This window comes from Pseudoalteromonas fuliginea, assembly GCF_000690055.1.
Lineage (GTDB): Bacteria > Pseudomonadota > Gammaproteobacteria > Enterobacterales > Alteromonadaceae > Pseudoalteromonas > Pseudoalteromonas fuliginea.
Genome location: NZ_JJNZ01000018.1, coordinates 1 through 46,978, shown reverse-complemented (window position 1 = coordinate 46,978; position 46,978 = coordinate 1). Strand labels below are relative to the sequence as shown.

Below are 46,978 nucleotides of genomic sequence, written 5' to 3'. Positions count from 1 at the left end.
GTTAGTCGGCACCATTTATTTAGGTAACTTAAAGCAACTGACTTGTAATCAGTAGTCTGTATAAGTTACCCGCTCGACTTTGTTAGTCGGCACCATTTATTTAGGTAACTTAAAGCAACTGACTTGTAATCAGTAGTCTGTATAAGTTACCCGCTCGACTTTGTTAGTCGGCACATTTACTTAAAGCCTCGCTTATAGCGGGGCTTTTTTGTTTTTGTATATTTAATCTCTTAGACACATTACAAAAAATTAATTTTTTATTGTTAAAAATTGCTGATCATTTGCTCATTTTTACCGTATAACTGGCTATTATGTTAGTTCATCGCTAGCTATGTAATGTTATGTAAAGTAGGTTGAGCAAAATTTGCCAAAGTGCTTGAATTAACCTCATAAATAGCAGTAATTTAGGTTTAATTATGATTTGGCAATGCAAGCCAACCCTATTGGCAATTAGTGTGATGCTGCTTAGCGGCTGTGCGAGTGATTTGAACTCGTCGCAGCGCATGCAAGCGCCTAATAATATGCCTCAGCAATGGCAGCAAGAAGCATCAAGCTCAGCATTAAAAGTACAAGAGCAATGGCTTACACAATTACAAAATCCTACGCTTAACAAATTTGTACAACAAGCACTTAAAAATAACCAACAGCTTTTGCAAACGAGTTATGATGTTGAAATTCAAAAGCAGCAACTTATAGTCTCGGGCGCTGCACTTTGGCCAAGCCTCGATTTATCAACACGTACAAGCCGTAGTAAAGACAACCGCCCTGTAAGTTACGACAACGCAAGCTCCGTAAGTTTAAATTTAACTTACGAGGTTGATTTATGGGGTAAGCTTTCTGACGCTAAGCGCGAAGCTAATCTTAACTATTTAGCGCAACAGGCACGATTTGAGCAAGCTAAACAGCAACTCGTTGCTGATGTAGTAACAGGCTGGTTCGATGTTGTTACGGCGCAGCAATTACTGGATTTATTTAAGCGTCGTGAAGCCAATGCACAACAAAATCTAGATATTATTGAGTCTGGCTATCGCCAAGGTATAAACGAAGCGCTCGATGTGTATTTAGCGCGTAATGAGCTTAATAATGAACGCTCTCGCATTGCCACTCAAACAGCGAGTTTATCGGCATCAGCACGTGTACTTGAGCGTTTACTTGGTGAATACCCAAAAGGCGCTATTACTGCTAGTAGTGACTTACCTGTTATTAATACCGATATTCCTCTAGGATTACCTTCTGAGCTTATAACGCGAAAACCTACTCTACGTGCAAGTTGGTATGAGCTTTTAGCAGCCGATGCATCATTGGCATATGCGCATAAACAACGCTTTCCAAGTTTAGATTTAACAGCTTCATTAAGTGATAGTACAGACCGAGTAAGCGACTTGTTTTCTCCATCAAGCCTTGCATGGTCTTTATTAGGTAGTATTTCAGCGCCACTTTTTGAAGGAGGGCGCTTAAAAGCCAACGAAGAAATAGCGCGTCTTAATACTCAAAAGCAAGAGCAGCTTTATTTACAAACGCTTTATGACGCGTTTGGCGATGTTGAAAATGCAATTTCGCAGCAGCAGTCCCTCAAAGCTCAATATACAAGCACATTAGAGGCACAAGAAAACGCACTTGCTGCAGAGCAATTGTCGTTTGAGCAGTATCAAAGTGGCTTGGTAACTTACACGACTGTGCTTGATGCCCAAGACCGTTCTTTTGACGCGCAAAGCTCCTTAATCGATATTAAAAACCAATTAATAGCCAATAGAATTAACTTATACATTGCCCTTGGTGGTGATTTTGCAAAGCCCTCAAGTGAACTAAAGAGCAATAACGATGAAAACTAAAACAGCAAAAATTATTATTCCAGCGGTGGTTATAGTTGCCACTATTTTAATTGTTATGTTTATTAAAAATAACACGCCTGAGGCTAAACGCTTTGGGACACCTCCTAAGGCATCAATAAGTGTGGCTGCGCTTGAGCTAAAACCACAAAATTATCAAGTGATGATAGACAGCTACGGTACTGTAAAACCACGTACACAAAGCTTGTTAGTGGCTCAGGCATCTGGGCAAATAATTGAAGTAAGTGATGACTTTAGAGAAGGCGGTTTTTTTGAAAAAGGCGATGTACTTTTAAAACTAGACGACAGAGATCATCAGGCTGAAGTTAAATCTGCTCAAGCCAATTTATTAACCGCAGAGCAAGGTTTGCTAGAAGAGAAGGCGCGTGGGCAACAAGCTATTACCGATTGGAAGCGCCTTGGCGGCTCAAATCAGGCAAGCAGCTTAGTACTACGTGAGCCACAACTAGCAGCCGCTGAAGCTGAGGTTTTGTCGGCGCAAGCAACGCTTGAAAAAGCGATGCTTGATTTAGAGCGCACTAAAGTAACGGCGCCATATGCGGGGCGTATACTTAGCCGCAGTGTTGATTTAGGGCAAGTTGTTACTAACAACACACAGCTAGCCACCATTTACGCAATCGATAGCGTTGAGATTCGCCTACCAATTAAAAATAAAGATCTCCCATTTGTAAATTTACCAGAGCAGTATCGCGATGGTGCTAAAAACCAAGCGGGTTCAATTGTTAAATTTACTTCTGACTTAGTAGGTGAGCAAACGTGGCAAGGGCAATTAGCACGCACAGAAGGTGCTATAGATGAAGGTGCACAGCAGCTTTATGTCGTTGCTAAAATTAATGACCCGTATAAAGCAACAGCAAATAACCAGTACCCAATAAAAATTGGGCAGTATATAAAAGCGCAAATTACCGGCAGAACAGTCTCTAACGCACTTATAATCCCTAACAGTACAATTTATCAAGGAACGTACGTTTACATTGTTGAAGGTGGCGTACTTAAGCGCAAAGACATCACACTAGCTTGGCAAAATGCGACTCAGGCGATGATAAAAACCGGTTTAAACGCAAATGATAAGCTTGTTATTACTCCACTTGGTCAAGTAAGTTCAGGAACTCAAGTAAGTATTTTAGGTGAACAAAGTGCAGATCAACCTAAAAGCCGTGGAGCGAATGGGCAAGGTAAAGGAAAGCGCCCTACAGCTGAGCAACTTGAACAAAAAGCAAAAGAGTTTGGTATTAGTGTTGAAGAGTTAAAAAAACGCCGTCCAGCAAAGCAAGGAGATAAGCCATGATAGCTTGGTTTGCCAAAAACCATGTTGCAGCTAACTTATTGCTAGTAACGTTGCTGCTGTCGGGGCTTTTTAGTTTATCGACTAAAATACCGCTTGAAGTATTCCCTTCATTCGAAACCGACATGATAAGCGTGAACGTAAGTTTGCGTGGCTCAACACCAGAGGATGTAGAGCAAGGCGTAACAATTCGTATAGAAGAAGCCGTACAAGATTTAGAAGGTATTAAGCAAATATTTAGCCGCTCTTCTGAAGGTTCTGGCTCTGTAACAATAGAAGTTGAAACGGGCTACGACCCGCGTGAGCTTTTAGCCGATATTAAAAGTCGTGTAGATGCAATTAACACCTTTCCAGCCGATGCTGAAAAGCCAATAGTCGCGCTTGCGGAGCGAATTCGCGAAGTTATCGCGGTTACCGTATCAAGTGATTACGGCGAAAAAGAAACCCGTGAATATGCAGAAACAGTACGCGATCAAATTCTACGCTTACCAAATGTGACGCAGGTAGAGCTAAGTGGTGTTCGTGATTACGAAATTGCCATTGAAGTAAGCCAAGACGTTCTTCGCCAGTACGATTTAAGTTTGGCACAAATATCGAGTGCCATTGCTAATTCAAGCTCTGATATTTCTGCTGGTAACTTAAAAACTGAAGGTGGGGACGTACTTATAAGCTCTAAAGGGCAAGCATATCGTAAAGATGAATTTGCCAATATTGTTGTTAAAAACCAAGCTGACGGCACGATTATTCGTTTAGGCGATATTGCAATAATTAAAGACGATTTTGAAGAAACCCCAGTACGTACTCGCTTTAATGGTAAGCAGGCTGCATTTATCGACGTATATCGAATTGGTCCGCAAAGTGCGATTACTGTTGCTGACGAAGTTAAAAATTACATAAAAGAGCAACAAAGCTCCCTTCCACAAGGATTTGAACTAAGTTACTGGGATGATGATTCGGAGCTGGTTAAAAGTCGAATTGCCACACTAACGACCAATGCCCTACAAGGCGGTATTTTAGTACTGGCTTTACTTACTTTGTTTTTACGCCCTGCAATTGCATTTTGGGTATTTATTGGTATTCCGGTTTCGTTTATGGGCGCGTTTATAGCGATGCCTATTTTTGGCGTAACCCTTAATATTATGAGCTTATTTGGCTTTATATTGGTACTGGGGATTGTTGTTGATGACGCCATAGTTACCGGTGAAAACGTCTACACCCATTTAAAAACAGCTACGTCGGGCGAGCAGGCCGCAATTTTAGGTACTCAAGAAGTAGCAACACCAGTAACATTTGGTGTGTTGACTACCGTCGCTGCCTTTTTACCTTTGGCCTTTATTGAAGGGGCGCGTGGTGCCTTGTTTGCACAAATACCGGTAGTGGTTATTCCGGTATTATTGTTTTCATTGATTGAATCTAAATTTGTACTACCAGCACATTTAAAATATATAAAACTACGCCACGAAAAAGGCGAACCTTCAAAGTTTGATGTTATTCAACAGCGTTTTGCAGATGGATTTGAAAACGCGATTTTAAAATACTATCAACCCACTTTAAATTTAGCACTGCGCCATAAATTGGCTTCGGTAAGCTTGTTTATTGGTGTATTTATAATAATTTTAACCATGATCACTAGCGGTTGGACTAAGTTTGTATTTTTCCCGCGTATACCAAGCGAAACAGTCCGCGTTAACTTAACACTACCAACAGGTACGCCGTTTGAAGTCACTAATAAATACGTAATTGATATGTCGCAAAAGGCGCAGCAATTACAAGAAAAATACCGCGACCCAGATACAGGTGAAAGCGTTATTTTAAATATATTAGCCACAACAGGTGGGCGCGGTGGTGTATCTAATTCAGGTTCTGTACGCTTTGAAATAACACCGGCTGAAAAGCGTGAATCAGAAATAGGATCAAGAGAGCTTGCCAGCGAATGGCGCGATTTAATTGGTGTCATTCCAGGTGCTGAAAGCTTAACATTTAGAGCTGAAATTGGCCGAAGTTCAGACCCCATTGATGTTCAGCTTAGCGGGACTTCGTTGACTATTTTACAAGACGTGGCTGATCACATTAAAACCCGTTTATCGACCTACCCAACGGTGTTTGATATTGCCGATAGCATGTCTGATGGTAAAGAAGAGTTACAAATAGAGCTTACGCAGCAAGGCTTAGCGCTGGGCTTAAATAGAGTCAATGTAGCTGGGCAAGTACGTAACTCGTTTTTTGGCTCGCAAGTACAGCGTATTCAGCGCGGACGTGATGATGTACGTGTAATGGTACGCTTACCTATAGATGAGCGCCGCTCTGTAGCCGATTTACAAAACATACTTATAAATACGCCTGATGGAGGCTCAGTGCCATTGTCGCATGTGGCAACACTTACTGCTGGGCAAAGTCCATCAACTATTAATCGAATAGACCGTTACCGCACATTAAACGTAACAGCCGATATCGAAAAAAATAATACCAACATGACCATACTGCAGGCTGACCTAACGGAGTATTTAGATGGGTTAATGCAGCAATATCCTGGAGTAGATTACAAACTAGAAGGTGAGGCTAAAGAGCAAAGAGAGTCGTTTGGTTCGTTGGCTTGGGCACTTGTGTTTGTATTTTTCATAATCTATGCGCTATTAGCAATACCGCTTAAATCTTACTTACAACCAATCATAGTAATGAGTGTAATCCCATTTGGCATGATAGGTGCTGTAGTAGGGCATTGGATTATGGGAATGGACTTAACTATTATGAGTTTACTCGGTATGCTTGCGCTAACCGGGGTGGTGGTAAATGATTCGCTTGTACTCGTTGATTTTATTAATAAAAAGCGCAGTGAAGGTGGTAAAGTTCTCGATGCTATAAAAATTGCAGGTGCATCGCGTTTTCGCCCTGTAATGTTAACTAGTTTAACGACCTTTATTGGCTTAATGCCATTATTGTTTGAAAAAGCGACTCAAGCACAGTTTTTAATACCAATGGCGGTGAGCTTAGGGTTTGGGATTATTTTTGCAACTTTCATTACTCTATTACTAGTACCAATAAACTACATGCTAATGGAGCGTTTTCAAGGTTGGTTTAAATAACTTCACTCTTAAATACGTGATTATTAAAGTTGTAGGTAAGTAATTACCTACGGCTTTTTTTATAAGCTAAGAGTAATGTTAGACAATTGAAGATAAGTGAATAAAAAATTTAGATAAATATAAGAGTGAACAGGAAGGTTAATTTTTTTTGATAAAGCCTTTTAAAGGCGAGGGTTTGATAAAAAGGTGTTCCCCAAGATACGGTACTCGGTTTCAGTCCTGAAACCAGAAGGTTTCAGGGCGGGAATCTGCGGTTTACCGTAGGCTTCTCGGTACATGCCGAGCTTGCACAATAGTAGACGAACAGAAACCCTGGTATAAAATTTATCGGCTCAGGGACTTAACCAAGCTCCAGTACCCCAGGGAACAATTTAAGTATATAAGACATAATCCAATCCTTAAACCCCAAACGTAAAAAATTAAACCGTTCGCTTAGTTTTCCCGCACCTTTAACTCGCCATTTACTTTATCGCATGGTTTTTGAGCTTGATCATACAATTAATTGGAGTTGCTTTTTATCGAGTGGTAGCATTGCCTTAACTTGCAAAGCGAAGATTCGATTATGAACGATTTACCCGATTACGAAAAAGCTCAACTGCTTTTAGAAAAAAACGAAATATTTGTATCACCTGCTGAAGCGCATGGTGTAATTAGTGGTTTACTTGCGTGTGGTTTAACCATTGACGACAAAGAATACTTAGGCCTTTTAAGCGATGTGTTTAACGATGGTGAATCGTTTAGTAACGATTTAAAGCAGTTTTTTGGCACTATTTATAAGCAAGTAGTTGCGAGCTTTAATGATGATGAATTTCAGTTTGATTTATTTTTACCAAGCGACGACGAAACACTCATCGATCAGGCTAATGGTCTCGTATCATGGGTAGCAGGCTTTATGCTTGGTTTTGGCTTAAAGCAAAAAGATTACGGTAAACTATCGAGCGATGTTAAAGAAGTTATTACTGACTTTAGCGAAATCACTCGCTTAGATACCACCTTTGAAGAAACCGAAGAAGACAGCCAAGCGCTGCACGAAGTGATTGAATATGTGCGCGTATCAGCACTACTTTGTTTTGCAGAGCTTGGTAAAGAGCAAAACACGCAAAGTACTAAAAAAACACTTCATTAGTTTAAAAAGTTAAACAGGTTGGTTAATAATGGTTGAAGTACAAAAGTCAGAATTTAAAGCACGCCGTGAGCGTTTACTTGCGCAAATGGATAAAAATAGCGTTGCTATTATTCCTGCTGCAAGCGAAGTGACGCGTAGCCGCGATACCGAATATGCATTTAGACAAGATAGCGACTTTTTTTACTTAACCGGTTTTAATGAACCCGATGCTGTTTTAGTGCTTAGTAATAACAGCGACATACCTAGTACGCTCTTTTGCCTTGATAAAGATAAATTAGCCGAAATTTGGCATGGTCGTAGAATAGGCTTTGATAAAGCCAAAAGTGACTACTTGTTTGATGAAGCTTACCCACTAAGTGAATTAAACGATAAGCTACTCGATATACTAAATGCAAAAAATGCGATTTATTTTGCACAAGGTGCTTATCCTTCATTTGATACCAAAGTGTTTTCGTTACTAGGTACACTTCGAAGTGGTGCGCGAAAAGGCCTTAAAGCACCGAGTACTTTAAAAGAAATACGCGGCCTTATTCATGAAATGCGTTTGTTTAAATCGCCAAGCGAGATAGATGTTATGCGAGAAGGCTGTGAAATTAGTGCGCGAGGGCACATGCGCGCTATGCGTTTTTCACACCCCGGAGCTACTGAATTTCAGCTAGAGGCAGAGCTGCATCATCATTATGCCATGAATGGTGCGCCGCACCCGGCGTACGGCACAATTGTTGGTAGTGGCGACAACGCCAATATTTTACATTACACGCAAAATAGCGACGTATTAAAAAATGGCGACCTGGTACTTATAGACTCCGGTTGCGAGCTACAAGGTTACGCCGCCGATATTACCCGTACTTTTCCAGTAAATGGACAATTTAGCGAAGAGCAAGCCGCGCTTTATAATATTGTTCTTAAAGCGCAAGAAGTTGCTTTTGATGAAGTAAAACCCGGCGGGTTTATGTCGCATGCTAATAAACGTGCAATGGAAGTAATGACCCAAGGTTTACTTGATTTAGGTATTTTAACCGGCGACTTTGATGAGCTAATGGCAAAAGGGGCATGTAAAGAATATTACATGCACGGGCTTGGGCATTGGCTTGGTTTAGATGTACATGATGTTGGCGATTACAAAGTAAATAACGTTGAGCGTGCATTTGAGCCGGGTATGGTACTCACTATAGAGCCTGGGCTTTATATAAGCGAAGACTCAAGCGCACCGCAAAAATACAAAGGCATTGGTATTCGTATCGAAGATAACTTGCTAGTTACCGAAACCGGCCATGAAAACTTGACCCTAAGCGTACCTAAAAAAATTAGCGATATAGAAGCACTTATGCAAAGTGCTAAAAACGTATAAAGCTCGGAGAGTAAAGTGGCTAAGCAGTTTGATGTAGTTATTATTGGCGGTGGTTTAGCGGGAGCAAGCTGCGCATTAAGTGTGGCTAAAACTAATCCCGCGTTAAATATTGCCGTTGTAGAAGCTAATCAAGTAACCGGCGACTACCACCCAAGCTTTGACGACAGAAGCATTGCACTTGCTCAGCAATCGGTAGAGTATTTACAAAGCCTCAATTTATTTGAGCAAAATGCCCCTTACACCGCAGCAATCAAAAAAGTGAGCGTGTCTGATAGAGGCCACTTTGGCAAAGCGCACATTAATTGCGACGAATTTGCTAAGCCCTCACTTGGTTACGTAGTAGAAGTAAATCCATTTGGCCGAGCGCTTCACCTGCGTTTAACGCAGTCAAATATTACGCTTTTGTGCCCCGATAGCGTAACTGCCATTGAGCAAACTCTGCATAGCAATACACTCACCCTACAAAGCGGCGAGCAATTAAACGCAGCGCTATTGGTTATTGCTGATGGCGCACAATCACCAACACGTAGTTTACTTGGGCTTGGTTTTAATACCCAGCCTTATGAACAAGGCGCTATTATTGCTAATGTAGAAGTGGCTGGTGGGCATAATAATCATGCCTTTGAGCGCTTTACACAAAACGGGCCTATGGCGTTATTACCCATGAGCAATAACCGTTATTCGTTAGTATGGTGTATGCGTCAAGATCAAGTCGAACAGCACATGGCACTTAATGAACAAGACTTTATAAGTGCACTGCAAAGCGCGTTTGGTTATCGCGGTGGGCAATTTACTAAAGTAGGCATGCGCACGAGTTACCCGCTCGTTTACGGGCAAGTTGAGTCTTTAATTGCGCACCGTACAGTGGTTATTGGTAATGCTGCACATGCTATTCATCCTATTGCAGGGCAAGGTTTTAATTTGGGCCTTCGCGACGTGCAAGTACTTAGTAATTTAATAGCAAACAGCCAACACGATTTAGGCAGCTATGCGTTTACACGTGAATATTCAAAAAAGCGCAGTGATGATATAAAAACCGTAATGAGTTTAACCGATGCACTTGTTAGGCTTTTTTCAAACTCATCGCGAGTGCTCGCATTGGGGCGCAGTATTGGGTTGTTTTCGATGGATTTATTTCCCGCATTAAAAGCGCCATTAGCCAAACAGTTAATGGGGCAAGTTAAACAAGGTAGGCGTTTATGAAGCAAGCACAGGTTTGTATTGTAGGTGGTGGCTGCGTAGGGTTGACACTGGCACTTGGATTGGCAAAAGCCGATATAAGCGTCGTTGTACTCGACGGCGCACCAACACAAGCGTTGCCAACTGACGAATATGGTTTGCGCGTAAGTGCGCTAAGCATTGCAAGTCAAACCTTGCTTGAGCAATTAAACGTATGGCCCGAAATTATCGCACAGCGAGCGTGCGCTTATACGCATATGGATGTACGTGATGCCGACAGTTTTGGCAAAATAGCGTTTGATAACGAACAACTTGAGCTTGAGCATTTAGGCCATATTGTTGAAAACGATATTATCCGCTACGCGCTTATAAAAGAGCTAGAGCAACAACCAAGTGCAACACTAATGTTTGATACGCAATATCAGCAAATACATCAAAGCGAATCTGATGTATTTATAACGCTTAAAAGCGGCGAGCCAATTATTGCAAAACTGCTGGTGGCGGCTGATGGTGCAAATTCAGCTATACGTAAACAATTTAATATGGCGCTGAGCTTTAAAGATTACGATCACCATGCGCTAGTTGCGACTGTTAAAACTAAAGAGCCGCACGCAAATACCGCACGCCAAGTGTTTTTACCAACCGGGCCACTGGCATTTTTACCTCTGAGCGATGCAAATACGCATTCAATAGTATGGTCTACAAGCCCAAACCACTGCGATGAGCTGCTTGCAATGGACGATTGTGCCTTTAATAAAGCCGTTATGGCTGCAATAGATGGTCAATGCGGTTTGTGTGAAGTGCAAAGTAAGCGCGCTGCTTTCCCACTTAAAATGCGCTACGCTCAGCAATGGGTTTCAGGCAAAGTGGTACTCATTGGCGATGCTGCACATACAATCCATCCACTTGCAGGGCTTGGTATGAACCTAGGCCTAAAAGATGCGGCTTATTTAATTGAGCTTTTAACAAGTGATAGCAAGGAGTTTGCAAGCACTCGCACACTGCGCGATTACGAGCGCACTCGTAAGCTCGATGCACAAAAACACATAGCCATGATGCAAGGGCTAAAAGAGTTATTTGAAGGGACTAATCCGTTTAAAAAGCTTATTCGCGGAGTAGGGTTGTCGCTAGTTGATAACCTAGGGCCAATAAAACACTTGTTCGCCAAAGAAGCGATAGGAAAGTAAAACATCGACAATAAGTTTTGTAAAGAACGATGCTTAATTTAAGAGCGCCTTTTTTAATGTTTATATTGAGTTAAATTAAGTGCTTCTTATTTTTTGAAATTCATCCAAACTAAACACTTGAATTCAAGACGATTAATTACCAAACCTCGAATTTTATAAGCGCCAAGTTAAACATACCGCTGGAAATTTAACCTCAAAAAATAAACATGCCTTATACCAATCCGCAATAATACTTAATCAATTTGAGGGATTAAATCTGACACTAACTGTGTTAAAATTTTCTGATATAGAACAACTAATTTGCCTTATAATCGACAAGGTTTTCTTGCCCCAAAATAGACCACTTAATTAATCGAGTTGGTATTATTGATAACTATAAAAATAATGAACTGCGCTTAAAGTTAACTTAAAAAGCAAAAAAGAGGATTTAATGGCAAATTTAATAGAACTAACAACTAAAAATAACACCGCTATACTCACCATGAATACCGCTGAAAACCGTCATAATCCAGCGTTTTTGGCTGAGTTTAATTTACACCTAGACCACATTGAAGCAGATCAAAATATTAAGTCAGTTATTTTAACGTCCTCGAGTGATAAAAATTGGTCATTGGGCATCGACCTTCAATGGATGTCCAATCCAAGTATTTTACCTGCAGCTATTTCTGACTTTATGATTCAAATAAGTGACTTGTTTAAGCGCATAGTTACTTTTCCTACGCCTATTATTGCTGCGTTAAACGGGCATACCTATGGCAATGGTTCGGTGCTTGCGTGTGCGTGCGATTTTAGATTTATGAAGTCAGATAAAGGCTTTTTTTGTTTTCCTGAAGTGGATGTTATGGTGCCGTTTGTTCCGTCGATGTTTCCTATAATTAATAAAGCAATTTCGCAAACATTCTTTAATCGTCTAGCTATGTCAGGAGAGCGGGTTGGTGCAGAGCAGCTGCTAGAGAACAAAGTAGTTGAAGCTGTGTTTGCAAATAATGACGAACTACAAGCGGGTGCACTTGAGTTTGCCCAGCAGTTTAATAAAAACCGTTGGATTTACGCTCAAAATAAAACACAAATGAATAAGCAGATTTTACTTACGATGAAAGAAGAAGACCCAAGCTTTATTGATAATATAAGTAAACTGCTGTGGAAAAACCTACAAAAAAAATAGTATAAGTCTTAGTATTGTTACTAGATGACTAAATGCTTTGCAGTTAAGGGATCGTTAAGCTCCATTGCGCTAGATTTTTCAACTATACACCAAGGTAAACAGTAAGGTAAAAGTGCTTTCTTAAAAGTTTAATAGCTTTTACCTGTCTCATTATAACTATATGGGTTAAAATACCTACATAACCAACTAACAAGATAGTGAATGTCAAACCAAGATCCAAATCTCAGTCGAGAACAAGAAAAGTACGAAAACCCAGTCCCTAGTCGTGAGTTTATACTTACTCACCTTCAAGAGCGTTCAAAGCCTGCTAACTACGCGCAATTATGTGAAGAACTAGCAGTAAACGATGACGAACGCCAAATAGCATTTAAACGCCGCCTTCGCGCTATGGAGCGTGACGGACAGCTGTATTTCAATAAATTTAAATGCTACGCCCTAATTGACGAAGCCGGTTTAACCAAAGGCAAAGTAATAGGCCACAGAGACGGTTTCGGCTTTTTAGAAGTTGAAGGCGAGAGTAAAGATTGGTTCATTGCTAAGCACCAAATGAATATGGTGTTACATGGCGACATTGTACTAGCTAAAGGCACTAAACGTGGTTCTGGCTCAAAATGCGATGCACGTATTATAAAAGTGCTTACTAACGAGCGCGCGCCAATTGTTGGCCGTTACTTTGTTGAGCACGGTGTTGCTGTGGTAGTCGCTGAAGACCCGCGCATAACGCAAGATATAATGATTTTACCAGGCAACGAAAACGGTGCCCGCCATAACCAAATGGTGCAGGTTAAAATTACGCAAAATCCAAGCCGTAACATGAACGCGGTAGGTAAAGTTATAGATGTACTTGGTGAGCATTTAGCCCCAGGTATGGAAATTGAAGTTGCACTGCGCAATCACGATATTCCACATGTATGGCCAGAAGAAGTTGAAGCACAAGTTGCTCACCTAGGTGAATTTGTTGAAGAAGCTGACAAACAAGGTCGCGTAGATTTACGTGATTTACCACTTGTAACTATTGATGGCGAAGATGCACGCGACTTTGATGACGCCGTATACTGTGAACCTAAAAAATCAGGTGGCTGGCGCTTATGGGTTGCCATTGCCGATGTATCGCATTACGTAGGAATGAACACGCCGCTTAACAAAGAAGCAATTTTGCGTGGTAACTCAGTGTATTTTCCTGAGCAAGTAATTCCGATGCTACCAAAAGTGCTTTCTAACGGATTATGTTCGCTTAATCCAAAAGTAGATCGCTTATGTATGGTTGCCGAAATGACCGTATCGAGCGCGGGTAAACTTTCGGGTTATAAGTTTTACGAAGCCGTGATGAACTCGCATGCACGTTTAACTTACACCAAAGTAAATGCCATTTTACAAAACGACGAAAAACTACGCGAAGAATACTCAGCCGTTGTGCCACATTTAACTGATTTACAGCAAATGTACATGGCACTTAAAGCAGCACGCCAAGACCGTGGTGCCATTGAGTTTGAAACCCTAGAAACACGTTTTGTATTTAACGCTCAACGTAAAATAGAATCAATAGTGCCTGTTATTCGTAACGACGCGCACAAACTCATTGAAGAATGTATGATTTTAGCCAACGTATCGGCGGCTAAAATTCTTGAAAAGCATGAAGCGAGTGCGCTTTATCGTGTGCATGACGAACCAGACCAAGAAAAACTAGGTAACTTTACTAAGTTTTTAGGCGAGTTAGGTATTGAAAGTACATTAAGCGACGAGCCAACACCAAAAGAAATAACGCAAGTATTAGCGCGACTAGGTGACCGCCCAGAAGCTGAACTTATTCAAACTATGTTACTGCGTTCAATGAAACAAGCTGTATATCAGCCAGATAACATTGGTCACTTTGGTTTAGCGTTATCGGCTTACGCGCATTTTACATCGCCAATACGTCGTTACCCAGATTTAGTCGTGCATCGTGCTATTAAAGCAGTAATAAAAGCACAAGGTCAGCAAACGTCTGGCGAATATGCTTATACAGACGACGAAGTTGATCAACTAGGTGAGCAGTGTTCTACAACAGAGCGCCGCGCCGATGATGCAACTCGCGAAGTAGCCGACTGGCTTAAATGTGAGTTTATGCAAGATCACGTAGGTGACGAGTTTAACGGTGTTATTTCATCGGTCACTAACTTTGGCTTGTTTATTCGTTTAGATGATTTACAAATTGATGGGCTTATTCACGTTACTAATTTAGGCGATGAGTTTTTTGCACATGATGCTGCAAAACACACCCTAATAGGTGAGCACTCGCATACTGTTTATCGCCTTGGCGATAAAGTAACAGTTAAAGTTGCATCGGTTAGTTTAGACGATCGCCGTATAAACTTAACGCTTAAAGGCGATGTTGCACAAGACAGATACTCACGTCGTCGTGCACCTAAAAAAGGCTCAGGCAAATCTGAGCATGCGCCAGCAAGTGTGCGTTCGCAATTAAAAGCAGGCAAAGTACCGGGTAAAAAGTCGCACAGCGATGACAAACCAAAAGGTAAAAAAAAGCCAGCAAATAAAGATAAAGGCAAGCCTGCAAATAAGTCTGCAACAAAACCTGCAGATAAAAAAGCAGCAGACACTGCCGTAAAGAAAAAACCGAAGAAAAAGGCCGTTAAAAAGCCTAAAAGAGCAGGCAAAAATGCCCGTAAACGTACTAGCCCAGGAGCAGACAATACGTGAGTAATGAATTAATTTTTGGCTTTCATTCTGTTGAAGCAATTTTAGAAAGCGAACCAGAGCGCTTTGTAGAAATTTATGCCCTTAAAGGTCGTGACGACAAACGCTCAACTCCGATTATTGATGAAGCACGTAAATTTGGTATTTCAGTACAGTTTATGCAGCGCAAAGCCCTTGATAGCAAATCAAAAGGTGAGCAGCATCAAGGTATTATTGCTAACGTAAAAGCAGCGCCAACGTTTAACGAAAAAGATCTTGATGCGATAATCGCTCGTGAAGACACACCGTTTTTACTGGTGCTTGATGGTATTACCGATCCGCATAACTTAGGCGCATGCCTGCGTAGTGCAGACGCTGCTGGTGTTCACGCTATCATTGTACCTAAAGATCGCTCTGCAAAGCTTAACGGCACAGCGCGTAAAGTAGCTTGTGGCGCAGCCGAAACAGTACCGCTTATTCAAGTGACTAACCTCGCGCGTACGCTTCGCGAAATTAAAGATGCAGGCGTATGGGTTGTAGGCACTGCTGGCGAAACTGATAACCACGTATTTGATGCAAGCTTAACAGGCCCAATGGCTATTGTTATGGGTGCAGAGGGCGAGGGCATGCGACGCTTAACGCGTGAGCATTGCGATATGCTTGTTAAAATTCCAATGGCAGGTACAGTTTCAAGCTTAAACGTATCGGTAGCCACGGGTATTTGTTTGTTTGAAGTTTTACGCCAACGTAACGCAAATAACTAATACCTAATAAATAATACCTAATTAAAATTAAGTATTAAAAAAGCCGAGATTGAAATTCAATCTCGGCTTTTTTGTGTCTGTAATTTACGCTTTAACTTTACACCAATTGATGCTCTATTATAGCGATAGGAAAATAGCTCTATAGTAATACCAAGCTGCATAAATCTTTGATCAATTTAACGAATTAAATTGCACTATAACGTCGTTAAAAATTTTTTATTTAGAACAACTAGATACAAAAATTATTGCCTAGTTCTAGTGTAATTTTCTTAACGTTAAATAGACCTCATATATAAGCAGATTGGTATAAGGCAAAAATAACAAAATATAGTGTTCTTATATGAGTTACTTTTAACGTAGCTAGTGAACTATTTCTCCTATACAAAGCGCAGGTAAACGGTTTAATAACAAGGTAATAGTTTAGATGTGTAGTGCTTTTACATAAAAAATTATTAACGCTGTTAGTGAACCGTTTAACCAGCTTTTAATTTAGAATGAGTAAGTGTAGCCCATCTGTACAGTACGCGGCTTACCTGGCTGAATGCCACCGTTTGAACGGTTAGCAACGTATGTTTTATCAAACAAGTTATCAACGCTTAGGTATACTTTTTGATTTTCATCGATTAAGTATTTAGCGGCTAAATCCCATACTACGCGGCTATCAATTGCGTTTAAGCCCGCCTCAGTTAAGTTAGCATGCGCATCAGATACGTAACGTATTTGGCTGTTAACTACAAACGCAGAAAACTCTGCACCTAACGATAACGCTACTTGGTTTTCTGGTACGTAAGGCATTGCATCGCCTTTTTCTACCGCGCCCCAAATTTCTGAATCAAAATCGTTTTTAAACTCAGAGTCTGTGTAGGTGTATGTTAATTTAACTGGGAACATAGCTGTATCAGTTGCAAACGTACGTGCTGCACTAAATTCAAAGCCTGCTACTTCTACTTCACCGTAGTTGTATTGGTCGCCAATGTTGTCGTCGCTACAACCAACCGCTGCAGTACAGTTACCGTGCATGTTGTCGTAGTCAGAATAAAAGGCAATTATTTCACCACTAAAGCTATCCATGTTGAAGCGAGAGCCAAACTCAATGTTTACGCTTTCTTCTTCTTCTTGGTCTGCATTACCAGGTGCTGCTGGCGCATAACCTTTTTGAATGCCCGCAAGTAGCGTTACGTTTTCGTTAAGCGTGTAAGTAGCACCTAACGACGGAACTAAAATTTCGGTATCGTTCGACACATCTTTAGTTAAACCGTTGCTGCGCGTTGGATCTGATTTAGACCACTCTTCACGCGTAATAGTAATGTCTTCATAACGAAGACCAGCACTTATTACTAATGCATCAATTGTCCACTCGTCTTGAATAAACAAGGTGCTTGCTTCGGCACTATCTACGCGGTTGCTATCAGAGCCCGGAACGCCTTGCTCTGTAAGCGTTAAGCTTAGGTCTTGATTAAGTGTGTATTTGTCTTCCCACTGAAAACGATCCATTTCGTCTTCGTGGTAACGCACACCAACAGTGATGTAATGATCGCCTGCCGGAATATGTAATTCAGACTGAATACCCTTAGCTTGGTAATCGCGATTATTAGCTTTAACAGCAATACCTTCAATGCCTTCGCTTGTCGGGTTTGCTTCAAATTCGCTGTATTGCTCAAGGTAGCTTTCGCTTACTTTGCTGGCTTTGTACCAGTTGCGATGAAAATCGTTTAAGTAAGCGGTTGCTAAAAACTCATAGCCATCACCAAAACGGTACGCGTAGTTAAGTTGATATGCGTTGTGGCGCGTATTCATTTCATCGTTTTGCGATGCAGCATAACGACGGTAAGGACTCTGTTTATAATCTTCGTCAGTTAAGCCCATGTATGTTTCGTCTGATGTTTCGTCAGAGTACTTAATTTTTAGCTCAAGATTATGCGCATCGTTTTGACCAAACGTGTGGCCAAACTTTAATAGTAAATCTGTTTTTTCAAAACCGGTGTTGTCATTACCTACTGGCAGCTCTTTAAAGCCATCTGCGCCGTAAGTAAATACTTCAATTAAACCTGCTGTGTTATTTTTTTCTTTACCAAAGTAAGCGTGGCCTTTGTAGTAACCGTCGCTACCAAGGGCTGCATCTACCATACCTTTTGAGCTATTTGGCTCAGTGGGTAAGCTGCGAGAAAGTAAGTTTAAAACACCACCCGTAGTACGCGGGCCGTACTTAACTGAGGCTGCGCCTTTTAATACTTCAATAGATTCCATACGACCCATAGTAGGGAAGTAGTAAGCAGAAGGTGCCGAATATGGCGCTGGTGCAACTAACACACCGTCTTCCATTACTGATATTTTATCGTTACGGCCAGTACCTGTACCGCGCATACCAATATTAGGACGAAGGCCGTAGCCATCTTCTTCTTGCACGTAAACGCCTGGAACAGATGCTAAAACGCGAGAAATATCGGTAAACTGGAATTTTTGAAGCTCTTCTTCAGAAATAAACGTAGCCGAACCAGGAATATCGTTAATTGCCTGCTGAGAGCCAATAACGGTAATTTGTTCAAAGCGTTGTTCTTTATTGCTGGTGTCTTTTGCTATTGCAGTAGCGCTAAAAGACAAAGCAACCGCAGTTGCTAGGGTAGATACTAAAAATTTAGGGTTCATTGTGTTCCTAATTATGTCAATTATCCAAATTGGCGTAATTGGAACACGTTAACGAATACGAATCAATGTTATTAACTATTTAATGATTCAGTTTTTTAGAACTAAAAACACCTACTTATGCAACTTAGTTAACTAAATTATTTCTTTTGTAGCAGTTTGTAATTACTTAACTAGTTATAAAGTTTGAACTGGGTATATTTACTTTTAAGCGCTTTATATTAACTAGTTTAGATGTGATTATCGTTAATTCATTTTATTTTTCAATTGGTTATGTTTATTGGTGTTAGCCTAAGCGTAGTGCGATAAACTCAGCAAGTTTATCTACTGCATTTTCCGACTCGCCCGAACTTTTAACCAAACTAATACCAATATTACCAAGAGCAGGTAAATGCTTGGTTTGAACTTGATAGTTAAGTTCACTCGGTACTGTGCTTTTAGCAAGTACCGTAATACCTAAGCCTTCTTTTAACGCGGCAATAAGACCGGTTAAATCGGCGTTGCTATAGACAATTCGGTATTTTATACCTGCACTTTTTAATGCATCAGTAGCACGGCGACGATAAATACACCCCTCTGGTGCGGTAACTAGCGTAACCACGTCGTTTTGTGCAAGTGATAAATCGCCTACCCATACGAGTTTGTCTTGCATAAAAATAGGGAATTTTTCAGAGCTGAGACGCTCATTTAGCGCCAGCACTAAATCAAACTGATCTTGCCTTGAGGCCGAAAGCAAATGTTTACTTAAACGCGATTTAACTTCTAACGATACCTCTGGGTAGAGTGCCACAAAGTCGCCAATAATTGAGGGTAAAATACGCGCTGCAAATTCGCTCGGAATACCTAAGCGCACTTTACCTGCAATGTTTTCTGAGGTGAACTGCTGCAAAATAGCATCGTTGTGCTGCATCATCTGCTTTGCCATAGGCAGTAATAGCTCGCCGTACTGGTTTAATACTTGGCGCTGTCCTTGTTTTTTAAATAGTTTATAGCCAAGCACATCTTCTAAACGTTTTATTTGTAGGCTTACCGCAGGTTGCGATAGGCCAAGTAAGTCGCCTGCTTTAGCAAAACCACTCACTTCAACTACCATTACAAAGGTGCGTAAACTGTCGGTTGATATGTTTTTCATATTTATAATTACAATTTATATGGCTATATATATAAGTATTATTTATCAATTGATAAATAATTACAATTTGTTGTTACACACCTCGCGCAATATACTTTTAGCATTGAAAATACACAGGTGTTTGTTATGACTTTTAACCCAATAATGTTTGCCCGCCACAGCAACGCAAGTAGTGCGGTTACTAACGCTTTGCAAGCAAACAGCAGCAATGTTGTAATGGATTTTAGTGGCACCGAAACCAGTGTATTTTTAAGTTCTATTTTAGGCCTTGATTTAACTAAGCTTACCGCCAGCGGTTTAGGCTTAAAAGGCACGCTTGATGGCGACTATAATTCTGACTACAGCTTTGCTGTTTATTACTTTAGTGAAACTGCGTTTAGATTCGTACTGCCACACAGCGCAAGCCTTCAATTACAAGCGCTTATAAATGAGCAACAACTTCGTTTTGATATCGATTATGTAATGCGAACCGACCTAGCTACTTTTACTCTAAGCGGTAGCAATGCATTTGACACCCTAGTAAATGCTTTTAAATTAACACCAGGTTTGCGCCTTTCTGACGCGCAACTTTGTTACGGTGCACAAAGCGGTGATGTATTTATTACCGCCATTGATAATAACGACGAACAACACTTTGTATTAGTCGCTAAACAACAAGAATTACAAAAATGGCAAAGCTACATGCAAGCGCAAGGTTTTGCACTTATGCATAGTGAAGCCGCATAACGAATACAAACAACAGGTAAGCATAACAATGCTTGCCTGTTTTTATATCTATTTAAGCCACGCCCTAAACAGGGTTAATTTAAACGTGAAGGAATGTTATGACTTCTAAAACTGTACTACATGCTAAGCACCTAGAAGCGGGCGCAAAAATGGTTGATTTTCATGGCTGGGAAATGCCAATCAACTACGGCTCACAAATAGAAGAACACAATAGCGTGCGTACCGACGCTGGTATGTTTGACGTATCACATATGACTATTGTTGATATTGAAGGGCCTCAAGCAAAAGCATTTTTACGTAAGCTAGTAGCTAACGACGTTGCAAAATTAACCGTACCAGGTAAAGCGCTTTACACAGGCATGCTTAACGAGCAAGGCGGTGTAATAGACGACTTAATTATTTATTTCTTTAGCGAAACGTTTTACCGCCTAGTTGTTAACTCAGCAACGCGCGAAAAAGACCTAGCGCATTTAGCTAACATATCGAGCGACTTTGACGTCACTGTTACAGAGCGCCCAGAGTTTGCAATGATTGCAGTACAAGGCCCTAACGCTAAAGCAAAAACAGCCACTCTTTTAAATGCTGAGCAACAAGCCGCTGTTGAAGGTATGAAGCCATTTTTTGGTGTTCAAGTAGGTGATTTATTTATTGCCACAACGGGTTATACTGGCGAAGACGGTTACGAAATAGTAGTACCGAACGACCAAGCAGCCGATTTATGGCAACAACTGGTAGACGCAGGTGTAGCGCCTGCTGGTTTAGGTGCACGCGACACGCTACGTTTAGAAGCAGGTATGAACCTTTACGGCCTAGATATGGACGAAAGCGTATCACCACTTGCAGCTAACATGGCATGGACCATTGCATGGGAACCAGAAGATCGCGACTTTATTGGTCGTGACGTGCTTGTTAAGCAACGCGCAGAAAAAAGCACTGACAAACTTGTTGGCTTAGTGTTTGAAGAAAAAGGCGTTTTGCGTAGCGGTTCTAAAGTAATTGTTGATGGTGGTGAAGGGGTTATTACCTCAGGTACTTTCTCACCAACACTTGGTTTTAGTGTAGCCCTTGCACGTGTACCACGTTCAACAGGCGATACAGCTCAAGTAGAAATGCGTAAAAAATTAGTAAACGTTAAAGTAGTAAAGCCTAGCTTTGTACGTAACGGTAAATCAATAATTTAAATAATTTGGTTATACCAATCACAATCATTATTTTGATTGGTATCCTCCCAATATAAACCAAAGGACAAATAAAATGAGCAACATTCCTAGCGAGTTAAAATACGCACCTTCACACGAGTGGGTTCGTAACGAGGGCGACGGTACATTTACTGTTGGTATTTCTGAGCATGCACAAGAACTTCTTGGCGACATGGTATTTGTTGAATTACCAGAAGTTGGCGACGAAGTAGACGCCGGCGAAGACTGTGCAGTAGCAGAGTCGGTTAAAGCGGCATCAGATATTTACGCACCGATCAGTGGCGAAATTGTTGCTATTAATGAAGAACTTGAAGACTCACCAGAAACAGTAAACAACGACGCTTATGGCGACGGTTGGTTATTCCGTATTAAAGCATCTGACGAGTCTGAGCTAGACAACTTATTAGACGCTGAAGGTTACTCGCACACTATCGACGAAGAATAATCATTTTTTGAAGATAACTAAAAGCCCCGTTTAATGTATAAAAATGGGGCTTTTATGATTTTACAGCTCACAACCCCATACTGAGTGAACTGTTAAATCGTCAAATATTTTAATTAATGCTAGTTACCCATTAGCATTTAGGATCATAGGAATCTGGACACATGTCAAACGCCAAATCTCTTGAAGAACTAGAGCAAAAGCAAGATTTTATTCGCCGCCATATTGGGCCAAGCCCAGCACAAGTAAGCGATATGCTAAGTGCTTTAGAAGTATCGAGTGTGCAAGAGCTCATTGACCAAACTGTACCGGCTAGCATTCGTCTAGAGCAACCGTTAACAGTTGGACAAAGCCGTACTGAAGTTGAAACACTAAGCTACTTAAAATCAGTAGCAAGCAAAAATAAAGTTTTCAAATCGTACATTGGCCAAGGCTACCACCCAACTAACGTACCGCACGTAATTTTACGTAACGTACTAGAAAATCCAGGTTGGTATACAGCGTACACACCGTATCAGCCGGAGATTGCACAAGGGCGTTTAGAATCATTATTAAACTTCCAAACTATGACCCTAGATTTAACTGGTCTTGATTTAGCAAGTGCATCACTACTTGACGAATCAACAGCCGCTGCAGAGGCTATGGGCCTTGCAAAACGCGTATCAAAAGCTAAAAAAGCCAATGCCTTTTTTATTGCCGACGACGTACACACACAAACAATCGACGTAGTAACAACGCGTGCCGAGCAGTTTGGTTTTGAAATAATTGTAGGTAAAGCAGAAGATGCCGTAAACCACGATATTTTTGGCGCATTGTTCCAATACCCAACTACATCAGGCGAAGTGGTAGACATAACTGACCTAATTGCTGGCGTACAAAGCAAAAAGGCCATTGCCTGTGTTGCTGCCGACATAATGAGTTTATTACTATTAAAAGCACCGGGTAAGCTAGGCGCAGACGTAGTACTTGGTTCGGCTCAACGTTTTGGCGTACCTATGGGTTACGGCGGCCCACACGCTGCATTTTTTGCAACACGTGACGCGTACAAACGTTCATTACCAGGTCGTATTATTGGTGTATCTAAAGACCGTTTAGGTAACGACGCACTACGTATGGCAATGCAAACGCGCGAACAACACATTCGTCGCGACAAAGCCAACTCAAACATTTGTACAGCGCAAGTATTACTTGCCAACATGGCAGCGTTTTATGCGGTATACCACGGTCCACAAGGCTTAAAAACTATCGCGCAGCGTATACATCGCTTTGCTGATATTTTAGCAAGTGGTCTTAAAGCTAAAGGCATCGCACTTAAGCACAGCACTTGGTTTGATACGCTAACAGTAGTAAGCGATAGCAAAGACGACGTAATAGCGCGTGCAATTGCAAAAGGCGTAAACTTTGCAACAAATCTCGAAGGCGAGTACTCAATTTCGGTATCAGAGACAACAACACGTGCCGATATTACTGAGTTATTCGATATTATTTTAGGCGAAGGCCATGGCCTAAGTGTTGACGCTATTGCAGCCGACGTTGAAGCAAATGGCAGCGAGTCAATCCCTGCAAGTTTAGTACGTGACGACGAAGTACTAACGCATCCAAACTTTAACAGCTACCACAGCGAAACAGACATACTTCGCTACATTAAGCGACTAGAAAGCAAAGACTTATCGCTTAATCACTCAATGATCTCGTTAGGCTCATGTACCATGAAACTAAACGCGACTGCTGAGATGATCCCAATTACGTGGCCTGAGTTTGCAAACCTTCACCCATTCTGCCCGCTAGATCAAGCAGAGGGTTACCAAATAATGATTAACGAGCTACACGACTGGCTAGTAAACATTACCGGTTACGATGCAGTATCACTTCAGCCAAACTCTGGCGCGCAAGGTGAATATGCAGGCTTAATCGCGATTCGTAAATATCACGAGTCACGCGGCGATGCACACCGTAATGTATGTTTAATCCCAAGCTCTGCGCACGGTACTAACCCTGCATCAGCGCAAATGGCGAGCATGAAAATTGTGGTAGTTAACTGCGACAAAAACGGTAACGTAGACATGGCCGACCTTAAAGCGAAAGCTGAGGAAGTGTCTGAAAACTTATCGTGTATTATGATCACATATCCGTCTACGCATGGTGTATACGAAGAAACAATTCGCGAAATTTGCGACATTATTCATGAGCACGGCGGCCAAGTTTACATGGACGGCGCAAACATGAACGCGCAAGTTGGCGTAACAAGCCCAGGCTTTATTGGCTCAGACGTATCGCACTTAAACTTGCATAAAACGTTTTGTATTCCACACGGTGGCGGTGGCCCAGGTGTTGGCCCAATTGGTGTTAAATCGCACCTTGCGCCGTTTATGCCAAACCACAGCGTAATTAACGTACCAGGTACTAACATCGGTAACGGTGCGGTATCGGCAGCGCCTTACGGCTCAGCTGCTATTTTACCTATTTCATGGGCTTACATCACCATGATGGGGTCAGAGGGCTTAAAACAAGCCACTGAAATGGCTATCGTTAATGCTAACTACTTAACGCATGAGCTAAGCAAGCACTTCCCAATTTTATACCGTGGCCGTAACAACCGTGTTGCTCACGAATGTATTGTTGACTTACGCCCGCTTAAAGAGCTATCAGGCATTACTGAAATGGACGTAGCTAAGCGCTTGCAAGACTACGGCTTCCATTCACCAACTATGTCGTTCCCAGTAGCTGGTACATTAATGATTGAGCCAACTGAGTCTGAATCAAAAGGTGAGATTGACCGTTTTATCGAAGCAATGGTGTCGATTAAAGGCGAAATTGAAAAAGTAATCTCTGGCGAATGGTCAATCGAAAACAACCCGCTAGTGTTTGCACCGCATACACAAGGCGACGTATTAGGTAACGAATGGGACCGCGCGTACGACCGTTTTTACGCTGCATTCCCAGTGCCTGCAGTGGCTAAAAACAAGTTCTGGCCAACGGTTACACGTATAGATGACGTATACGGCGACCGTAACTTAGTATGTTCATGCCCTGCGGTTGAGACTTATCGCGACTAAGAGCACAGACTAATTTTTTGACCTTTAATGGGTAGTAAGTTCCATTATAGTTTGAAAATTTATCAAAATTATAAAAGCCGTTGCAGCAATGCAACGGCTTTTGTGTGTGTTTAAACATTGTAGACGCACAGCTTGCTGGCGTGTTGGGCGAAGCCCAAAAGGTGTTTAACTGTTGTTGGCGAACAGCTTGCTGACGCGCGGGCGATAGCCCGAATAAGTATTTAAATAGGTGCTAGAGGTTACTATTACAGATAACGCGAATACGTTTGGTACTTCTAGAAATTAGAAACCTTATTCAAGGTTTTGTCGCGCTGGCGACAGCAGCCAAAGAGGGGCTGCCGCTGGTCCCTCTCTGGACACTCTCAGCGCACCCGAGCATCACGCTTAATCCTTCAAACCACAATCGATGTGAACGTAAACGTCATGAAAGCACATCCATGTGCAAGCATGGCTTTCATTTCATCCATGAAATGCATTACTCATCAATTGCTTATTTTCAGGGCGTGATGACGGGGAAGGGTGTTAAACGTGAGGCTGGTGTTTGGTCTTGGCAAGAAACAAGAGCAGGCCCTCCGCATTATGAATCAGTATCTGGGTTGAAGTTATTCAGAAAAATGAAAACTTACACTCAAGCACTCTACTGACAATATCATTTGGAGTCACAGCGCAAACTCTAATTAACCAGATAAATTATTTATTAGAAACAACTCAGCGGCTACAGTTGTTTTTATTTGATGAAAAGTCGAACTCCGTAAATTAATTATAGCCGCAATGATGTTTTCTGATGGAGTGCATTAATTCGATAAAAGACCATTCAATTTATAGTTAAATGGTATTCATCTACTAGGATTAAGTAAATTCGTATACGTGTTAAAGATAAGTTTTTATTTTAATGGTACTTCATCTCATTCTCATTTGTGTTACCATTTACGTGACAACTTAGACAAGGACGAATATGAAAATTAATATTTATTTTTTAAGCTTTTTGCTTGCGGTTTTTTCTGACACTGCAATTGCTGACTTTTGTTATGATGGTGAAGATATTGGTTTAACTGATTTTTATTGCAAATTTGCAGTAACTGAAGAAACTAGGGACTTTGTTTGCGGTGATCATCCACAAGATACCCCTAGATGGACACAAACAGTGAATTTTGATGCTAATGATGTTGTTGCAGTAGATCCTATAGAATCATTTCATTTTGATGTGAACTGTACTGGGAAAGAAATTGTATACAGAGATGACCAATGTGAAGAAAATGCAAAGCTAACTATTGAGTCCTGTAAAGATACGTATTTTTTAACCACAACTGCTGCTGGCGTCCTTTGTGGACGTATAACTTGGGGGATAGGAGCATCTTTTTGCGGAGCAGTTGGTTCGGCCCTTGTTCATAAAGCAATAAAGTGGTGTGATGTTCAAGGTGAAAAATTACTACAGAATTGTACAAATTAATAAAGGGGGAATAACTTGCAATATTTAAAGTCTGCCAGTGTAATCGTTTTTTGGCTGTTGGTATATTTCTATCTTAAATCTAATGGCTTCATTGAACAGGATTTCATTCCCAATAATATTGAGTATGTGTTTGTAGGGTTGTTAGTCTATGTAGAGGTTAGGTTACTTGTAATGAAATTAGATAGGAAATCTGAAACAAAAAAATGAAAAAATATATAACAGTATTTGCTTGCGTTACTTCCTTTTTTTTTGGGGTTGTCACTACCTTATGGTTTGTAAAGTCAAATGATATAGGATCTTTTAACACATATAGAAAATTAGATAACTCTTCTATTTTGATAACTGAGTCTGAAAGTGGCGCTCCCAAAAAGATTATTGATTCCAAAATGAATACTGAAAAAACTCAAAAGGTAAAGCTGCCTAATTCTAATGTACTATCCATTGCGGATATTTATAAAGAATCAAAAAGTAGCGGTGTTACATTGACGGACCAATTAATAAAAATGTTAGATGCAGGTGAGCTAAGTGAGAGTGACATACAAAGGAGGAATGAAAAAGGCATTTCCATTTTAGATTCGATAATTCGTATGAAAGGACATGATGCGGGATTGCTTTTTAATAAATTGGCTGAAATGCAATTTGATCTTAACTTTTCCTCAATGCTTGATTATTCAGTCAGGCATAACCCTAAGAATTTTGAAGTTCTTATTAACTTAGGGTTAGATCCCTATGGCCGAAATGATGACAACACAACTTTGTTCAATAGCGCTTTAGCAAATGGAAATTATGAATTAGCAGAATATCTATCAATTTTGGGTGTAAAATTTGAAAAGTTTTCTATAAATAGTGAAGAAAACAGTTTTGATGATACTCATACAGAATCTGTTATTTATTCATTATTACAAAGAGGTTCTTCATCAAAAAATAAACCTAAAACAATAAGATTCCTATTAGAGTACAACTTATATACAAGCTCAGAAATTACTGAAGTTGTCAGTAATTTGTATGAAGTTGAGATCTTTAAAGTTGATGATAGGTTTAAACCTCTAAGAGACGCTCTATCTAAGCAGTAGATTAGTTTTCAGTGTGAAGGTTAACCTTCACACTGACTATTTGAATCCATACTCATGAATTCATCAACTATCCTGTATAGCTGAGGAAACCTAGTTTTAACTTCGTATAAGTACATTAAAAGCTTTTGATTGTTGGTTTCGCAATTTAGATAAAAAGGTATGTTTATTAGGTGGTTAGAAAAAAATGGTGGTATGATTTCAACATGACCGGCACTGTTACGAAAACCAAAGGGGTCACCCATTAGAAAGTTCCGGTCAAGCACGCAGCTGTGTTTTCTTGATCTTTTTATTCAAAAACCAAGTGTTCTTATTATTTAAACTCAATTTAAATATGACTACGCACCTAGTAATGACGTCGATTGGTGTGAATATGCACCGTTCCTTGAATAAAGAACGCCATATGTATTTAGGCAGTCTAATTAAGCATTATTGATGATTAATTAAGGCCCTTGGCTTTCGCCTCAGTCATCGTTTAGTACCAATGTCAGTCCAGTTTCTGGCTGTGTCTACACACTGCGCTGTAACAAGTCTGTGGTTTATGCTTACACATAACCAACCCTTTGTGGCTCAAACATTGGGCATATCCAGTATTTAAAATATGAGCGGTTAACGTGCAGGCTCAATCAAATCTAATGGTTTTACCAACCCCATTACTAGCTCAACACGTTAACCTAATTTGTTTTATAGACGCTAAGCAAACGCCTTGTGTTCATCGAATGGTACATTGTCTTTAAGCACGTGATAACACGCTCTTGCAAGCTTATGCGCAACTGTTTTAATAGCGACTACCTTGTTTGCTTTAGCCAGCTTTCGTTGATAATATTTTTTAACTGTTGGGTTATAACGAATTGCAAAACAAAGCGGTGCTGGTGGATGCTGATAATTACTTACTGCACGTTAGTCGTTACATACATCGTAACCCAATAGAAACAAGTACACCGTTAGTAGATGAGCTAATTGACTATAAATGGTCTAGCTATTCAGCTTTTATCAAAAAAACAGCGACGCCAAAATGGTTAGTTCGAGACTTTATATTTTCGCTTCAAGGAAAAAAGCTCAAATATGCTGCGTACAAACAGTTTGTTGAATATGAAAACAATAAAGAAATAAGTGCTTTTTATGGCGCTAAAAAGTTATTTTCGGTGTTGGGCGGCGATGAATTTATTCAGAATATTAAGGGGTATATTGCAAAATCAGACAACGAAAAAAGCGTTGTTGTTCAGAGGCGTTCAACTGATGATGTTGTTGCGTACTTAGCTAAATATTTTTGTATAGATACACATGATATTGTAACGGTTAAGAAAGGGCGTAGAGAGAAAAACTTACCTTGTATGTTTGCCATAAAGTTATGCCAAGATTTAACAGGGCAAAATTTGAAAGCGTTAGCCGTTGTTTTTAATGTTCAACATTATTCAGCCATATCCCAAACGGTATGCAGGCTAAATAAGTTAATAATTGCAGATGATAAGGTCAACTTACAGTTCGAAAAACTTCGAGATAGTTTGATGTATGAAGTCAAAGTTTAACTCATTTGGTTTTTTGGTCTGCCCTCTGGAGTAACAAGTTTACTATGGTGCGGTATTGTAGTTGGAGGAGGTACGGGTAGCTAGATAGAAAATATTTCTCAGGAAAAGGAGATAAATTGGGAGGGGTTTTATATGAAAAGATCGAAAAGTGACTATTGATATCGAACTTTTTGGCTTACTTTTATTTGGGATTGGTCTAGGTGTCATTTTTATCATTTTTTTACCGTTAGCCTTTTATTTAAAAGGGGAAAAGCTCAGAACGGTTGAAGATATTTTAGAGTCAGGAAATCGTTACTATTCCCTAAATATTTTTATGGTGATCCATGGTTTACTTCATTATGGCAGTGTATTTTTATTTGATTGTTATGCAAAACGTTATAATTTATTAAATGATAGAAACAAGGTACCAGCTCAAGTCTCCATACTATTTAAAGTGTATTTTGCAATTTTTATGCTTTGCGTACTTTTAATTTTTTTACCTATATTATTTTGTGAATAATTACTTTAGCCGATAGAAAAATCAAAGGGGCACCCATTAGAAAGTTCCGGTTAAGCAGGCAGCTGTGTTTTCTTGATCTTTTTATTCAAAAACCAAGTGTTCTTATTATTTAAACTCAATTTAAATATGACTACGCACCTAGTAATGGCGTCGATTGGTGTGAATATGCACTGTGTGCTGGGTAATAACGCCGTGAAAACATATCCATGCTTGCCTATTTTCAGGGCATGGTGACGGGGAAAGGTGTTAAACGTGATACTTGTTTTGGTCTTGGCAGAAACAAGACCTGACACTTAGCATTCTTCTGTATTCTAGGTTTTAGCGAGTAACTTTAGTTTTAATAAATGTTTAACTTTGCAGGGATGACTATTTGTTGGTTTTATTTGTGAGGTGTATGTTTTATTTTTGTTTACAAATCATTTCAATTTAGTTACTTGCTAACCTGTTTTTGACCTATTTAAATTGAGATAATGAAATGGAATAAACATAATGGACTAATAAGAATGAATAAATTTATACTTACCCCACTCGCTATTGCACTTTCTTTAACGCTCAGCGCATGTGGCGGCTCTTCATCAGAGGGGAACTCTGTAAGCTCATCAAATGGCGGCAGCACTGCTCAGCTTCAAACCATTTCATTACAAACATTAACTCGCCAGTGTGGAACCGATTCTGCGTATCAAACTGATGTGGTATTTCACAATGATGATGGTGATGCTATCGGCTCTGTTAAAACCGACGCCCAAGGTAGTTTTTCAGGTGAACTACCTTCTGGTACAAAACATGTATCAGTACTGGGTGATGTTGTTGATGAAGCCGATGGTGCTTATACGCACATATTTACAGAGCTTGATATTGAAAATAGAACTAATTTAGGTAAATACCATTTTAATAAGTTTAGCGAAAGCTGTGGTTGTCGCGCAGTGAGCATAGATACATCTGAACTAAATACAATACCTAATGATTACAGGGTGTATCAATACGAAGGCTCAGAAATTTCAGATTCTGTTTTTATTTGCCCAACGACAGAAAACCTTTACCTTACCGCAAAATCTTACTTTTCAAATGACGCTAAAGTGGCTGTTATTGAAGTTCCGCAAAATGCGTCTGTGATAAAAATAACGGATACAGATTTTAGCCATGATGGTGTGGAGGTGGCTAATCAAGGCAGTTTTAATGCAGCTTCTGTTAGTACTCGAGGGTATATAGAAGATATAAATTCCTATGAGTTTGTACAGTTTACATACATTAACTCCCCTGAACCGCTATTTGTTTTCCCAACGGTGACTGAGCATAACTTTTATGTACAAACAGATTCATCGGTTGAGCCAACAAGAGTTGATGGTGCCCGAATCGACATGCATAGTTATGCTCGAAGTAGTGTAGATTCAGATGGTAGTTATGAGTTGACAGAGCTACCTACTATAACCGAAGACTTAGGATTCAGTTTACTTCAATTTACTGAAAGCAATGATTCAAGCTTTGATTTTAGTAATGTTGATAGCCGATTTGCAAGAGCAGTATGGGATTACAGCTTTTTGGTTGATGATGAAGCAGAAAGCCGATTTGATTGGACAATAAGAGGTGGCATAAGCGGTCAAATTCCAGATTTATCTTTTGGTACTGTGTTTCCTGAACCTACTGATGAAGTTATATTAGAAGAACTCACATTATTTCTGTTTGGTTACGCAGGTAATGCAACTGATGCAAACAGTTATGCAAAGCTTTTAGATACGATTACTGAAGGCGGGCATTTAACTAAGCCTGAATTTAGTAATTACGTATATGTATTTTTAAATGCTGAATTAGATTAATAATTACGTTTAATTTTGTATTATAAGGCCACATTTGTGGCCTTATAAATTATGATATTTTTTCTTTTAATAGTTATGAAGGTTTATTGGATAACACCATGCTCTCAATTAATGGCACCGTAACATAAGCACTCCACTTTACTGTTAAGTTACTTTTTTAGTAGGCGGTGTTTGGCATGACAAATTTTTTACTTGAAATCCAAAAGGACCAAACCTTGAGGAACCCCACATTTTTATCCGAACGACAAGTACTCACCACAACCCTTATTTAATTGTACCAATACGTTAGGTGCCGATTAGCTTTCGTGAGTGTCGCCCTATTGGTTTCTTTATTAGCCATGCGAAGGCCATCGTTGCACCGACACCAACAATCATATTTGCAATACCTAATAAGCCGATAATGAAAGCATCTCGATGACTTTGAATATAGTCTTGCAGGCCCATAATTAGAAAACCAACGAAGAAAACATGGTAAAAATAAATAGAAAACGAATATTCACCAATGTTGCATATGGTTTTGGGTAGACGTGTTTCAATATTTTGAAGCCACTTTAAGAGTAGTAAACAAGCTAATATTTTTTGAATGTAGAAAAGAGTTTGTCGAGATGAATACCACCCATCTACTTTATATTCATTAATATATTGGGTAAGGATGGCTGCGCTGATCAAGGCAATAAAAGTGATTAACCACGTTTTATATTGATTGACCTTAGCCATTGTCTTTTCGTAATGACTCCCTATTATCATTCCGAAACAATATGCACCACAAAAATACACCAAACTCTGCATGCTTAGAAAATCAGGAAAGGCGCTGCGGGATATAACCAAGGGCACGCATGCAAGAAAAAACATCAGCTTTGGTGTGCGTTTATTCACAAAATCTAGCAATGGTGTCAATATGAAAAGTACTAATAAAATCGGGATGTACCAAAATTGAATAGCTGCGGTTCCGGATACTAGGTTTGTGGCGACTGTGATAATAAACGATATATCGGTTGCTGCACCATCAGCAAGATAATATTGCCAGTACACAGCTGTCGCTATTGTGCTTGCGGCAACATAGGGTAAAACAACATTTAGTATTTTACTCTTATAAAATGAAATCCACCCTTTATTCTGTAAAATTTTGCTGAAAAGTAATCCCGAAATAATGGCGAAGTATAGTGTGCTGCCGTGAAACAATAGTTCAGTTGAGTAAAAAAGCGTTTTTAAACCGAGGGAATCTAAATCGCCAGTCCAAAAAATAGCAAATGACCACGCATGTGCTGCGACAATACTTAAAATCGCAATGCCTCTAAAGGCTTGTAAATGAGAAATATATGAAGACATAGATAAAAATCATCGCTCGTTAAATATACGTTATAATTATGTTACTGTTCAGGTGGTGCGATAGATACCCATTACATACGTATTCAGGGCTTACAAATTTAAACGAGGTAAATCTTACTACTCCAAATTTATCGCCAAAATGCCACCTTGAGCTTTTTGTATCTTGCCTTTTTCATTTTATAACGCAGTGATTTAGTGTTTTTTAATTACTAATCCAAACACGATGCAATAGATAATGAGTCGCTTGAGGGGTCTCACTTTGCGTCTTTCTCGCTAATGTATATTTTACCAAACCCAACAAGTGTCTATTTTTTAAGATCGACAGAGCCTGCGAAGCAGTACATTATAATGCGTGCTTTAATTGATTTGAAAAAAGGGGATTTAATTGGATTCACTCACACAAGTGGTGCTTGGCAGTGCAGTTGCTTATGCAACATTGGGCAGTAAATTAGGTCGCAAATCTTTATTAATTGGGGCGGCGTTTGGCACTTTACCAGATTTAGATGTGCTAATTAATTTTGGTGGCGATGTTGAAAATTTTGTTTATCATCGTAGCTTTAGTCATTCTTTGTTTATACAGCTGTTATTGAGCCCCTTATTTGCGTGGCTTTTACTCAAAATGAATTGGGCTAAATGTATAACGATGACGCGTTGGTCGGCTGGCATTTTTTTAATTTTAAGTACGCATTCATTACTCGATAATTTTACCGTTTACGGTACGCAGTTGTTATGGCCGTTGTCGACATATCCTTTTAGTATTTCGAGTATATTTATTATTGACCCTGCGTATACTTTGCCTCTTGTGTTGTCTTGTATAGCGCTGTGTTTTGCACGTATGCGACCGCATGCACAACTTATAAACACGAGCGCGTTAGTCATTAGTTCGTTGTATTTAATTTGGGGCTTTGCGGCTAAATACCACATTAATAGTAAAATTTATCAGGCGCTGAATCAAAAAAATATCACATTCTCACATTTTGAAAGCACGCCGACTCCGCTTAATACTTTGCTGTGGCGCGCTGTGGCTATTACTAAGCAAGGTCATTATGAGATTTATGTATCTGTGTTTGATGAAGTTAAAAACGTTGATATTCAATTTTACCCTACAGAAAACGCGTTGCTAACTAAGCTCAATGATGCAAAGCAGATCGTGTTATTAAAACGATTTACCAAAGGGCTTTACGGTGTTTATCAACAAAATGAACAGGTTGTTATTAGTGATTTAAGAATGGGGGTAGAGGGCAACTATGTATTTTCATTTGTGGTTGCTGAACAAAAAGATCAGCAGTTGATCCCAGGGCAATATCAGAAGCTCAGTAATCGATTGCCGCTAGATAAGCTTAAGCTGGTTTTTGCTCGTATTACAGATCCAAATATCGATTTATAAACGAGCGTGGCAGTATCCACTTTTTTAATCATGGGTTTTAGTTGGGATTGCTCACTATTACCTAAGCCTAATTTAGTCATCAGGCCCTTTGAGCGTAAATATTAAATGCTTGCGCATATCTTTTAAAATAACGCCTTTTTTAAGCATTTCGCCACTTAAGCGTTTTTGCCATTTTAATAAATTTGGCTCTGCGGCCGCTAAGGCTTGCTCGCTTTCAAACTGAAAACACAAAAGTAGTGAACTTGGAAATAAATGATATTGAACATCAAACCAGCATTGCAGCATGCCTGGGAGCTCAGCGCGGCCTAGTTCTTCTAATTTTTCAGCTGTATTAAGTACAAGTGCTTGCTGTTTTATTTGCACCGCAGAGAGTTTTTTCATTATTAAAATCCAAGTTAGCGGCTAAAAAATGCAGCCGGAATGGGGGCATTATACGCAAGCTTGTAGGCAAGCAACAACCGTAGGTTGATTTGAGTTAAACGAAACCCAACGCATAGCTAATGTAACAAACAGAGCTATAGATAAATGTGAATGTTATTCGTTGTTGGCGCATAGTTTGCCGATGCGTTGGGTGATAGCTCAATAAGCGGATTCTACCGCCAGTGCTTAAGTGTTTCGCTCAAGGTATAAAATTTTATTCAAAGTTTACTGCGTTTACAAAAGCTCTCCAAATACGCCTCTGTAATTTATGAAGCCTAAGGCTACTTTACTAACTAAGTAGTTGTTTAATAATATCCAATTTAGGATTAGTATTAGAAACTACTTAAACAATAATAAAAGTAAGAAGCAATGCGCTCTTACTAAAGAGGTATACATGGAAGATGCATTCATAGCCGTATTTGCAAATGTCGGTGCTATCTTAATTTTAGCTTTAACATTAAAAGCATTTAATAAAGTCGATATAAATATAACGTGGTCTTTAATCTCATTAGGCATTTTTACGTGTTACGTTTTTGCTCTATTTAGAGGCGCCGAGGTAATTCCTTTGGATATATTTTTTACTGATATGTCTTGGAATTGGTCAGGAAAAATAGCTGTAATTATCCTGTGGGGGAGTGCAATCCTAGCCTTAGCGAAATATAAACATGGCTTTCGTATTGCTGATGCTGGTTTTACTTTCAAACAAAGTGAAGGTTCTTTAAAACCTGCTTTTATTGTTCTGTGCTTGTTTGTAGTTCTCCAAGTCATTGTTTCATGGTTCTGGAGTGGCGAGCCTCGCTATGATTTAGAAACATTACTTTATCAAGCAACCATGCCAGGGTTTGACGAAGAACCGATGTTTAGAGGGGTCTTACTATTTTGTATTTCCTTGGCAATAGTATCTAAGCGATACAGTTTGGCGAGCGCGCCGATAAATATAGGTGGATTACTTTTAGTTTTGTTATTTGGCTTGGTGCACGGCGTTATGTTTAGCGCTGGTGAGTGGTACTTTTCGTTTACCTCTATTTTATTAACCGGAGGTTATGGTTTTATTTTACTGTGGCTAAGAGAGCGAACGGGGAGCTTGGTATTTCCAATCCTAGCCCATAATAGTGTTAACTTTGTTGGGCAATTAATTTAGGCAATGACTAAAACCTTGTTTAAGGTTTTTTCGCCCTAGGATTGCAGTGGTACAGATTACAGTGAAAAGGAAGGAGTCTTCGCTTTCTCTGGCCCCGATCATTACGTTTGATGCCGGAGGCAATTAAGTGATTTGAACGTAAACGTCATGAAATAAATTACTCGTCAGTTGCTTATGTCCAGGGCATGGTGACTTGGAAGCTCGTTTTTATTTATAGTTACGCTATTCATGCTTGCCACAGGGCATCAATACCTTTATGTGCTGTAAGTGAACTCTGGGATCTACTTAACTAGAGTTCATGTTATTTATATAAAAACGCGCACTACTTGTTGATGAGTGTAATTATATGGGTAGGAGTTTTTTACAAAATTTAGTAATTTTTACTTTAATAATAAGAATGTTAGAACTGGATTTTAATTTATCTCATTGATTTAAAATAATAATTTATTTGGTTCGAGTTTTGCTCAGTAGTAAGTGTATTTTCTTAAATAAATAAAGGAGTTATTATGAGTACCGTTATTACTGGGTTATTCGAAAGTGCATCACAAGCAACACTCGCAATTTACAGATTAGAAGCTTTAGGTATCAACGAAGCTGACATAAGCATTGTAGCCAACGACTCATACGCAAAGGAAGATTTTGCTGTAGACGAAGGTACTAAAGCTGCCGAGGGCGGCATTATAGGCGCGGCTTCAGGTGGTATTCTTGCTGCAATTATTGGAGGGTTTACTGCCGTAGGGACTGTAGCAACAGGTGGTACAGGCTTATTAGTTGCCGGTCCATTAGTCGCTGCATTTGCTGCTGGTGGCGCAGGCGCTGCAGTAGGTGGTACTTTAGGGGCCGCAGTTGGTGCGTTTATCCCTGAGCATGAAATTAAGTATTACGAAGATGCCATTGAAAAAGGCTCTATATTAATTGGTATTAAGTACGATAGTGACAACAAAAACGCTATTGAAGAAATACTTAATAATGCAGGCGCAAGTAATGTTTCTACAGCGTAATGCTAATTAATTAGTTTCAAAATTAATAAAAAAGGTGAAACTTAGTTTCACCTTTTTTATGCTATTTTGCTTTTGATTAGGCATAAATCTCACTTTAAGTAGCGCTTACAATTAAGTTATTATTAATACCAAACCCGAGAACACTTTGAATTATTTAGCTCACCTTTATTTAGCACAGCCTACAGCCGATTCTCACTTTGGGAACTTATTGGGCGACTTTGGTGGTAAAAGGCATGTAGAACACTTACCAAGCACGGTTAAAAATGGGCTCGATAACCACTATTTAGTCGATAAATTTACCGACTCCCATCCTTTAGTTAAACACGCCAAGCAGTACTTTTCACCCGAGCGTAAGCGATTTGCTGGTGTGGCTATTGATGTGGTGTTTGATCACTTTTTAATTGTGCATTGGCAACACTTTAGCAAGCAATCTTTAAGTGAGTTTAAGTACACCAGCTACCAGCTTTTAAATCAGCGCATACCTGTTATGCCAACGTGTATGCAGCATGTTGTAACAAGTATGACTAAAAACGATTGGTTTAAAGAATACGAAACCATTGATGGAATAGGGCTAGCACTTGATAATATTGCCAAGCGTATTCGTTTTACTAACACTTTTTCGGGTGCGGCTGATGATATAGCGCGTAACTACGATGAATTAGAAGGCGTGTTTCTAGCGTTTTTTCCGGAGCTAATTAAGCATGTAAGTAAGTCTGGTTTTGAAAGCAGTTAAAAAAGTTAGATAAAGAGCTTTATTTAAAGTCAGTACGCATAACTATACGATGATTTGGCTGGGCGTTTTTTTGCTATTAACGACATTGAAATTGGTTATTCAGCCGATATTTTTGAAGATGATGTTGAAACAAAAACACAAGATATACTGCTTTCTTATAGAAAATTTAAAAATTCTAACATCACTTTTAACTATCAAGCGCTTGAAGGGCTGCAAGGCACGGCTAGCAATTTATGCGGCAATCAAACGGATCAAATTTTCTCGCAAAATACACGTTCAACCAAGTTTGAGCTATCTGGCCAACACAACTTTTATATCTTTAATAATAAAAAGTCTTTGTTTGAGCATTTTTTTCTTAATAGACCAAAGCTAAGTAGCAAATTTGACTTGTCGTTAAGTGTTGTTGGCACGTGGTCTTTCAAGCATGCATCTCTTGAGAATAAAGATAATATTGTGTTTCAGGCTGATTTTTTAAATTCGTCTGCACCACAGGTCACTAAGTTAATTTCTAATTCGTACGGGGCGAGTATTGGCTCGCTTTTATCATTTTCGTTGCCGCATAATGTTCACGTATTTGCTGAATACAAAGTAGGTAAGGGAAATATTCGAAATACAGACCCTGGGCTGGGGTTAAAAGATTCGGGCGGTGAAAAAGTAGCGGCATACGGCGGTGGTATTTCTTGGACTTAAAGTAACAAAAAACTCATGGTAGTACTACGTGCGTGGGAGCAAACAGGTAGGCATATAGATACTTCTTTTGGTGACTTGTCAGTAATTAAGTTTTTTTAATATTGAGTGCTGGGGCTCTCACTTAAGTTTTTCAGAATTTTAGGGGTAAGTAATTACACCTGCATGTAATTACTTAATAGTAATATGTGTTTAGTTAGTCTTTCATTGAGCGCCATGCAAATGTAGATGCTGCAATAACGATCGCAATGGCAATACCTAAGTAGAGTGTTTCTATTGTGCCGCCGAACTCAACTGCGTGCTCTAAAAATAGTATTACCAGTACAACTGAAGTTACTTGTACCAGAGTTATTTTTAAATCATGAAAGTCTTTAATATTAAAAGCAGCTAGAAATTTACTTTCCTCAGGCTTAGATGGTGTTATAAATAGTCGGTACAAGCTAATAGCAATAACTTGTAAGGTAATTCCGATTAGTAGCAAATCAAGAATTTTCAGTAGTTCAACTATTAGGGCTTTACCGGCTTTAGCTGAATCAGGCAGGTCAAATAGCGTTGTTATTACTATATTAGCTACAATATTAATGCATGAAACATAAACGAGTAATGATGATATTGCAGCGGTAATAACGGCGATTACAACCAAAAACCGACTTGTTTGGAATATATTTTCCATGTTGCTCAACTTTATAATTAGACCTGATTTATACGAAACGTAGCTTAAGTTAGATCCCTTACGAACGTTTTACTTTTATATTTGCTTTAACATATTGGCTATTTACTTGTTAAGCATAGAAATAACAAATTTAACTGGAATATTATGAGTAAGAATAACGATGTACCTCAAGCTTATGTGAAGCAAGAGGAAGGCTATCGAATAAAAGCCTTAAGATTGTACCCTTGGGTATGCGGGCGTTGTGCTCGTGAGTTTGAGTACTCTAATTTACGTGAGTTAACGGTGCATCATGTTGATCACAACCACAGTAATAATCCTGAGGATGGCAGTAATTGGGAGTTATTGTGTATTTATTGCCACGATAATGAGCACAATAAATACCACGAACACATTATGTATGGCGGGTCGACTACAGAGCGAAAAGTAGAGGCTGCAACGCATTCTCCGTTTGCTGATTTAAAATCGCTGTTAAATAAATCAAAGTAATATTTGAACCAAGTTAATGATTAAATAAATAGGCTAAAATTTATAACAGCGATTACTGGCTTAACAGTTATTGCAAAATGTAAGCTTTAGCGATTATTTTCCATTCATTATCTAATTTAGATAATGTTAGTGCATCATAAAAACGGTTAGTAGAGCGAAATAAAACAACAGCTAAACGATCGTCAACTATGTTCATACTAATAATTTCACCATCGAGGTTTCCACCCGCTGGATTTTTGTTTGATGCCCATTGGTTAAGTACACTGGTCATATCTTTATACGACTTAATAACTTCTTTACCGTCGTCGTTTTTTACTACACCAACCATTGTTGCGTGCTCTGCTGCAAATGCGCGAAATAAACGCTCTTTACTCGCCTCACCTTGACCCTGAAAGTAGTCGTTTACTGCAGCTTTTATCGCGACTTTATCAGAGGCTTTATCTGCGTGTGCACTGAACGATAAAAAGGTAACACTTATAATAACTAACAACGATTTCAACATAAAACTCTCTTTTACTAATTCTAAAACGCACTAAACTTAAGGTTGCTGGCGTAAGCTAAAGCAACCTCATAATATTATATTTAAGTTAAATTTTACTAATTAAAGCTCTTTGGCTGTTTTGTCTTTTATGTCAAACCAGTTTGAATCGGCTGAATTAATAAAGCCTGGTACGTCTTTTAGCCATTGTTTTTGAACCGATTTATCAAGATTTAAATAAAGTTTGTTTTCAACAATTTTGAAAGCCTCTGGATCTACGTCAAACTTTTTCTCCATTGATACACCAAATGCACAAAAGCCACCAAATTGTGGGGCGTATTTTTCTGGGTTAGCTCTAAATAAGTCGCGGTGCTTAGCTGAGCTGAACTTATAAATGGCATTTTTATGCGTTGCAGTATATTCAGAACTGCCTGTTATCGCTTTGTTTTGGGTAAAGTAAGCAACGGTATCGTAACCACTAATTGCAATGTCGTTAACGTCGGCATTTGCGTCTATGTCTGCTGCAAAGCTTAGTGAACTTGCAAGTACCGATGCTGCAAAAAAAGCTGATTTAGTGAGTGTCGAAAATTTCATGTGTATCTCCAAAGGGGAATTTAATTAGTGTGTTTGTTTAAAACTCAACTGTACTTTATCGTTATTGCTTGGTTAATATGCGTCTATTAGTCTGTATTTTCATACCAATAATCCAAAGAGGCGTTTATGGACGTACTTTCGAGTGTGCTGAGGCATTTTTCACTCAATGCCAATGTGTTTTTTAGTGGGAACATGTGTGGTACTAGCGACTTTAGTGACGATAAAGGTGTTGGGCATTTACATTTATTGCGCTCAGGTACGTTAAAAGTGCGCAGTAATAATGGCTTCGAAGTCGTTTTGTCTAAGCCTTCGGTTATATTTTTTCCTCACTCTACAGGGCACTGTTTATTTTCGGATAAGGGGGAGGGGGCTGATTTAGTGTGTGCACAAATTAGCTATCAAAGCGGTGGGCATAGCCCTTTATTGCAGGCGCTGCCTTATTGCTTAAATTACGAATTAACGGGTGATGGATTATTAGCGCAAAGTGCTTTTTGGATTTTTGATGAGGCATTTAAAGACGCCAGCGGTAAGCATTTAATTATAGATCGCTTATGCGATGTATTTTTAATTAGTGTGCTGCGAAAAGTACTAGAAGAAGGAACAATTAAAAGCGGAATGATGGCAGGGTTTGCCCATCCTCAGTTGGCTAAGGTATTAATTAAAATACATCAAACCCCAGAGCAAAGCTGGTCGCTTAGCGCTATGGCTGAGGAGTGTGGTATGTCGCGTTCTAAATTTGCCGATACCTTTAAGCGAGTAATTGAGCAAACACCGGCTGACTATTTGGCTGATTGGCGTTTATCGGTTGCTAAAAAGCTTATTTTAAAAAATCAAAATATGGATTTAGTGGCTAATCAAGTTGGGTACGAAAATGGCTCCGCACTTGCCCGTGTATTTAGGAAAAAAACGGGGCAAGCGCCAAAAGAGTGGTTATTGAGTCAGCAGTAAATTTTTTAGTAAGTTACTTTTTTAATCGGGTAAAACTTTTTAAACTCTGGGAGTGCAGTATTTAGAGCTCTGGATGTCAGTTTTACGTTGATAAAAATAGTGTTTATGTGATTTGAATTAGCCAGTACTGCAACATACAGCTGTTATTCTATTATATGACCTAACTTTCGCCATATTCCTATTCGCTTTATTACGAAAAGTTAAAGAACCAATAGCATTCTTTGGCACTAACTTAACCGCGCTCTCCTTATCTGTTTTACCACATTTTTGCGGCTCATTTATTTATGGAGTTGTGCTGAGTGTGGTTATTATCGCGACCCTATTTTTAGTCTCTTTTGTTTTAAAAAGAGATACCTAGCAACGCTTTATATTTACGTATATGACCATGAGTGGATTACTAACAAGTTGTATAGTTAAAGGCATTATGGTGGCCTACTTTTAGACTTTTTTGAGATAGATTTTAAACAGCTGATACTTTTTAAACTTTAGCTTTTTATTTTATCCATATTAAAACCAATCTGCTGCAACTTGCAGTGGAGTCGGGTCGCCTTTTTTAGATACCCAAAACACTAATGCTTGCTTTGTTGGCGATATTTTTTTAGCGCGAGGCAGGGTTAAGTCAGTTAATGATAATTGCTGCTTAGTTTGCATGTTACTTTGCTCGTAACCTATAACGACAAAGTCGTGTTTTAACTTATGGCCTGCGTTTTCGCCGCTGTGTATTGGTGTTTCTATACCAAAGCCTAACAGAGCTACATGAGCTGTTAAGTTTTGGTTAGTATCATCTTTGGTATTAACGGTATCGTATTCGAGGTTAATTTTACTGTTGTTTATAGTCGCTTTTAAATTACCTAAATAAGGGGTTTTAGTTATAGGTATGGTTTGTTTATAAAACCAACCTTGCCATCCGCTGCCGTTAACCATAAACCCGGGTGTTGCTACAATACGGCTTTTACCTAAGGCTTTATAGGTGCGTTGTCTTTTACTAAAAACAGCAGAGGCAAAGGGGTCTTTCCATCCTAAATAATCCCAATAAGTAACATGAAAATTAATAGGGATTAAATCAGTCCATAGTTTTTCATCATCTGTAAACGTTGAAATCCAGCGCTCTGCTGGTGGGCAACTACTGCAGCCTTGCGATGTGTAAAGCTCTAAAAAGGTAGTTGGATTAGCTGTACTTGTAATGGTTACTTGCTCAGCAGCTTGGCTTTGAGAGCAAAATATTATTAACCCAGCCAATGCTGGAAAAAGCGATTGAGACAGTGTTTTAAAAGGCATGTTACTTCTCGAAAAGATTTATACTGTCTGTAGCATAAGTGATATTTGTAGATGAAGTATCACGAAATACTCACAATTAAATCACGTTTTAACCGTATATTTATCTATTAAAAACTTAATTTGAACACCCGCTCAAGTTGTGCTTTAATCATTGTTCAATTATTGAGGGACTTTACATGATTAAATTTTATTTTCACCATACGCCTAACCCAATGAAGGTGGCACTCTTTTTAGAAGAAACAGGCTTGCCGTTTGAGCTTGTTCCTCTTGATACTTTGAAAGGTGAGCAACATACACCTGAATTTAAAGCAATTAATCCAAACGCTAAAGCACCTGCCATTGTTGATGGTGAAACGCGTGTGTTCGATTCGAATGCTATTTTAATGTACCTTTCTGAAAAATATGCAAAGCTAGAGGGGAAGGCCGATGACCGCGCTGAAATGCTGTCGTGGTTAATGTTTATTGCATCTGGTTTGGGTCCGTATTCTGGGCAAAGTGTACACTTTAGACATATGGCGCCAGAAGGGCTTGATTACGCGGTTAATCGATATTTGCGTGAAGCACAGCGTCACTACGAAGTGCTTGATACGCACCTTGAAGGTCGTGACTTTATTGTGGGTGATACATATACCATTGCTGATGTATCTGCATGGGGGTGGATTGATAAAGCGTCGGTTGTATTAGGTGAAGAGGGCTTAGCGCCTTATCCTAATCTTAAACGTTGGTTTGAAAGCATTGATAGCCGCCCAGCGGTTGCACGTGCACGCGTAATTGGTACTGATATAGCCTTTAAAAAAGAGTTTGATGAAGATGCTAAAAAAGCATTTTTCCCTTCCAATTACCCTAAACAATAACTATAGTAAGCGAGCTTATTATGGGCCGCTAGTTAACCTGAACTCTGGATAATAAATCTACCTCAAGCAACTATTTTCAGCGCTCACTGCGTTGAATTTACTTGCAATAGGTCAGCTATTGACGCGTAAATTCGCCTTGTTTTCACTGAAAATCTCTGGCTAGAGAAAATAAATTTAAATATCAATATAATTCAGTAGGTTAGTAAGTATCTTAACCAGAATTCAGGTTAATTATCAAATTTTAATGATTTCTCTATTGTTGGACTGATTACTTAACGTGATGGTCGTTAAAAATAGTGAACTCTCATGTTCGATAGAGTCCTCTAGTAAAATACAAAAAATAAGTAAACGCGTATTTATTCCTGCTTTACCCCATCCTAATTTTGAGAATAAATCATCTATCAGGTTTTGCGTTATGCTTTTAACCCCAATCCAATAATCTAAGTCTTCTTCCAATTCGTGAGTGAGTTTTAGTAAGGTTTGATTTAGTTTTTCTAGCGTTTCAAAATGGTTTGTACTGGCATCAAATGCTTTAACTGCTTTTTTTACATTTTTTAATGTTGTTGGAAAACGCTTTAGCGCTCTTGCAGCTTTTCCAATGGTTGTAAGGCGTTTAGCTACTCCCTTCCACGACTTATTTGCATTGGCACCATTTTGAGAATCAGGGACAAGCGCAAGATAGTCATCCCATTTATCTGTATTTTTTAAATCTTTTTTAATACGACGGTAATCAACGGTTCTACTAGAATCCCCATCTAATAAATGGTCAAACAATATACTTAGATCATTATATGATTCATCTTTTAGGGCATATAAATGCAGTATATTAAAAATAACTTTCCTTTCAAAAGGCGAACCACTTTGTAAGTAAATTAAATAACGTGCTGCATTATGATATAGCTTATCGCCATTTAGCTGTTCAAATTGTGCATAGACTTCATGCCCAGAACGCATCGTCATTGCTATGACGCTACTAGTATAAATGTTGCTGTTTTCAATACTATGTTGATAACGACTAATTGCGACTTTTATATTTTGCTCGGGAATAAGTATGGGTACATCTATTGGTAAAGAGTCGGCATGACGGTGGGTCGACAAATCAAGGGAATCAAAGAAGTCTTCAATCTCTCTTAAATTGTGCAGTTTGTTATCTTGATTTGTATATTCAAGTGAAATAGCACCATTAAACTCGGGATCTAATGCTGATTGCGCAACACCAAAGATGATTCCTAATTTTGCTTGTCTGGATTCTGAAAGCCCTGATGCAGTTCCTTTAATGGTGTAATCGTGTTTAACATATAAGTTACCATTGGCATCAACTTCAACCGTTAAGTCTCGATTAATATCGCGTACTTTACTAATATCAAAGCCAATAATGTTTAGGCCCAGCCGAGTTGAACTATTAAGTGCTGTTTCAAACCGTGTAGTGATAGGTATTAAGTTTATTGCACCCGCTCTGTTTAATGCTTGCATAAGTAATGAGGCTTTTTTCCCGTCGCCTATCGCTAAACAGCGGAATAAGGTTTGTACTTGTTTATTTTCTGGTTGGAGGATTGTTATTTTTAATTTTTGAAGTTCGAATAAACGTTGTTGTTTAATCGATTCTAAATTAAGACCAAACTTAATGTTGGCTGCTTTTTCTAATTTTTCAGTGATGTTCTTTTTAAATATCTGGTATCGATTTATTACACGATTAAAATTAGCTTCTATATTTTGATCAAAATTAGCAATCGTCTGTGCTACGTCATCGCCGAGCGAAGCGATAGGTTTTAGTTGGGAAGCTGTTTTCTCTTTTAAATCGTTAGCAAACTCATCCGCTTTCTCACGAAGTTTTTGCTGTAATATTTTTATTTTTTCAGACAGATATTTTTCTGACTTGTGCTGAGCAGCCATAAAAATAGGGTCAGCATTTGATTGCACAACACCAAATAAACTCAGTAATCTATTAATTATAGATGTTGCTAAGTCGTCTGGGGCCGCTTCTGTTGAGAGCAATGTCTTATTGAATTGCACGATTAGCTCATCATCAAGTAACTTTTTAATTACATCATCGATCTCATTTTGTCCTAGTGTGATTTCGGCTATTGGCTTGTACCATGTATCTTCATCAATTGTATGTAATATGTCATCAACCAAGATTTGGCCAGGGTTACTGTATTCCTCAAGCTTACTAACCAGTTCATTACCTTTACCAAGCAGCATTTCTATGTACTGTTTGGCGAGTGCATCCATTCCTTCAATTTCTGCTTCAAGTGCTAGTTTTAAGGTGTTTTTTGTCTGCTCTGTTTCTCTTAAAGTTAGTAATAGTTCTATTTGCTGTTGATCATTACGATATACATCAAGTTCCAAGTCACCAGCTATTTCTTGGCGCCTTGAAAGTGAGACTGCTACGGAGGCGTCTACTCCAATAAGGTGCCCTTTAAGATTTGTTTTTGAAGCGAGCGATTTTCCAATTTCTAATTCGCCAGATAATATTAGAGAAGATGCCATTTTAATTGAAAATGCACGATATCCCTCTCTAGCATCACTACTAGTACGCTTGACTAATTGAGTGTTTATATCGTTCAAGTTCCAAGGGCGAACTGGTTTTTTAAACATACTCCACAGGGTTTTATAGCTAGTAGTTTCTTCATTTACTTGGTAGTACGAATCAAACTCCACACTACCTGATTTATCTAAACCGGCACCTATTTTAAAAATATTAGCAGAGGTTGATGTTGATACATTAATATCATAGGCAGCTTTTACATCTTGATTGACGAGGCAAAACCCATTTGGAAGTGTTTTGGATAAAAATGTTGGGCGCTTTGTGTCATTTAAAACAGAGATACTAAATTCACCGTAGGCACCAGCTGTTACACCAACACTAAGTTGATCAATTTTTGATTTGTGCTCTTTAGTAAATTCAAACTCTTTTTTTAATCCGTTAGTTTGTTCACCAATTGGTGTTTCAAGAACAGACCAAAGTTGAAATGCTTTATAGGCTTCTTGATAAATTTCAGAGCTTTTAATTTTTTTTATTTGTTCAGCTGAAAAAAGTACGACTATAAATTCAATGACCTTTTTTATTTCCTCGACTAGGTCATCTATATTGGGGTCTTTAATAATTCCATAAGCACTGTTAACCAAAGTAATAATATCAGAAAGCTTAGTGCTATTTGCTTCATCAATATTAAAGTACTTTTTTAAATTTGCGGCAGAAGATAGGCTTTCGAGTAAGTCGTGGGCTTTAGCTGGTGCTAAATATGAGGAAGGAACAACGCGATCAAGTGATGTTAGTGATATCATTTTAAAAATCCTTTTGATTTTAGTTTATATTTTATTGATCACCTTTTATGCGACTACATCAACTGTAACCTAGAATAAATTGCTGTTAAATAAATGGCAAGGCTATATTTTAAACAACATATTGATTGAATCATAAGTGCTTAATTTTTGGTTATAAGCGTAACTAGAATAAACGATTTAATTAAAAGCTGCGCTTTTCACTCGAGCAAGCTCGGCGTCTGCAATAAATATTAAACCCGAGTTTAGCTTTATTTGTAGGCGTACAGCTTGCTGACGCGACGAGCAAAGCTCGTAATGTTTTTTGGTTGTAAGCGTAACTATAACGATTTGATTAAAAGCTGCGCTTTCACGCGAGCAAGCTCGGCGTCTACAGTAAATATTAAACCCCGAGTTCAGCTTTACCTGTAGGCGTACAGCTTGCTGACGCGACGAGCAAAGCTCGTAATGTTTTTTGGTTG

Annotated in this window: 38 protein-coding genes, 1 other RNA gene and 1 pseudogene; 28 read left to right on the top strand and 12 right to left on the bottom strand. The window is 39.2% G+C overall.

The window, feature by feature from the left end; genetic code table 11:
• Positions 1-416 precede the first annotated feature (416 nt).
• The 3 genes from DC53_RS14375 to DC53_RS14385 are packed head-to-tail and all read left to right on the top strand — an operon-like array spanning position 417 to position 6,218.
• Positions 417-1,832, top strand: coding sequence for an efflux transporter outer membrane subunit (locus DC53_RS14375; protein WP_033028883.1), 1,416 nt, complete (start codon positions 417-419; stop codon positions 1,830-1,832).
• Complete coding sequence (locus tag DC53_RS14380; RefSeq protein ID WP_033028882.1) at positions 1,822-3,138, top strand: efflux RND transporter periplasmic adaptor subunit; 1,317 nt, start codon at positions 1,822-1,824, stop codon at positions 3,136-3,138. The genes DC53_RS14375 and DC53_RS14380 overlap by 11 nt, the downstream gene beginning before the upstream one ends.
• Positions 3,135-6,218, top strand: a complete 3,084-nt coding sequence (locus tag DC53_RS14385; RefSeq protein WP_033028881.1) for an efflux RND transporter permease subunit — start codon at positions 3,135-3,137, stop codon at positions 6,216-6,218. Before DC53_RS14380 ends, DC53_RS14385 begins: the two co-directional genes overlap by 4 nt.
• 186 nt (positions 6,219-6,404) lie before the next feature.
• Here DC53_RS14385 and ssrS read toward each other — a convergent pair.
• Positions 6,405-6,587: non-coding RNA, 6S RNA (gene ssrS, locus DC53_RS21485), on the bottom strand.
• Positions 6,588-6,780: 193 nt separating this feature from the next.
• Here ssrS and DC53_RS14390 point away from each other — a divergent pair.
• The 7 genes from DC53_RS14390 (at position 6,781) to rlmB (ending at position 15,663) form a co-directional block, all read left to right on the top strand.
• Positions 6,781-7,344 carry a UPF0149 family protein gene (locus tag DC53_RS14390; RefSeq protein WP_007378383.1) on the top strand — a complete coding sequence of 188 codons (564 nt, stop codon included), beginning with the start codon at positions 6,781-6,783 and terminating at the stop codon, positions 7,342-7,344.
• Positions 7,345-7,372: 28 nt separating this feature from the next.
• On the top strand, positions 7,373-8,695 hold the full coding sequence (gene pepP / locus DC53_RS14395; RefSeq protein WP_033028880.1) for a Xaa-Pro aminopeptidase: 1,323 nt from the start codon (positions 7,373-7,375) through the stop codon (positions 8,693-8,695).
• Positions 8,696-8,710: 15 nt separating this feature from the next.
• Positions 8,711-9,898 (top strand): 2-octaprenyl-6-methoxyphenyl hydroxylase, encoded by a 1,188-nt coding sequence (gene ubiH / locus DC53_RS14400; protein ID WP_007587321.1) that lies wholly within the window; start codon positions 8,711-8,713, stop codon positions 9,896-9,898.
• Positions 9,895-11,061, top strand: coding sequence for an FAD-dependent monooxygenase (locus DC53_RS14405; protein WP_033028879.1), 1,167 nt, complete (start codon positions 9,895-9,897; stop codon positions 11,059-11,061). Before ubiH ends, DC53_RS14405 begins: the two co-directional genes overlap by 4 nt.
• Positions 11,062-11,491: 430 nt before the next feature.
• Complete coding sequence (locus DC53_RS14410) at positions 11,492-12,226, top strand: enoyl-CoA hydratase/isomerase family protein (RefSeq protein WP_033028878.1); 735 nt, start codon at positions 11,492-11,494, stop codon at positions 12,224-12,226.
• A 201-nt stretch (positions 12,227-12,427) separates the two neighbouring features.
• Complete coding sequence (gene rnr, locus DC53_RS14415; protein WP_007378378.1) at positions 12,428-14,923, top strand: ribonuclease R; 2,496 nt, start codon at positions 12,428-12,430, stop codon at positions 14,921-14,923.
• Positions 14,920-15,663: a 23S rRNA (guanosine(2251)-2'-O)-methyltransferase RlmB gene (gene rlmB, locus DC53_RS14420; protein ID WP_007378377.1), complete on the top strand. Its 744-nt coding sequence runs from the start codon at positions 14,920-14,922 to the stop codon at positions 15,661-15,663. Before rnr ends, rlmB begins: the two co-directional genes overlap by 4 nt.
• A gap of 489 nt (positions 15,664-16,152) precedes the next feature.
• Here the strand turns inward: rlmB and DC53_RS14425 are convergent, their stop codons facing one another.
• Both DC53_RS14425 and DC53_RS14430 read right to left on the bottom strand, forming a co-directional pair.
• Entirely contained in the window at positions 16,153-18,309 is a 2,157-nt protein-coding gene (locus DC53_RS14425) for a TonB-dependent receptor family protein (RefSeq protein WP_033028877.1), read from the bottom strand.
• Positions 18,310-18,592: 283 nt separating this feature from the next.
• Positions 18,593-19,438: a LysR family transcriptional regulator gene (locus tag DC53_RS14430; protein WP_007378851.1), complete on the bottom strand. Its 846-nt coding sequence runs from the start codon at positions 19,436-19,438 to the stop codon at positions 18,593-18,595.
• Between the two features lie 126 nt (positions 19,439-19,564).
• On the opposite strand from DC53_RS14430, the gene DC53_RS14435 reads away from it, so the two are divergent.
• The 7 genes from DC53_RS14435 to DC53_RS14465 all read left to right on the top strand — a co-directional run bounded on the left by DC53_RS14435 (position 19,565) and on the right by DC53_RS14465 (position 27,384).
• Positions 19,565-20,164, top strand: coding sequence for a hypothetical protein (locus DC53_RS14435; protein ID WP_007378850.1), 600 nt, complete (start codon positions 19,565-19,567; stop codon positions 20,162-20,164).
• A gap of 98 nt (positions 20,165-20,262) precedes the next feature.
• Positions 20,263-21,345: a glycine cleavage system aminomethyltransferase GcvT gene (gene gcvT / locus DC53_RS14440; RefSeq protein WP_007378849.1), complete on the top strand. Its 1,083-nt coding sequence runs from the start codon at positions 20,263-20,265 to the stop codon at positions 21,343-21,345.
• 73 nt (positions 21,346-21,418) lie between these two features.
• On the top strand, positions 21,419-21,808 hold the full coding sequence (gene gcvH / locus DC53_RS14445; protein ID WP_002958029.1) for a glycine cleavage system protein GcvH: 390 nt from the start codon (positions 21,419-21,421) through the stop codon (positions 21,806-21,808).
• Between the two features lie 161 nt (positions 21,809-21,969).
• Entirely contained in the window at positions 21,970-24,861 is a 2,892-nt protein-coding gene (gene gcvP, locus DC53_RS14450) for an aminomethyl-transferring glycine dehydrogenase (protein WP_033028876.1), read from the top strand.
• 437 nt (positions 24,862-25,298) lie between these two features.
• Positions 25,299-25,505 carry a hypothetical protein gene (locus DC53_RS21965; RefSeq protein ID WP_045984481.1) on the top strand — a complete coding sequence of 69 codons (207 nt, stop codon included), beginning with the start codon at positions 25,299-25,301 and terminating at the stop codon, positions 25,503-25,505.
• 311 nt (positions 25,506-25,816) lie between these two features.
• Positions 25,817-26,311 (top strand): hypothetical protein, encoded by a 495-nt coding sequence (locus DC53_RS14455; protein WP_033028874.1) that lies wholly within the window; start codon positions 25,817-25,819, stop codon positions 26,309-26,311.
• 203 nt (positions 26,312-26,514) lie between these two features.
• The gene (locus DC53_RS14465) at positions 26,515-27,384 is read left to right on the top strand and encodes an ankyrin repeat domain-containing protein (RefSeq protein WP_033028872.1); all 870 of its coding nucleotides are present in this window, start codon (positions 26,515-26,517) and stop codon (positions 27,382-27,384) included.
• 690 nt (positions 27,385-28,074) lie between these two features.
• Here the strand turns inward: DC53_RS14465 and DC53_RS22955 are convergent.
• Positions 28,075-28,239, bottom strand: a pseudogene (locus DC53_RS22955) (IS110 family RNA-guided transposase); the annotation flags it as partial.
• Between DC53_RS22955 and DC53_RS14470 the strand changes: the two are divergent.
• From DC53_RS14470 to DC53_RS14480, 3 genes are all read left to right on the top strand, one after another.
• Complete coding sequence (locus DC53_RS14470; protein WP_239462877.1) at positions 28,233-28,910, top strand: hypothetical protein; 678 nt, start codon at positions 28,233-28,235, stop codon at positions 28,908-28,910. The pseudogene DC53_RS22955 and the gene DC53_RS14470 sit on opposite strands and share 7 nt — an antisense overlap.
• 148 nt (positions 28,911-29,058) lie before the next feature.
• On the top strand, positions 29,059-29,409 hold the full coding sequence (locus tag DC53_RS14475; protein WP_239462876.1) for a hypothetical protein: 351 nt from the start codon (positions 29,059-29,061) through the stop codon (positions 29,407-29,409).
• 503 nt (positions 29,410-29,912) lie between these two features.
• Positions 29,913-31,223 (top strand): hypothetical protein, encoded by a 1,311-nt coding sequence (locus tag DC53_RS14480; RefSeq protein WP_033028871.1) that lies wholly within the window; start codon positions 29,913-29,915, stop codon positions 31,221-31,223.
• Between the two features lie 285 nt (positions 31,224-31,508).
• On the opposite strand, the gene DC53_RS14485 is transcribed toward DC53_RS14480, so the two are convergent.
• Positions 31,509-32,552 carry an acyltransferase family protein gene (locus DC53_RS14485; protein WP_033028870.1) on the bottom strand — a complete coding sequence of 348 codons (1,044 nt, stop codon included), beginning with the start codon at positions 32,550-32,552 and terminating at the stop codon, positions 31,509-31,511.
• Between the two features lie 385 nt (positions 32,553-32,937).
• Between DC53_RS14485 and DC53_RS14490 the strand changes: the two genes are divergently transcribed.
• Complete coding sequence (locus DC53_RS14490) at positions 32,938-33,939, top strand: metal-dependent hydrolase (RefSeq protein ID WP_008134262.1); 1,002 nt, start codon at positions 32,938-32,940, stop codon at positions 33,937-33,939.
• A 72-nt stretch (positions 33,940-34,011) separates the two neighbouring features.
• Here the strand turns inward: DC53_RS14490 and DC53_RS14495 are convergent, their stop codons facing one another.
• Entirely contained in the window at positions 34,012-34,320 is a 309-nt protein-coding gene (locus DC53_RS14495) for a hypothetical protein (RefSeq protein WP_007378459.1), read from the bottom strand.
• 433 nt (positions 34,321-34,753) lie between these two features.
• Here DC53_RS14495 and DC53_RS14500 point away from each other — a divergent pair, with 433 nt between their 5' ends.
• From DC53_RS14500 to DC53_RS22390, 4 genes are all read left to right on the top strand, one after another.
• Entirely contained in the window at positions 34,754-35,500 is a 747-nt protein-coding gene (locus DC53_RS14500) for a CPBP family glutamic-type intramembrane protease (protein WP_033028869.1), read from the top strand.
• A gap of 506 nt (positions 35,501-36,006) precedes the next feature.
• Positions 36,007-36,501 (top strand): hypothetical protein, encoded by a 495-nt coding sequence (locus DC53_RS14505; protein WP_007378461.1) that lies wholly within the window; start codon positions 36,007-36,009, stop codon positions 36,499-36,501.
• A 145-nt stretch (positions 36,502-36,646) separates the two neighbouring features.
• The gene (locus tag DC53_RS0120410) at positions 36,647-37,234 is read left to right on the top strand and encodes an acyl carrier protein phosphodiesterase (protein ID WP_033028868.1); all 588 of its coding nucleotides are present in this window, start codon (positions 36,647-36,649) and stop codon (positions 37,232-37,234) included.
• 54 nt (positions 37,235-37,288) lie between these two features.
• A complete protein-coding gene (locus tag DC53_RS22390) occupies positions 37,289-37,924 on the top strand; it encodes a hypothetical protein (RefSeq protein ID WP_239462875.1) in 636 nt (211 codons plus the stop codon).
• A 193-nt stretch (positions 37,925-38,117) separates the two neighbouring features.
• Here the strand turns inward: DC53_RS22390 and DC53_RS14510 are convergent, their stop codons facing one another.
• Positions 38,118-38,594: a YqhA family protein gene (locus DC53_RS14510; RefSeq protein ID WP_007581432.1), complete on the bottom strand. Its 477-nt coding sequence runs from the start codon at positions 38,592-38,594 to the stop codon at positions 38,118-38,120.
• 144 nt (positions 38,595-38,738) lie between these two features.
• Here DC53_RS14510 and DC53_RS14515 point away from each other — a divergent pair, with 144 nt between their 5' ends.
• Positions 38,739-39,080: a YajD family HNH nuclease gene (locus DC53_RS14515; protein WP_033028867.1), complete on the top strand. Its 342-nt coding sequence runs from the start codon at positions 38,739-38,741 to the stop codon at positions 39,078-39,080.
• A gap of 67 nt (positions 39,081-39,147) precedes the next feature.
• On the opposite strand, the gene DC53_RS14520 is transcribed toward DC53_RS14515, so the two are convergent.
• Entirely contained in the window at positions 39,148-39,582 is a 435-nt protein-coding gene (locus tag DC53_RS14520) for a nuclear transport factor 2 family protein (RefSeq protein ID WP_008134272.1), read from the bottom strand.
• 99 nt (positions 39,583-39,681) lie between these two features.
• Positions 39,682-40,152 (bottom strand): YHS domain-containing (seleno)protein, encoded by a 471-nt coding sequence (locus tag DC53_RS14525; protein WP_008134274.1) that lies wholly within the window; start codon positions 40,150-40,152, stop codon positions 39,682-39,684.
• Positions 40,153-40,278: 126 nt separating this feature from the next.
• On the opposite strand from DC53_RS14525, the gene DC53_RS14530 reads away from it, so the two are divergent.
• Positions 40,279-41,100, top strand: a complete 822-nt coding sequence (locus DC53_RS14530) for an AraC family transcriptional regulator (RefSeq protein ID WP_033028866.1) — start codon at positions 40,279-40,281, stop codon at positions 41,098-41,100.
• A 507-nt stretch (positions 41,101-41,607) separates the two neighbouring features.
• Here the strand turns inward: DC53_RS14530 and DC53_RS14535 are convergent.
• Entirely contained in the window at positions 41,608-42,378 is a 771-nt protein-coding gene (locus DC53_RS14535) for a DUF1223 domain-containing protein (RefSeq protein WP_033028865.1), read from the bottom strand.
• A gap of 176 nt (positions 42,379-42,554) precedes the next feature.
• Between DC53_RS14535 and DC53_RS14540 the strand changes: the two genes are divergently transcribed.
• Complete coding sequence (locus tag DC53_RS14540; protein ID WP_033028864.1) at positions 42,555-43,232, top strand: glutathione S-transferase family protein; 678 nt, start codon at positions 42,555-42,557, stop codon at positions 43,230-43,232.
• 234 nt (positions 43,233-43,466) lie between these two features.
• Here the strand turns inward: DC53_RS14540 and DC53_RS14545 are convergent, their stop codons facing one another.
• Positions 43,467-46,520 carry a hypothetical protein gene (locus DC53_RS14545; RefSeq protein WP_033028863.1) on the bottom strand — a complete coding sequence of 1,018 codons (3,054 nt, stop codon included), beginning with the start codon at positions 46,518-46,520 and terminating at the stop codon, positions 43,467-43,469.
• 177 nt (positions 46,521-46,697) lie between these two features.
• Positions 46,698-46,978, bottom strand: a 281-nt coding sequence (locus DC53_RS22385; protein WP_033028862.1) for a hypothetical protein, incomplete at its 5' end; no start/stop codon positions are given.

Excerpts from the sequence above, each read along its gene's own strand:
- DC53_RS14375 (WP_033028883.1), top strand. The coding sequence starts at position 417 with ATGATTTGGCAATGCAAGCCAACCCTATTGGCAATTAGTGTGATGCTG.
- DC53_RS14480 (WP_033028871.1), top strand. The coding sequence starts at position 29,913 with ATGAATAAATTTATACTTACCCCACTCGCTATTGCACTTTCTTTAACG.
- DC53_RS14385 (WP_033028881.1), top strand. The coding sequence starts at position 3,135 with ATGATAGCTTGGTTTGCCAAAAACCATGTTGCAGCTAACTTATTGCTA.
- gcvT (WP_007378849.1), top strand. The coding sequence starts at position 20,263 with ATGACTTCTAAAACTGTACTACATGCTAAGCACCTAGAAGCGGGCGCA.
- DC53_RS14405 (WP_033028879.1), top strand. The coding sequence starts at position 9,895 with ATGAAGCAAGCACAGGTTTGTATTGTAGGTGGTGGCTGCGTAGGGTTG.
- DC53_RS14455 (WP_033028874.1), top strand. The coding sequence starts at position 25,817 with ATGAAAATTAATATTTATTTTTTAAGCTTTTTGCTTGCGGTTTTTTCT.
- DC53_RS14390 (WP_007378383.1), top strand. The coding sequence starts at position 6,781 with ATGAACGATTTACCCGATTACGAAAAAGCTCAACTGCTTTTAGAAAAA.
- DC53_RS14530 (WP_033028866.1), top strand. The coding sequence starts at position 40,279 with ATGGACGTACTTTCGAGTGTGCTGAGGCATTTTTCACTCAATGCCAAT.
- DC53_RS21965 (WP_045984481.1), top strand. The coding sequence starts at position 25,299 with ATGTGCAAGCATGGCTTTCATTTCATCCATGAAATGCATTACTCATCA.
- gcvH (WP_002958029.1), top strand. The coding sequence starts at position 21,419 with ATGAGCAACATTCCTAGCGAGTTAAAATACGCACCTTCACACGAGTGG.
- DC53_RS14425 (WP_033028877.1), bottom strand. The coding sequence starts at position 18,309 with ATGAACCCTAAATTTTTAGTATCTACCCTAGCAACTGCGGTTGCTTTG.
- DC53_RS14525 (WP_008134274.1), bottom strand. The coding sequence starts at position 40,152 with ATGAAATTTTCGACACTCACTAAATCAGCTTTTTTTGCAGCATCGGTA.
- DC53_RS14535 (WP_033028865.1), bottom strand. The coding sequence starts at position 42,378 with ATGCCTTTTAAAACACTGTCTCAATCGCTTTTTCCAGCATTGGCTGGG.
- rnr (WP_007378378.1), top strand. The coding sequence starts at position 12,428 with ATGTCAAACCAAGATCCAAATCTCAGTCGAGAACAAGAAAAGTACGAA.
- gcvP (WP_033028876.1), top strand. The coding sequence starts at position 21,970 with ATGTCAAACGCCAAATCTCTTGAAGAACTAGAGCAAAAGCAAGATTTT.
- DC53_RS14465 (WP_033028872.1), top strand. The coding sequence starts at position 26,515 with ATGAAAAAATATATAACAGTATTTGCTTGCGTTACTTCCTTTTTTTTT.
- DC53_RS14510 (WP_007581432.1), bottom strand. The coding sequence starts at position 38,594 with ATGGAAAATATATTCCAAACAAGTCGGTTTTTGGTTGTAATCGCCGTT.
- pepP (WP_033028880.1), top strand. The coding sequence starts at position 7,373 with ATGGTTGAAGTACAAAAGTCAGAATTTAAAGCACGCCGTGAGCGTTTA.
- DC53_RS14485 (WP_033028870.1), bottom strand. The coding sequence starts at position 32,552 with ATGTCTTCATATATTTCTCATTTACAAGCCTTTAGAGGCATTGCGATT.
- DC53_RS14380 (WP_033028882.1), top strand. The coding sequence starts at position 1,822 with ATGAAAACTAAAACAGCAAAAATTATTATTCCAGCGGTGGTTATAGTT.
- DC53_RS14540 (WP_033028864.1), top strand. The coding sequence starts at position 42,555 with ATGATTAAATTTTATTTTCACCATACGCCTAACCCAATGAAGGTGGCA.
- DC53_RS14410 (WP_033028878.1), top strand. The coding sequence starts at position 11,492 with ATGGCAAATTTAATAGAACTAACAACTAAAAATAACACCGCTATACTC.
- DC53_RS14495 (WP_007378459.1), bottom strand. The coding sequence starts at position 34,320 with ATGAAAAAACTCTCTGCGGTGCAAATAAAACAGCAAGCACTTGTACTT.
- DC53_RS14515 (WP_033028867.1), top strand. The coding sequence starts at position 38,739 with ATGAGTAAGAATAACGATGTACCTCAAGCTTATGTGAAGCAAGAGGAA.
- DC53_RS14520 (WP_008134272.1), bottom strand. The coding sequence starts at position 39,582 with ATGTTGAAATCGTTGTTAGTTATTATAAGTGTTACCTTTTTATCGTTC.
- DC53_RS14435 (WP_007378850.1), top strand. The coding sequence starts at position 19,565 with ATGACTTTTAACCCAATAATGTTTGCCCGCCACAGCAACGCAAGTAGT.
- DC53_RS14545 (WP_033028863.1), bottom strand. The coding sequence starts at position 46,520 with ATGATATCACTAACATCACTTGATCGCGTTGTTCCTTCCTCATATTTA.
- DC53_RS14505 (WP_007378461.1), top strand. The coding sequence starts at position 36,007 with ATGAGTACCGTTATTACTGGGTTATTCGAAAGTGCATCACAAGCAACA.
- DC53_RS14500 (WP_033028869.1), top strand. The coding sequence starts at position 34,754 with ATGGAAGATGCATTCATAGCCGTATTTGCAAATGTCGGTGCTATCTTA.
- DC53_RS14430 (WP_007378851.1), bottom strand. The coding sequence starts at position 19,438 with ATGAAAAACATATCAACCGACAGTTTACGCACCTTTGTAATGGTAGTT.